General features: G+C 44.8%; 67 protein-coding genes, 1 tRNA gene, 1 riboswitch and 1 other annotated feature. Of the genes, 13 read left to right on the forward strand and 55 right to left on the reverse strand.

Annotated features, from left to right (window positions below):
* Nucleotides 1-158: 158 nt before the first annotated feature.
* From ACKX14_RS11570 to ACKX14_RS11675, 22 genes are all read right to left on the reverse strand, one after another.
* A complete protein-coding gene (locus ACKX14_RS11570; RefSeq protein WP_422447784.1) occupies nucleotides 159-920 on the reverse strand; it encodes a phage tail protein in 762 nt (253 codons plus the stop codon).
* A complete protein-coding gene (locus ACKX14_RS11575; RefSeq protein WP_422447786.1) occupies nucleotides 921-1,481 on the reverse strand; it encodes a phage tail protein I in 561 nt (186 codons plus the stop codon).
* Nucleotides 1,482-2,588 (reverse strand): baseplate assembly protein, encoded by a 1,107-nt coding sequence (locus ACKX14_RS11580; RefSeq protein WP_422447788.1) that lies wholly within the window; start codon nucleotides 2,586-2,588, stop codon nucleotides 1,482-1,484. It abuts the gene before it with no gap.
* On the reverse strand, nucleotides 2,585-2,890 hold the full coding sequence (locus ACKX14_RS11585) for a GPW/gp25 family protein (RefSeq protein WP_422447790.1): 306 nt from the start codon (nucleotides 2,888-2,890) through the stop codon (nucleotides 2,585-2,587). The genes ACKX14_RS11580 and ACKX14_RS11585 overlap by 4 nt, the downstream gene beginning before the upstream one ends.
* 8 nt (nucleotides 2,891-2,898) lie before the next feature.
* Nucleotides 2,899-3,456, reverse strand: a complete 558-nt coding sequence (locus ACKX14_RS11590; RefSeq protein ID WP_422447792.1) for a phage tail protein — start codon at nucleotides 3,454-3,456, stop codon at nucleotides 2,899-2,901.
* 11 nt (nucleotides 3,457-3,467) lie between these two features.
* Nucleotides 3,468-3,659: a hypothetical protein gene (locus ACKX14_RS11595; protein WP_422447794.1), complete on the reverse strand. Its 192-nt coding sequence runs from the start codon at nucleotides 3,657-3,659 to the stop codon at nucleotides 3,468-3,470.
* On the reverse strand, nucleotides 3,659-4,570 hold the full coding sequence (locus ACKX14_RS11600) for a phage late control D family protein (RefSeq protein WP_422447796.1): 912 nt from the start codon (nucleotides 4,568-4,570) through the stop codon (nucleotides 3,659-3,661). The genes ACKX14_RS11595 and ACKX14_RS11600 overlap by 1 nt, the downstream gene beginning before the upstream one ends.
* A 7-nt stretch (nucleotides 4,571-4,577) precedes the next feature.
* Nucleotides 4,578-4,790 (reverse strand): tail protein X, encoded by a 213-nt coding sequence (locus ACKX14_RS11605; RefSeq protein ID WP_422447798.1) that lies wholly within the window; start codon nucleotides 4,788-4,790, stop codon nucleotides 4,578-4,580.
* Nucleotides 4,780-6,699, reverse strand: coding sequence for a phage tail protein (locus ACKX14_RS11610; RefSeq protein WP_422447800.1), 1,920 nt, complete (start codon nucleotides 6,697-6,699; stop codon nucleotides 4,780-4,782). The genes ACKX14_RS11605 and ACKX14_RS11610 overlap by 11 nt, the downstream gene beginning before the upstream one ends.
* Before the next feature lie 156 nt (nucleotides 6,700-6,855).
* Nucleotides 6,856-7,161, reverse strand: a complete 306-nt coding sequence (locus ACKX14_RS11615) for a phage tail assembly protein (RefSeq protein ID WP_149545275.1) — start codon at nucleotides 7,159-7,161, stop codon at nucleotides 6,856-6,858.
* Nucleotides 7,162-7,191: 30 nt separating this feature from the next.
* Nucleotides 7,192-7,704 (reverse strand): phage major tail tube protein, encoded by a 513-nt coding sequence (locus ACKX14_RS11620; protein WP_422447802.1) that lies wholly within the window; start codon nucleotides 7,702-7,704, stop codon nucleotides 7,192-7,194.
* Complete coding sequence (locus ACKX14_RS11625) at nucleotides 7,701-9,155, reverse strand: phage tail sheath family protein (protein ID WP_422447804.1); 1,455 nt, start codon at nucleotides 9,153-9,155, stop codon at nucleotides 7,701-7,703. The genes ACKX14_RS11620 and ACKX14_RS11625 overlap by 4 nt, the downstream gene beginning before the upstream one ends.
* Before the next feature lie 15 nt (nucleotides 9,156-9,170).
* Entirely contained in the window at nucleotides 9,171-9,701 is a 531-nt protein-coding gene (locus tag ACKX14_RS11630; RefSeq protein WP_422447806.1) for a hypothetical protein, read from the reverse strand.
* A gap of 1 nt (nucleotide 9,702) precedes the next feature.
* Nucleotides 9,703-10,365, reverse strand: a complete 663-nt coding sequence (locus tag ACKX14_RS11635; protein ID WP_122014486.1) for a hypothetical protein — start codon at nucleotides 10,363-10,365, stop codon at nucleotides 9,703-9,705.
* 2 nt (nucleotides 10,366-10,367) lie between these two features.
* Complete coding sequence (locus ACKX14_RS11640) at nucleotides 10,368-10,682, reverse strand: hypothetical protein (protein WP_422447808.1); 315 nt, start codon at nucleotides 10,680-10,682, stop codon at nucleotides 10,368-10,370.
* Nucleotides 10,682-11,011: a DUF2190 family protein gene (locus ACKX14_RS11645; protein ID WP_422447810.1), complete on the reverse strand. Its 330-nt coding sequence runs from the start codon at nucleotides 11,009-11,011 to the stop codon at nucleotides 10,682-10,684. The genes ACKX14_RS11640 and ACKX14_RS11645 overlap by 1 nt, the downstream gene beginning before the upstream one ends.
* Before the next feature lie 46 nt (nucleotides 11,012-11,057).
* Nucleotides 11,058-12,515 (reverse strand): phage major capsid protein, encoded by a 1,458-nt coding sequence (locus ACKX14_RS11650; RefSeq protein WP_422447812.1) that lies wholly within the window; start codon nucleotides 12,513-12,515, stop codon nucleotides 11,058-11,060.
* Between the two features lie 12 nt (nucleotides 12,516-12,527).
* Nucleotides 12,528-13,127: an HK97 family phage prohead protease gene (locus ACKX14_RS11655; protein WP_422447814.1), complete on the reverse strand. Its 600-nt coding sequence runs from the start codon at nucleotides 13,125-13,127 to the stop codon at nucleotides 12,528-12,530.
* Nucleotides 13,087-14,586: a phage portal protein gene (locus tag ACKX14_RS11660; protein ID WP_422447816.1), complete on the reverse strand. Its 1,500-nt coding sequence runs from the start codon at nucleotides 14,584-14,586 to the stop codon at nucleotides 13,087-13,089. Before ACKX14_RS11660 ends, ACKX14_RS11655 begins: the two co-directional genes overlap by 41 nt.
* 4 nt (nucleotides 14,587-14,590) lie before the next feature.
* A complete protein-coding gene (locus ACKX14_RS11665; protein WP_422447818.1) occupies nucleotides 14,591-14,791 on the reverse strand; it encodes a peptidylprolyl isomerase in 201 nt (66 codons plus the stop codon).
* Nucleotides 14,791-16,680, reverse strand: coding sequence for a phage terminase large subunit family protein (locus ACKX14_RS11670; protein WP_422447820.1), 1,890 nt, complete (start codon nucleotides 16,678-16,680; stop codon nucleotides 14,791-14,793). Before ACKX14_RS11670 ends, ACKX14_RS11665 begins: the two co-directional genes overlap by 1 nt.
* Entirely contained in the window at nucleotides 16,616-17,152 is a 537-nt protein-coding gene (locus tag ACKX14_RS11675) for a hypothetical protein (RefSeq protein ID WP_422447822.1), read from the reverse strand. Before ACKX14_RS11675 ends, ACKX14_RS11670 begins: the two co-directional genes overlap by 65 nt.
* Nucleotides 17,153-17,391: 239 nt before the next feature.
* Here ACKX14_RS11675 and ACKX14_RS11680 point away from each other — a divergent pair, with 239 nt between their 5' ends.
* Both ACKX14_RS11680 and ACKX14_RS11685 read left to right on the forward strand, forming a co-directional pair.
* Complete coding sequence (locus ACKX14_RS11680) at nucleotides 17,392-17,574, forward strand: type II toxin-antitoxin system HicA family toxin (protein WP_422447824.1); 183 nt, start codon at nucleotides 17,392-17,394, stop codon at nucleotides 17,572-17,574.
* Between the two features lie 37 nt (nucleotides 17,575-17,611).
* On the forward strand, nucleotides 17,612-18,010 hold the full coding sequence (locus tag ACKX14_RS11685) for a type II toxin-antitoxin system HicB family antitoxin (RefSeq protein WP_422447826.1): 399 nt from the start codon (nucleotides 17,612-17,614) through the stop codon (nucleotides 18,008-18,010).
* Nucleotides 18,011-18,123: 113 nt separating this feature from the next.
* Here the strand turns inward: ACKX14_RS11685 and ACKX14_RS11690 are convergent, their stop codons facing one another.
* From ACKX14_RS11690 to ACKX14_RS11765, 16 genes are all read right to left on the reverse strand, one after another.
* The gene (locus tag ACKX14_RS11690) at nucleotides 18,124-18,546 is read right to left on the reverse strand and encodes a hypothetical protein (RefSeq protein WP_422447828.1); all 423 of its coding nucleotides are present in this window, start codon (nucleotides 18,544-18,546) and stop codon (nucleotides 18,124-18,126) included.
* Entirely contained in the window at nucleotides 18,543-18,827 is a 285-nt protein-coding gene (locus ACKX14_RS11695) for a hypothetical protein (RefSeq protein WP_422447830.1), read from the reverse strand. Before ACKX14_RS11695 ends, ACKX14_RS11690 begins: the two co-directional genes overlap by 4 nt.
* Entirely contained in the window at nucleotides 18,824-18,988 is a 165-nt protein-coding gene (locus ACKX14_RS11700; protein ID WP_422447832.1) for a hypothetical protein, read from the reverse strand. Before ACKX14_RS11700 ends, ACKX14_RS11695 begins: the two co-directional genes overlap by 4 nt.
* Nucleotides 18,981-19,481, reverse strand: a complete 501-nt coding sequence (locus tag ACKX14_RS11705; protein WP_422447833.1) for a hypothetical protein — start codon at nucleotides 19,479-19,481, stop codon at nucleotides 18,981-18,983. Before ACKX14_RS11705 ends, ACKX14_RS11700 begins: the two co-directional genes overlap by 8 nt.
* Complete coding sequence (locus ACKX14_RS11710; RefSeq protein WP_422447835.1) at nucleotides 19,471-19,776, reverse strand: dATP/dGTP diphosphohydrolase domain-containing protein; 306 nt, start codon at nucleotides 19,774-19,776, stop codon at nucleotides 19,471-19,473. Before ACKX14_RS11710 ends, ACKX14_RS11705 begins: the two co-directional genes overlap by 11 nt.
* Nucleotides 19,777-19,868: 92 nt before the next feature.
* Nucleotides 19,869-20,102, reverse strand: coding sequence for a DUF2508 family protein (locus ACKX14_RS11715; protein ID WP_422447837.1), 234 nt, complete (start codon nucleotides 20,100-20,102; stop codon nucleotides 19,869-19,871).
* On the reverse strand, nucleotides 20,099-20,395 hold the full coding sequence (locus tag ACKX14_RS11720) for a hypothetical protein (protein ID WP_422447839.1): 297 nt from the start codon (nucleotides 20,393-20,395) through the stop codon (nucleotides 20,099-20,101). Before ACKX14_RS11720 ends, ACKX14_RS11715 begins: the two co-directional genes overlap by 4 nt.
* The gene (locus ACKX14_RS11725) at nucleotides 20,392-21,762 is read right to left on the reverse strand and encodes an SNF2-related protein (protein ID WP_422447841.1); all 1,371 of its coding nucleotides are present in this window, start codon (nucleotides 21,760-21,762) and stop codon (nucleotides 20,392-20,394) included. The genes ACKX14_RS11720 and ACKX14_RS11725 overlap by 4 nt, the downstream gene beginning before the upstream one ends.
* Complete coding sequence (locus ACKX14_RS11730) at nucleotides 21,759-22,040, reverse strand: VRR-NUC domain-containing protein (protein ID WP_422447843.1); 282 nt, start codon at nucleotides 22,038-22,040, stop codon at nucleotides 21,759-21,761. The genes ACKX14_RS11725 and ACKX14_RS11730 overlap by 4 nt, the downstream gene beginning before the upstream one ends.
* Nucleotides 22,041-22,386: 346 nt before the next feature.
* A complete protein-coding gene (locus tag ACKX14_RS11735; RefSeq protein WP_422447906.1) occupies nucleotides 22,387-24,837 on the reverse strand; it encodes a virulence-associated E family protein in 2,451 nt (816 codons plus the stop codon).
* A gap of 25 nt (nucleotides 24,838-24,862) precedes the next feature.
* A complete protein-coding gene (locus tag ACKX14_RS11740; protein WP_422447845.1) occupies nucleotides 24,863-26,815 on the reverse strand; it encodes a DNA polymerase in 1,953 nt (650 codons plus the stop codon).
* A gap of 6 nt (nucleotides 26,816-26,821) precedes the next feature.
* Nucleotides 26,822-27,379 (reverse strand): DUF2815 family protein, encoded by a 558-nt coding sequence (locus ACKX14_RS11745; RefSeq protein ID WP_422447847.1) that lies wholly within the window; start codon nucleotides 27,377-27,379, stop codon nucleotides 26,822-26,824.
* A gap of 16 nt (nucleotides 27,380-27,395) precedes the next feature.
* On the reverse strand, nucleotides 27,396-28,565 hold the full coding sequence (locus ACKX14_RS11750; protein WP_422447849.1) for a DUF2800 domain-containing protein: 1,170 nt from the start codon (nucleotides 28,563-28,565) through the stop codon (nucleotides 27,396-27,398).
* The gene (locus ACKX14_RS11755) at nucleotides 28,565-28,948 is read right to left on the reverse strand and encodes a hypothetical protein (protein ID WP_422447908.1); all 384 of its coding nucleotides are present in this window, start codon (nucleotides 28,946-28,948) and stop codon (nucleotides 28,565-28,567) included. The genes ACKX14_RS11750 and ACKX14_RS11755 overlap by 1 nt, the downstream gene beginning before the upstream one ends.
* A gap of 106 nt (nucleotides 28,949-29,054) precedes the next feature.
* Nucleotides 29,055-29,375 (reverse strand): hypothetical protein, encoded by a 321-nt coding sequence (locus ACKX14_RS11760; RefSeq protein WP_422447851.1) that lies wholly within the window; start codon nucleotides 29,373-29,375, stop codon nucleotides 29,055-29,057.
* Nucleotides 29,376-29,431: 56 nt separating this feature from the next.
* A complete protein-coding gene (locus tag ACKX14_RS11765) occupies nucleotides 29,432-29,680 on the reverse strand; it encodes a hypothetical protein (protein ID WP_422447853.1) in 249 nt (82 codons plus the stop codon).
* A 57-nt stretch (nucleotides 29,681-29,737) separates the two neighbouring features.
* Between ACKX14_RS11765 and ACKX14_RS11770 the strand changes: the two genes are divergently transcribed.
* The gene (locus tag ACKX14_RS11770) at nucleotides 29,738-30,022 is read left to right on the forward strand and encodes a YozE family protein (protein WP_422447855.1); all 285 of its coding nucleotides are present in this window, start codon (nucleotides 29,738-29,740) and stop codon (nucleotides 30,020-30,022) included.
* On the opposite strand, the gene ACKX14_RS11775 is transcribed toward ACKX14_RS11770, so the two are convergent.
* Nucleotides 29,973-30,392: a hypothetical protein gene (locus ACKX14_RS11775; protein ID WP_422447857.1), complete on the reverse strand. Its 420-nt coding sequence runs from the start codon at nucleotides 30,390-30,392 to the stop codon at nucleotides 29,973-29,975. The two genes, ACKX14_RS11770 and ACKX14_RS11775, sit on opposite strands and share 50 nt — an antisense overlap.
* Before the next feature lie 92 nt (nucleotides 30,393-30,484).
* On the opposite strand from ACKX14_RS11775, the gene ACKX14_RS11780 reads away from it, so the two are divergent.
* Nucleotides 30,485-30,742, forward strand: coding sequence for a zinc-ribbon domain-containing protein (locus ACKX14_RS11780; protein ID WP_422447859.1), 258 nt, complete (start codon nucleotides 30,485-30,487; stop codon nucleotides 30,740-30,742).
* Nucleotides 30,743-30,753: 11 nt separating this feature from the next.
* Here the strand turns inward: ACKX14_RS11780 and ACKX14_RS11785 are convergent, their stop codons facing one another.
* Genes ACKX14_RS11785 through ACKX14_RS11805 form a run of 5 tightly spaced genes read right to left on the reverse strand, consistent with a single transcriptional unit; the run spans nucleotide 30,754 to nucleotide 32,484 of the window.
* Nucleotides 30,754-30,930 carry a hypothetical protein gene (locus ACKX14_RS11785; RefSeq protein WP_422447861.1) on the reverse strand — a complete coding sequence of 59 codons (177 nt, stop codon included), beginning with the start codon at nucleotides 30,928-30,930 and terminating at the stop codon, nucleotides 30,754-30,756.
* A gap of 52 nt (nucleotides 30,931-30,982) precedes the next feature.
* Nucleotides 30,983-31,156, reverse strand: coding sequence for a hypothetical protein (locus ACKX14_RS11790; protein ID WP_422447862.1), 174 nt, complete (start codon nucleotides 31,154-31,156; stop codon nucleotides 30,983-30,985).
* 42 nt (nucleotides 31,157-31,198) lie between these two features.
* A complete protein-coding gene (locus ACKX14_RS11795; protein ID WP_422447863.1) occupies nucleotides 31,199-31,417 on the reverse strand; it encodes a helix-turn-helix domain-containing protein in 219 nt (72 codons plus the stop codon).
* 1 nt (nucleotide 31,418) lies between these two features.
* Nucleotides 31,419-32,198, reverse strand: coding sequence for an ORF6N domain-containing protein (locus tag ACKX14_RS11800; RefSeq protein ID WP_422447865.1), 780 nt, complete (start codon nucleotides 32,196-32,198; stop codon nucleotides 31,419-31,421).
* A complete protein-coding gene (locus tag ACKX14_RS11805) occupies nucleotides 32,191-32,484 on the reverse strand; it encodes a helix-turn-helix transcriptional regulator (protein ID WP_422447867.1) in 294 nt (97 codons plus the stop codon). The genes ACKX14_RS11800 and ACKX14_RS11805 overlap by 8 nt, the downstream gene beginning before the upstream one ends.
* Nucleotides 32,485-32,679: 195 nt before the next feature.
* On the opposite strand from ACKX14_RS11805, the gene ACKX14_RS11810 reads away from it, so the two are divergent.
* Genes ACKX14_RS11810 through ACKX14_RS11820 form a run of 3 tightly spaced genes read left to right on the forward strand, consistent with a single transcriptional unit; the run spans nucleotide 32,680 to nucleotide 35,203 of the window.
* Entirely contained in the window at nucleotides 32,680-33,006 is a 327-nt protein-coding gene (locus ACKX14_RS11810; RefSeq protein WP_422447869.1) for a helix-turn-helix domain-containing protein, read from the forward strand.
* A complete protein-coding gene (locus ACKX14_RS11815) occupies nucleotides 32,993-33,997 on the forward strand; it encodes an ImmA/IrrE family metallo-endopeptidase (RefSeq protein WP_422447871.1) in 1,005 nt (334 codons plus the stop codon). The genes ACKX14_RS11810 and ACKX14_RS11815 overlap by 14 nt, the downstream gene beginning before the upstream one ends.
* A 24-nt stretch (nucleotides 33,998-34,021) precedes the next feature.
* On the forward strand, nucleotides 34,022-35,203 hold the full coding sequence (locus ACKX14_RS11820; RefSeq protein WP_422447874.1) for a site-specific integrase: 1,182 nt from the start codon (nucleotides 34,022-34,024) through the stop codon (nucleotides 35,201-35,203).
* Between the two features lie 85 nt (nucleotides 35,204-35,288).
* Here the strand turns inward: ACKX14_RS11820 and ACKX14_RS11825 are convergent.
* Nucleotides 35,289-35,363, reverse strand: a tRNA-Thr gene (locus tag ACKX14_RS11825).
* Nucleotides 35,364-35,891: 528 nt separating this feature from the next.
* Here ACKX14_RS11825 and ACKX14_RS11830 point away from each other — a divergent pair.
* Complete coding sequence (locus tag ACKX14_RS11830) at nucleotides 35,892-37,283, forward strand: hypothetical protein (protein WP_422447876.1); 1,392 nt, start codon at nucleotides 35,892-35,894, stop codon at nucleotides 37,281-37,283.
* Between the two features lie 54 nt (nucleotides 37,284-37,337).
* On the opposite strand, the gene ACKX14_RS11835 is transcribed toward ACKX14_RS11830, so the two are convergent.
* Nucleotides 37,338-38,138, reverse strand: a complete 801-nt coding sequence (locus ACKX14_RS11835) for a lipid II flippase Amj family protein (protein WP_422447878.1) — start codon at nucleotides 38,136-38,138, stop codon at nucleotides 37,338-37,340.
* 288 nt (nucleotides 38,139-38,426) lie between these two features.
* On the opposite strand from ACKX14_RS11835, the gene ACKX14_RS11840 reads away from it, so the two are divergent.
* A complete protein-coding gene (locus ACKX14_RS11840) occupies nucleotides 38,427-39,323 on the forward strand; it encodes a glycosyl hydrolase family 18 protein (protein WP_422447910.1) in 897 nt (298 codons plus the stop codon).
* A gap of 111 nt (nucleotides 39,324-39,434) precedes the next feature.
* Entirely contained in the window at nucleotides 39,435-39,677 is a 243-nt protein-coding gene (locus ACKX14_RS11845; RefSeq protein ID WP_422447880.1) for a DUF1540 domain-containing protein, read from the forward strand.
* A 46-nt stretch (nucleotides 39,678-39,723) separates the two neighbouring features.
* On the opposite strand, the gene ACKX14_RS11850 is transcribed toward ACKX14_RS11845, so the two are convergent.
* Together ACKX14_RS11850 and serS are read right to left on the reverse strand one after the other, a co-directional pair.
* Nucleotides 39,724-39,879: a hypothetical protein gene (locus tag ACKX14_RS11850; RefSeq protein ID WP_422447882.1), complete on the reverse strand. Its 156-nt coding sequence runs from the start codon at nucleotides 39,877-39,879 to the stop codon at nucleotides 39,724-39,726.
* 137 nt (nucleotides 39,880-40,016) lie between these two features.
* Nucleotides 40,017-40,197, reverse strand: a riboswitch (Lysine riboswitch).
* A 91-nt stretch (nucleotides 40,198-40,288) separates the two neighbouring features.
* The gene (gene serS / locus ACKX14_RS11855) at nucleotides 40,289-41,566 is read right to left on the reverse strand and encodes a serine--tRNA ligase (protein WP_422447884.1); all 1,278 of its coding nucleotides are present in this window, start codon (nucleotides 41,564-41,566) and stop codon (nucleotides 40,289-40,291) included.
* 73 nt (nucleotides 41,567-41,639) lie between these two features.
* Nucleotides 41,640-41,850: a binding site (T-box leader), on the reverse strand.
* Between the two features lie 196 nt (nucleotides 41,851-42,046).
* On the opposite strand from serS, the gene ACKX14_RS11860 reads away from it, so the two are divergent.
* On the forward strand, nucleotides 42,047-42,538 hold the full coding sequence (locus ACKX14_RS11860; RefSeq protein ID WP_422447886.1) for an ECF transporter S component: 492 nt from the start codon (nucleotides 42,047-42,049) through the stop codon (nucleotides 42,536-42,538).
* Nucleotides 42,539-42,551: 13 nt separating this feature from the next.
* Nucleotides 42,552-43,544, forward strand: coding sequence for an AIR synthase family protein (locus ACKX14_RS11865; RefSeq protein ID WP_422447888.1), 993 nt, complete (start codon nucleotides 42,552-42,554; stop codon nucleotides 43,542-43,544).
* A gap of 5 nt (nucleotides 43,545-43,549) precedes the next feature.
* Here the strand turns inward: ACKX14_RS11865 and ACKX14_RS11870 are convergent, their stop codons facing one another.
* The 4 genes from ACKX14_RS11870 to ACKX14_RS11885 are packed head-to-tail and all read right to left on the reverse strand — an operon-like array spanning nucleotide 43,550 to nucleotide 46,011.
* Nucleotides 43,550-43,795: a FeoA family protein gene (locus ACKX14_RS11870; protein WP_422447890.1), complete on the reverse strand. Its 246-nt coding sequence runs from the start codon at nucleotides 43,793-43,795 to the stop codon at nucleotides 43,550-43,552.
* A complete protein-coding gene (locus ACKX14_RS11875) occupies nucleotides 43,792-43,971 on the reverse strand; it encodes a hypothetical protein (protein ID WP_422447892.1) in 180 nt (59 codons plus the stop codon). The genes ACKX14_RS11870 and ACKX14_RS11875 overlap by 4 nt, the downstream gene beginning before the upstream one ends.
* Complete coding sequence (locus ACKX14_RS11880; protein WP_422447894.1) at nucleotides 43,968-45,440, reverse strand: nucleoside recognition domain-containing protein; 1,473 nt, start codon at nucleotides 45,438-45,440, stop codon at nucleotides 43,968-43,970. Before ACKX14_RS11880 ends, ACKX14_RS11875 begins: the two co-directional genes overlap by 4 nt.
* Complete coding sequence (locus ACKX14_RS11885) at nucleotides 45,418-46,011, reverse strand: FeoB small GTPase domain-containing protein (RefSeq protein WP_422447896.1); 594 nt, start codon at nucleotides 46,009-46,011, stop codon at nucleotides 45,418-45,420. Before ACKX14_RS11885 ends, ACKX14_RS11880 begins: the two co-directional genes overlap by 23 nt.
* Before the next feature lie 222 nt (nucleotides 46,012-46,233).
* Here ACKX14_RS11885 and ACKX14_RS11890 point away from each other — a divergent pair, with 222 nt between their 5' ends.
* A complete protein-coding gene (locus tag ACKX14_RS11890) occupies nucleotides 46,234-46,440 on the forward strand; it encodes a hypothetical protein (RefSeq protein ID WP_422447898.1) in 207 nt (68 codons plus the stop codon).
* Nucleotides 46,441-46,502: 62 nt separating this feature from the next.
* On the opposite strand, the gene ACKX14_RS11895 is transcribed toward ACKX14_RS11890, so the two are convergent.
* The 3 genes from ACKX14_RS11895 to ACKX14_RS11905 all read right to left on the reverse strand — a co-directional run bounded on the left by ACKX14_RS11895 (nucleotide 46,503) and on the right by ACKX14_RS11905 (nucleotide 49,034).
* Nucleotides 46,503-46,937 carry an NUDIX hydrolase gene (locus ACKX14_RS11895; RefSeq protein WP_422447900.1) on the reverse strand — a complete coding sequence of 145 codons (435 nt, stop codon included), beginning with the start codon at nucleotides 46,935-46,937 and terminating at the stop codon, nucleotides 46,503-46,505.
* A gap of 126 nt (nucleotides 46,938-47,063) precedes the next feature.
* Nucleotides 47,064-47,531, reverse strand: coding sequence for a MarR family winged helix-turn-helix transcriptional regulator (locus ACKX14_RS11900; RefSeq protein WP_422447902.1), 468 nt, complete (start codon nucleotides 47,529-47,531; stop codon nucleotides 47,064-47,066).
* 66 nt (nucleotides 47,532-47,597) lie between these two features.
* Nucleotides 47,598-49,034, reverse strand: a complete 1,437-nt coding sequence (locus tag ACKX14_RS11905) for an MATE family efflux transporter (RefSeq protein ID WP_422447904.1) — start codon at nucleotides 49,032-49,034, stop codon at nucleotides 47,598-47,600.
* Between the last annotated feature and the right edge of the window lie 273 nt (nucleotides 49,035-49,307).

A 49,307-nucleotide genomic window follows, 5' to 3' on the forward strand; every position in this document is an offset into this window, starting at 1 on the left:
TCTTCATTCTTGAGCATCATCTTTCTTCGTCCCGACAGAGCCGATGTTCCAGCGAAGATTTCCGCCGCTGTTGCAGTTACGGTTTTTATTCCTGCGACGGGAGTGCGGATGGTAGAATTCAAAACATCATCACGATTAGGCAATATAATTTCTGCCAATTAAACCACCTCCTGGTATACGAATACCACATGGTTATCCTGCTGTTTTAGGCCATATTTATATGTCTTGCCAGATGTTATATCTATAAACTTATGTGGCATATCATCGGCCTGATGTGCAGCAAGCGCATTACTTACCGATCCCACCTGTTGGTCTGTATATGAATTTGCTGCTGTCACGGCTGCTGAGCCTGCCGCATCTGCTTTGGCTTGAGCTCCTGCAGGAGTTTCCTTGGCATTCCATGTATCTTTTTCAACCTGGGTAACATGCATGACTGTATTCCCGGTATGATTATCAAAATCGGCCTGAGTAACATATATTTCAGATCCCAGTGTTGCTGAAACGTTTGTAGCATTCCCAACAAGGGTTATTACGTTTATATATCTCTCTACTACGTCAGGCCCCCCGCCGGCGGGGATATACTCAGCATTCGTCCCAGCGTTACCGTAGCAATAGAGTATTTCGCCTTCGTCTGGATCCTGGGCGAAAACTCCAAGCTCGCGCCAGTAAAACCCGGTTAATATATCCGCATTCGTAAAATAGCTTCGAAGTTTGGCTTTTCCTCCCGTTAGCGTTTCGATTCCTAGTATTGTTAGCTCTTTTTTTGTATTGATTAAACTGGTTAAATCTACGATACTTTGTCCGCTAAGGCTGCCATCACCAATTTTTATTTTTGTGAAATTTAATTGAGTTCCTGTCTGGGCTTTGGCCTGTAGGTTTCTACCTTTATTCGTCAGTATAAGGCCTCCAAAAGCTCCCACTTAAACCACCTGCCTTATTTCTTGATAGTCGGCTATGTGAACAACATTGCCAAAATACAAATTCATTTCATCCGTGGCTGTTATTTCTACGGCTTCTAGCCAGCTTCTAGCATTTTTGACCGAATTTAAAACCTTTAAGAACTGATTAAGCAGCGTAGTATTTACCTGAGTATTAGTAGTTAACACCTTAAAATAAAACGGCTGGCCGCCATATTCAAACCATTCCTGGACTTCACCGTCTCCAAAATAGGTTTTTACGGTTTCCTCTACCGCAAAAGGCGTGCCCCTATATCTATGGACTTTAATAGCATTTTTTATCAGGCTCCGCTTTATTTCAATTTCTGCAGTTGAATCATACCAATCGATGTGCATCTGCCAGGCCAATTCATCCAGAGCAGCATCATCCAGTTCATCAATGCGGAAAAGAATTAAGCAGGCCTTAACCTCATCGGCCAGCTGCCGGAAATGAGGGTTTAAAGCTGCACAAAGCGCCTGGGTTGTCGGATCCTGTTTCATGTATGAAGTTTGGAAGCTTAGAAGGTCAACGTTTTTCAGGTCCATTTATATCAGACCTCCATAAGTGACAGTTACGGTGCCGGTTTTGGCCACCTGGTCAGGGTTGATTTCGGTATATACCGGACTTGTTATATCAATTCTAAATGCCCCAGCATTAAGCATCAATTGCCGTAAATAATCAGGGTTAATGGCCCGCCCTAATTTCCCCGCCTGCCATAACTTATATTGATCTACAGCACCGCCGAATCCTTCGATAGCGTTTCTTATTGCAGTTTCCTCGATTTGCCATTCTTTTGCAATATAATAAGTCAAGGTTATGTTGTAAGAAACTTCTGTGGGGGCTACCACCTGAACATTATCCGTGAGTGGCCTTTTATCTTTTGCACTTACGATAGCGCTTACTTTATCGAGGATGGCCTGAGAGGGGATCTCTCCATTGGCCATTAAGGGGACTATCTTTACAACTCCGGGAGATGGTGAAGAAACAGAGATATCGGCGATATTTGCGTCGGCTGTTTTTGCCCAATATATATAAGCCCCTTCAGGGCCTGCGGTCGAGAAACTTTCCGGTGCCTGCCGGATCCTGTCTCGGTAGTGGTCATCATCCTCGGTATCTGAACCTCCAGAGCTGGTATCAGTATTAGTCACAGAGGCAACATACGGCACCGGGTCAACAATTGTTTTTATCTGCCCCGGAGCAAAACCGTTATATTTTTCTCCCCCTTCAGTAGCTTCAGCAATTACATCGCCCTCTGTCTGGCCTGCCGGAATTGTAAGTTCCTGAATCGTTGCAAAATAAAGTTGCCCGTCAGGAGTGGCGCGAGTTCCCGCGGGGATTGTAATATATGTTGGCTGAATAGCCGAAAGTGTAAATCTTAAAGTAACTCTAGCTTTTTGGGCCTGAAGCCGTGCTGTATTATAAAACTCTCCTATCGCATCAAGTTTATCGCCCGTCGCATATCTCAAAAGATTTTGTTTCGCCGATTCGTTAATGTCATTTTTCAATCCCACGATTAAAGGTAAAAATTGTAATAAAAAAGTCCGGCGCTCGTCACCCGGATAAAAGGTTTCCCCTAATGTACTTTCGAAATCCTGTATGAGTTGGTTTTTTAAACTTTCGGCATCCACATCAACAAAATTTATGCCGCTCATACCTCTATCACCACCCTGAACTGCATATTCCCTTCATCATCCACACCGGTAAACTTTACTTCTTTGACTGTAGCCCTGGGTTCATAATCAGCCACAAGTCTGTATACTTCTGCAACATACAGAGCCACGGCAGTATCCAGGGGCTTATCAAGAATACTCTGATCAAGGCCCAGGGTCCGGTCATATGCCACTTCATAACGCCAAGTGGATATAAGATTTCTAACGTTCTGAGCTACTCTTTCCGCATCTTTTGCGGCCCAATTCAAATTAACGGGTTTTGAGGTATCTATGATATATTCCATTCAATCACCTACTCCGGCAAGCGTGAACGCATATTGGGATTGTTCCTTTTCATATCGGCCTTATCCGATGGTCCCAGTAAATTTATATTTCCTGATACTTTTGGAAGGGATATGCCTGGAGCATACGAAGTTGAAGTTTTTTTGGCGCTCTTTGAAGTCTGGGCGCTCCCCGGGCGGACATATTCTTCAAACTCCAACTGAATAGTCCCCGAAAGAATATTCCCGTTTGAATCTATTACTGTATTATTCAATGAAGCACTCTTGAGAAGCCATTTATTCGCACCCAGGGGTATCCCGCCCAATATAAAAGGGTAAGGCTTGCCGGCTTCAACAAGAGCTTTCCATGCTCCGTATTCATTTCTGACATTTACGCCCATGGAAACATCAAGAGGAATACTAATGCTCATCGTATATAGATCGGGTCCCTTTATATAGGTGCTTGGCTTTTTATTTGCCGCATCCTGTTTTTCAGTTTCTAGACTACTATTCATGGTAAAATCATCGAAAGTATATATTTTCTGGTTGTTTACCTGAAATGTTTTATTCGCAAAAACCGCAATAGGCATGTAACCACCGCCTAAAACTTAGCTATAATGAGCCCATCGTTCATACAGTTTGAAAAGAAAACCACCGCAACATTATCCCCTACCTGAAGGGTTCCAACATGAGAAGCCGCTTTTAAAGGCCAGGATACATCATTATCCCTTTCAGGAAATAAAACCCGTATCCCTGAAGATTCTATACTCGATACCTTGCCCTTTAAAACCATCAATACCCCTCCAGCGGTTTCCTGAGTTTTAAAAAGGTCTTTTTATTCGCAAGTTTATGGGTTACTTGTTCGCAAAAGTATTTCCCATCGGCCATGCCTACTCCCTGTATCTGTATTACATTACCTGCCGCAATCCCGGGAGCAAGTTCGATGGTGCAGTATCCGGTATTTTCATACTTATTTTTAGAACGAAGGATATTTTTGGCGAATCGTTCAGCCTCCGCCTGGCTTGAAACAAATATATCAGCAAATTTTAAAACAGGTCCGAAAGCCCCGGAAGGTTTATACTCATATTTGATGTCTCCGAAAGATATGCGGCACCCGCCATATATCCATGCTGATTTTTGCAAAAAACTATAATCCCCGTCAAAATCATCAATATAGATGGTCTTAACCGGTGCCTGGGCCTCCATATATCGCTCATCATATATTACAACCTTCTGGCCAGTTATTTTCAGCATGTATCCTTCCAGTAAACACCGCCATGCCAGAAAAGCGAAGTCTGCCTGTTCGAATTGGTCTACACGCTCATAAAGAGGATTTTGTACCTTATAAGTCTCCAGCAGGAATCCATACTTCCTTGCCAGTTCAGTAACTATCTCCAGGAACCTTACATTTTCCCAGGCCTTGGTATTTTCCATTTTAGCATCCTGGGGAATGGCCAGGGCACGAATAATAAACAAACCCCGATGCTGTTCGAGCTCGTCTATATACATGCGGCCAGAATCAAAGCCATTTTCTTTTATTTGGACCTCATCATTTTTCTTCGGTTTCCATCGGCTCCAAAATCCTTCCGGGTCATCAAACCAGACTTCCAAGCTGTCAGCAATCCCCCCGGCATTATCGGTTATGTCAGCTTTATGAATTTCAACAACATCGGTTATATCTTTGCCTTCATATATCAGCTGCAATGCTCTGTCACCTCTTCCATGGCGGGAGGGTTGCGGCAGCTTCTTGTTCTATGATTGGGATCTTTAACTTTACTCCTGCATCAAATACCAGCACACTGGCATATTGTGGATTGGCCTGAATTATCAGGTGAGCTTTAAACTCATCGTTGTATGCATCCAGAGCGAGCATGTCAAAGGTATCACCCTGCATTGTAATATATTCAAAATAATTAGTAGCCATAGGCAACCCTCGCCCTTTCACGCTCGATTTCTTCTATCATCATCCGTATTTCTTCTTTGTGTTTTTGCAGTATGGGTTCCAGTTCCGCACGATTTCCGCCGTAGATGGTGGGATTATAAATTATCTGAATACTGCTCCCGGTAGGTTTTGCTCCAAGTATTTGAGCGGTTTTGTTCAATAAGCTCAGGCTTCTTGGGGTCCTTTTAAGCGGAATGGCCATTTCTGCCCAGTCCGCTTCGCCAAATATCGAGGGTTCGGTTGCTATACCACCTTCAGCAAATCGGGGCATTGAGCTTGATATATTTGCCTGTAGTTCTACACTCTTGCCACTAAAGCCCAAAAATTTTCCTACACTGCCTATAACATTACTAACGCCGCCTATAAATTTAGATGTTAAATTGGCTATCGGAGAAATTAAACTCAAAAACTTCTCAATAATTGGCATAACCAATTTTATTGCTCCCCCCAGAACAGCACCAATGATATTGGCAAGCAATTGAATAATTGGTATTACTGCCTGCAAAAGCGGGAATATAGAGTTCAAAATCTGCATAAGTGGGGGCAATAATGCCTGAACTATTTCCGTTAATACAGGAATTATCGCACTTAAAGCGGTAGTTAAAAGCGAGCTAATTATTGTGGCAACCATCGCAATGATAGGGGTTAATGCCTGTAAAAATGGTAATATAGCCTGCAACATCTGCATGATCGGAGGTAAAATACCCTGAATGAGCTGCACCAATACAGGTATTATCGGTTGAAGCACTGAAAATACAGCCGTTATCAGCTGTGCTGCGATTGGGAGGATTTGCTGAACCAGTTGCATTAAAAGCGGAAGTAAGGGCTGTATAAGAGATATGAGCATGCTGAAACCTTGATTTAATAAAGGCATTGCAGTCTGTATAATCTGCATCACTATGGGCAAAGCCTGCTGTATGATATTCACAAGCATGGGACCCATGGTGCTGCCTATAGTATCAAATATAGGCATCAGTATTTGTGCAAATTGACTTGCCACATTTAAAAGGTCCGGCAATAAATTTGCTATATTGCCCAAAAATCCACCTAATGCACTGGATAATTTAGGGGCTATGGCAGGTAAGTCGGAAACCAGCTTATCTATTACTGGTTGTATTTTGGGCAACAAAGACGCCAAAATCCTGTTTCCAAGACCCATTACTGAAAGCTTCAGCTTATCAATTGTATCTCCTAAGTTATCCAAAGCTTCAACCTGCTCACCTGACATGACAAGACCCAACTTGTCAGCTTCAGTAGCGAGCTTTTGTATTTCATCAGTTCCGGCATTGAGTATGGGAAATAGCTCCGACGCACCCCGGCCAAAAAGTTTAAATGCCAGCGCATTCCTATCTGCTTGGTTTTCTACTTTTGAAAGCTGGACAAGAGCCTCCTGAAATACCTGGGACTGCGGCCTGAGTTTTCCGGCCCCATCTGTCACCGAAATTCCCAGGGCCTGGAATGCGGCTGCGGTATCTTTACTGCCCTTTCGGGCTGCATCCATCTGCTTTGTCATAATGCTTATGGCCTGGGGGAGGGCCTCAAAATTCGTCCCCACCTGGCTTGATATATACTGCAGGCGCTGTAATTCCTCAGCGGAAAGTCCTGTTTTATCCCGCATCTTTACCAACTGATCACCGGTCTCAGTAGCCTTCATCAATAATCCGCCAAGAGCAACTGCCCCGGTACCTATTCCGGCGGCAACCGCAGCTCCAGTGACTGCAGCGGCTTTACCTATTATGCTTAAACCCTTGGATGCGAAGCTGCCAAGTTTTGAAAAAGTTCGAGATGCTTTCGATGTCTGAGCGGATGCTTTCATTAAAGCGGTTTGTAAAGATGGGTCCACTTTGCCGGCAAGAGTAATCAGCGCTCTAAGTTCCTTTTGACTGGCCACCGGCGGCTGCCTCCCTTCTTAACCTTTCGGCTTCTTCACATAAAGTATGGTAAAAGTCAAGAAAATCCACTAACGGTTGATTAAAACACCATTCTGCCGATGTGGATGTTATTAAAGTAACCTGAGCAATTGCGGTCTTTATAAAATGGTCGGAGATTATTCCGCCAAATTGAGATAGAAAAAACTCCTTGCTATAGAAGCAGCCTTATCTGCATCCTTCGCACTCATCCGCATTATATCAGTTATATCTATGGCTGAATTTACTTTGCATACCGCTTCCGCAAAAAGGTATAAATGATAGTCAGGGTCCGTTTCGGGTATACTTAAAGGTATTCCTGCTGCCTTCATCTTTTTGCTGGCGTTAAGTTTATCCTTTGCCGTCAAATTCTCAAAGTCGTAGGGCAGTTCTGTGACCTCTTCCCCATTAATCATAATGGGTTTTGACAATTTTAAAGTCTCCATGATAATCCTCCTTAAAAGTTTGGGCGGCCCTTAACCGAGAGCCGCCCTGATGTTTTTCATATAATCGACACCATTAATCTTGTAAATATAGTTCCTTTTGTCAATCAACAATGTTTCAACGCCATTTATTACCTGCCGATACCTGAGCACTTCAAAATCAATGCTCCCATCCATGGTCGTTGCCGGCGATTCAACTTTCCCAGGGTCATACTTTTTATTGATGCCGGTAATAAATATCTTAGCTCCTTCCGGCACTATCTGCCCGTTGGCCGTCAATGTATCCCTTACAAATCGGAGTTCAAGGTTTTGGGTACCAGGCTTAGCAAGATTTGAAGCGTTTTTGTTGATTGACCGCATATTTATGGTAAAAGTCATGCTCCCAATCTGACCAGGGACAGGCATATCAATGGACCCCATTATACCAGCGCCTTTTATCTCCCCTGTCTGAATCTCTATGGAAGGTAGCTGGCAGGATACGTTATCGTCAATTTCCACCCCATCAGCCAAAAGTTTATGGGCTATTACATTCCCGGATATTATCATGCCTGCTCACCTCCGAACAATACATCAATGCCCCGGGTGGTATACTCAATCTTTGCAGTTATGCTCTTGCCTGGCGGTGTGGTAGTTGTGGCCACATCAAAGACAAAGTCTCCTTCCACGATGTCGCTGGTCGGGTTGCTGGTTTCATTGAAAGCAATTGTCCCATATAGCAATGCTCCACGGTTTACAAGACTATCGAGAAATTCCTGATAATCATTGAGTATCGTATCGACCCTGGCCCGATCCATTGGCTTATCTACCTGGGCACCGTAGCGGCTCTGGAAATCGTTCACCAGGTAATAAAGCATCCTTACGCTGGAATCGAATTTATTCCTGGGGTCCATGTCTTTGCCGTATTCGTATTCTCCGGTATGGGGTCCCCAGAGCACCCAGCGGCCTCCCCAGTATGTGAGCGTCCTGATGCCCTTGCTGTTTAAGTCGTTGGCCTGGACCTGGTCAAATTCTATGGGAGTGCCATCGGCAAGGCACATTCCGGTTACATCCACCGGCTTATTCGAAGGTGTCTCATAGGGAATGTTGTCATTGTTATAATCCACCCATTGCATGGTCACTGTGGCAAGTGTGGATAGGTGGAATTTTCTGTTCCCGTTTTTAGCAAGCGGCCAGCAAGGGGCTTCATTGGCCCCAGTGTAACCATTTGTAGACTTCCAGGTTTTGACTTCCTCAATAGTATCTGCACTGGTATCTGCCGCCAGATTGCTGTTTACAAACGCATACCAGTGCCCGTTTATCTTTTGGGCTGCTGCTTTTAGGGCGGCGTCAACTTCGGGATGATGGCTCCAGCCGGGGGCGTCGAGGATAGTAGGTATCATATTGTAAGTTTGATATACCAAGTCTACAACCGATATCCCGGTTTTTTCTCCTGTAGTAGAATTGGTTCCACCTATAACTTCAGTGGCGGTTATGGCAGCCGGATTGACCTCATCAAAAGTTACATCCACAGGAGATGTTAAAGTCCCTTTAAGGTCTTTAATTAACACTTTTGTGCCGTCGGGGGTGTATTCCGCACTGAAATCAGTCCCCAATACCTTGCCGGCAATTGCAACGGTTTTGAGAATAACCTTGTCATTGTTTATATACCCCTGGCCGTTGGTAAGAGTAACGCTGGCTGTCTTGGCTGATGTTTTATGTGTATCGGGGTCAAGAACATTGACTAAAATGACAGGTCCGATAACCTGAATGCTATTTTTGAAATGCGCATATATTGCCTCACACAGATCGAAATCATCCCAGTTGCTGTCATTGTAGCCCACTTTGGTTACAGCATCAGAAAAGCTCTGCACCAATATAGGTTTGTTCACTTTCCCGGAATAATCCATAAGCTGATGCACTGGAAGCCGTCCGAAATATACCGGAAGTGTGGACACCCCTTTAGGAGGTATTAAATCCTGGGTGGGCTGCAAATCGGCATATGCTCCATGAATATACAAGCTATTTCACCTCACTTATAAGAATTGGCGGGCTATTTCCGCCATCGGGTATGTCTGTTTTTTCACCGAGAATGTTATCCAGCCATACCAGTAAGGATATGGCTGTTCCTGATACATGCCCCATTTGATAGGCATTTGTATTACCGCTTTGCCATCGATTATTTGATTTTTCATAAGCTCTGCAACGGTCCTGTCTATAAGATTGAGCAGGTCATTATAACCTTTGAAGTCAGGAGTATAATCCAGCCCTGTAGCAGCCGGTTTATGTAATCCAGGGCTATATACTGCGGCAGAAATCCTGATATTTAACTCCAAACCCTGGCCATCGTCAGTGGCATCATCCATACCAACTATGAGGCAGGGAATTGCAGATTCCATTCCTTCAGGAAGGTATCCTTTCGGAGGTATCCATCCTATGTGAACAGCCGGATTAACGAGCGAATAGTCATGAACATTATTATCTGACGGTTTTTGTAGTTTGATGGCCGGTGAAACTTTTTCCAGCAGGAAAGATTGCAGTGCCTCTAAAACCGATACCGTAGACATGCTATCCCTTCTTTATTTTCTTATTAATGCTGGTCATGCGATATATTATTTCGTGCTCCAGTCTTTCATCAAGCTTTTCCTGGGAAACCTTCTCGATTTGTTTCTTCACTTTTTCATTGGTTATCATTTGAGGAATTGACGATGTAAACACCGGCATTATCGCTTCCCTCAATTTGCCCGCATATCTTCCTTTTTTCATTATTTTAAATGTGCCCGTCCGACGAAAAATATTATATTGCATCTTGTCTTCGTCTTCTGATTTTGCTCCGGTTGGCGCGACAAAAGGTTTGGGTTCGGTATTTATAGTCCTCCTGTCGCCTCGCTTGATTGTCGCCTTGACTTTATACTTCTTCCCCGAGGCAGGCGGCACTTGTGGGCTGTGTGGGAAATGCGCAAGCGTCAGCGAATAGCCTTTTGATACCGCATACGTCGTCAAGTCATTTTTGCTGGGTCGTTTTATACCGCCCTTGAAGGTTTCTTTTACATCGCCGGCTTTGATAGCATATTCTTTCGGCACTATGCGCCCCACCTGGGTAATGACATGGTCAATTGTTCTGTTTAGGGCATGATAAGCCGCTTCTCCGACTTGTTTTTCAAAACCTTTTAATTCCATTGTCAATATGTCAAGTTGTTTCGTATCTACAATAATGCTATCATTTGGCATGATTAAATACCTCTATTTTGCTGTAGAATTATTTCATATACCCCATCATCTTCCCTGCAGTCAAAAACATACATCTGCCGCCCGTCAAAAACCATGGGAGTGCCCTGTTCCGGGCGCTCCCCGAAATCTGAAGCCTTTACGTAAAACAATATCTCCCCTACGCTTATGCCGTCATATTCTTTCTTGGACCTTTGCTGTAGCCGATCATTATCAACAATGACATTAAGGGGCCTGCCGTCTATTGTGTGGGTTTCTGCGAATTCATCAAGGTTAAAAAACACATTAAGGTCTGATTGGATTATATCTTTGAAGCTCATCAGTCAATCTTCACTTTCGCTGTGGTTCCTGCTTGGGCTTTTGGTTCTATTACCCAGCCTGCTTTTATAGCCCCTGCGGTTTTGGTGAGTTTGCCCCCAGCGTCATCCCAGTATACTTCATCGCCAACCGCAAAAGCCACAGTATTATCAGCGGGCAGTTCGAATACTCCTGAAATATTTAGGGCTCCTGTCGCTCCATTGGCTATGCTTTCAGCCGCCACACCGATTCTTGCCCCGATAGGCACCACATCTCCATAGGCTATATCAGTGCCAGTGCTGTTTGTAAAGTCGATAACATCGCCTTTCTGGATATATGTTCCTTTCGCCATATTGTTTACCTCCTAATCAAAATTTTAAAGGCGCATAAATTAAAGCTTATGCGCCGGGATTCTTGTAAAGTCCTCTGTAGTCAAGAACCGTTACACCGTAGTCAATATATATTCTCCACTTAATTCCCAGGAAGTCAAATCCAACCTGGCTTTCAAGTATCGGCATATCGTTCCCATTCAAATATGTGACCTCAATGGTATCTATATCAGCGGGAGAAGCTGCAAGATACCAGGCGGTTTCACTATAATCATCGAGCTCAGCATCAGCCACAATGGTCAGAGAATTCCGGAAGACGTTCGCCACATTCGAATTGGCCCCCGTGGGATCTGCTATAGATACAATGAACTGCTGGGCTTGTGTCTCAAGAGAAGCGGGGACGATCAGGAAAGCAGGCCCGATATTGAGCGTCTCTTTGCCTCTTAGGTTTTTCTGCTTCCTCATGGCCGCCCGGCCTGCGCTAACAGTAGCAGTTGCTATTGCTCCCCCGCTGGATGCTAGGTTTTTATGGTTCGCATGGAACAGGGCAATACCGTCATAAATGGCCGGGTTACTTCCAAGCATTTGATATACCAATTTGTTTATGCCTCTGGATGCGGCCCTCACATATGCTTCAGGAACTCTGGTCAGTATTCCGATGTCATCGTTTATGAGGGCCTGCCTGGTCATACCAAATTCTCTACCGAAAGTCGCCACAGCCTTGGATACTCCCTGGTCAGTCATTTCATCGAATTTGAATTCACCAGATTGTGTCATCTTTACAAGCTCGCCGGCTTCGGAGATCTGATAGTGAGTTGCAGCCTTAAAGTCGGGATTGCTCCCCCTGCCGGTCCACACCTGATATGTGGGCCTTGCGGCATTATATGCGGTGGCCATAGTTTTGTTGACGGCGTTGGAGAGTATGCTTGCAAACTGGCTGTCAGGGCTCAGTGCTTCCCGGAATAGGGTGTCATTATCAAGGCGATGAGCATTGGGCCTCCCTGCTCTGGAAAGACACTCTATAGCCAGGTCACGAAGTTTCATACCCCTGAGGTCTTTGGCACCGTCGGCAGGCTTATCAAGCTTTATTCCACCCCTCAGCAGTATTGCATCGGAGGCTGCAGCTCTGAATTTGTCAGCTTCTTCTTTTTCAATCCTTACATCGGGCACCGGGGCCGCCGATGGTTTTCTTTCGGCTTTAAGCTTTTCGAGGATTTTTGCTCTCACTTGGTCAATTGTGACCCCCGATCTGATATATTCACTTGGATCTTCCTCGAAATCTCTGCAAAGGGCGATTACTTCTGATACACGTTGCCTTTCAGCTTGAATAGCTCTTTCTGTTTCTGTCTTGGCCTGATCATTTCCTTCCTCTTTCGCTATTTCAACTCTTAAAGTATCGATTTCTCTTTGCAACGTATCAAATTCTGCCTGTTCTTCTGCGGTTAATCCCCGCCCTGCTGCCCTAGCACCATTGACAATCTCTTGCTGCCTTAACACTTTTGCCTTAAGTATTTCTTTTTTGTTCAATTTCATGACCTCCTATATAAAATTTTTATTGATTTGTATTTGTTTTTCAAAGACACTTATTGAATTGTAAGGTTCCAGTGTATCATTTTCCATATTCCGCCCTACACCAACTGTGTCATCAGCGGGAACAGATACTATAGATATTTCCAAAGGTGTCCACTTTACAGCCACATAAGCCGGGCCGGTAAAGCGGCCATTGCTGGATGTCTTGCCGGCGGCCACTTCTTCCCAAACATCTACGGAATATCCTACGGATACACCTTTCAGTGTCCCATTTTGAACTTTTTGGTATATCAGATCCGCATCAGGGTCAGTGTCAAAAACTATATCGGCATAGGTCCGTTTTTCATCAGCCGCAAGTCTGGCATTCTCAATTTTCCCCAGCACATAATTTCTATCATGGTTGAAAAGGGCAACCCCAATGTTGTTAAGCCTTTCAAGATTTACATTACCCTCATCATGCTGGAGTATTTCTACCCCATACCATCTGTTTACCGGCAGTTCTGAGGAAAAAGAAACGGTGACACGCCTTTCATCCGCATTCACCGCTCTTATGGCCATATCGAATGTTCTATTCTGTTGTATTCCCGTTTTGGGTTTGTTGTGTCCCACCTGTTTTGTCACCTCCAGTCAAAACTGATAAATCAAGACCTAATGACTTTGCAAATTCATATTCTTTAGCTCTCTGACGCAAGACATCCCTCCAATCCTCGCCCCTTTCGGCGCATATTCTGGCCAGTGTATCTTGACCTGTGTTAAGTGCTATTTTGTAAGCGTTTATTTCTTTGAGCGGGTCAATCCAGCTCCATCCGGGTGGTATCCAGACATGCTTTAGATACCGTCGCTTGTCCTGCCAGAAATCAGGAATATTAAGCTGGCCGGAAAGGACCGCGGATATAACAAATTCGGTGTAAACCTCCCGGCAAAAATGCTCAATGAGGAACTGCTGCCACATCATGTAAGTGCGCTGGTCTTCCAGGAGCCCCTGGCGGGCGCTGGAATAATTAACCTGAGACATATCCCGAGATACAGTCTCATAGGATAAGCCCTGACCGGAACCTGCAAGACGTTGCTGGATTGCTATAAACTCTTTTGCATTGCTCGCCTGGCCGGATGGAACAACAGCCTGGACTTCATCTCCCGGCTGTAATTCGTGGATCATGCCCGGAGAAATAGTTTTTATAGAATAACCGCTTTGCTGGTCCACTTTAATGTTTCGTCCTATTCCCGTAGGGTTCTGTTTTTTGATAAAAACAGATAGACAAGCTAAAATTCTTTCTTTTACCGATACAGCCTCAATGAATTCATTTGTATCTCTCACCCTAGGTAGTGTCTTTGCCATTGGAGATACTTCCCGGATTTGCGTAGGCCTGGTTTTACGCCACAAAAAAATTACCCTCTGTTCGGGTATTCTTTCAGATTTTCCGTTCCAGAAGCCGTCAGGAGTATATTGTTTAAGCCAATAGGCTACAGGCCGGTTATATTTATCAACTTCAATCCCGCCGACAATCCTGTTCCCGCTTGCCCCGGGTAGACTATTTAAAGAGGTGTCAAGGTCGTCCACTTCCCGGGCTTGCAGGCTGAACGGCACTGGACCGGTATTTGTATATGCTTTTACAAAGATTATTCCGCCGTCAACAATCAGGCGGCGCACAGCCATCTGCTGCATCTCAACAAAAGACTGCTGGCCGGTCACATCGCAATTGCGTGCTCGGCACCATTCTTCCCATAAGTCCTCAATCTGCTGGTTTAATTTATCATCCTCATTCCCATCAGTATCAACAACCTTAGCCTGAACTCGTATTCCTGTCCCTACAACGTTACGCTCGAATGAATTGATTATACTTTCCGCAAAATCGGCATTTCTTTCAAGGTCCCGTGCCCTGGCCCTAATTATGTCTCTCTGCCCCTGGTTTGTCTGTTCTGCGGTGGCGTTTACGGTTGTCCATCCGGAATTCAGTCTGTCATTTTCTCCTGAATCATAAAAACCTCTCAGAGCATTTCGCCAAGCTACCCGTCTATATGCCCAGGCGGGGCTAAAAATGGATATCGCTCTATCAAGCCAATTCAAACTGTCACCTCCTATCAAAGACGGCCACATAGACACCGCCACCGTTTTCCTCATAGAGCTGTCGCTGTAATTCTCTACGTTCCTGATAGAGGATAGTAAGGTCGGGCCGTCGTAAAGATCTGCTCCCGATTCTATATTCCTGGGCACCATTTTCTATGGCACTTATAGCCTTGTTTATCTGATCCAGCTGTTCCTGGATTGTCACTACAACCACCTGCCTTTCTGGGGTATCCAATTATTATTTGGTTTTATAAAATTATTCTGCTGTTCTGTAGGTTGAGTTTTATTTATTTCCGGCTGCTCCCGCTTGGCCTCCGGTTGTAGATACCTTACATGCAAAAGGTCCGCGGCCAGAGCAGCATAGACTTCAGCATCTAAATAGTGGTTTGCCGCATGTGTGGCTTTGGGCTTCCATACTTCAACCTCTGTACCATTTTTCTTTTTTTCAATCACTTTCTCCTCGGCGCATATCTGCTCAGCATATTCACGGTCACAGCCTTTATATACCATCCAGGAACCAGGGCCATTGGGTCGTTTCAGTCTGCCGGCAATCATGTCTTTATACTGGTTGCCGTCAACGAGGTATAGCCTCATACCGTGAGCTTTACTGTCCGTTTTATCAATTGTGCTCACTTTATATCTAGAAAGTAGCGGATTCGATGACCCTTTCACGGGCACCGCCCATTCCTGATTAAAAGCACAAAAGTCATATACTTCATCGGTTCGGTCACCAGAATCAATCGCACAGAGGTTGACTTGATATACATTCCCCTGCCGGTCCTGATATGGCAGGTTCATAATATATTCTATCTGATCCCAGGTCTCTGCAATGCCATGGGCTATATTCCAGCTGGTCATGCCGGCGCCCCAGGCCCGGATCGTATAATAAAAACGGTCCTTCTGAACGTCTACTCCTGCAGTGAGCAGCATTGTGCCGTCAGGGACCACACCTTCCTCGTATTCACTCTGTCGCTGTAACACTAAATCGGAGTTCATTTTGACCTCCGTCTGCTCCCAGGGTTCCGCAAGCCAGGAGTTTATAAAGTTCATTAGAAGCTCAGGGAAGTCTTTGGATTTAAGGAATTCATAAGCCACATCACCGAATCTCACCCAGGGGGAATATATTGCGTTAAGATGAAAAGCGGTTTTACGTGTTCCTGTTTTTTTCTCGGACTCCCACCTGCCGGCTCGGAGCATTCCAGGCTTGTGGCCGTCGGTGATGATTCCACGGCATTGCTCACATTCATAATATGCCGTGGCCCGGGCTTCCTCCGGAGAGGGGTCTTGATCTGCTGGTTTAGGCCACTTAATTTGCTTAAACCGTAATGTTTGATAATGGCCGCAGTGAGGACATGGGACATAAAATCTTCGCTGGTCGTCAGCGTTCTCCCACTCCTGCCATATAGGTCCATTCTTTCGAGTAGGAGTAGATGTTTGAAATATCTTTTTGTTGTGAGCAAAGGTTTTTGTTCTCTCACGTGCCAAACTTCGAGGGTCCGCTTCTTTCCCCGAATTTGCCGGAAATTTATCTACTTCATCCATGAACAAGTATCGTATTGGCCTGGACGCCAGAGATGCCGGAGAGTTTGCCCCGGACAGCACTACATACATGCCGTCAAACTGCAGTTCAAGAATTTTACTCTCTTTTTCCTGATACCGCTCCTTTAAAACCGGACAAAGGTTTATCATGGGCTGGATTCTGTTTTTTGATGTGTATTCGGCAAGTTCCAGCGTGGGATATACAATCAGCGTCGGGCTCGGATCCTGGGCGATGACATAACCGACTATGTTATTCAGGCACTCGGTGCCGCCCACCTGTGTGGGCTTTACAAAGATTATTTCTTCTATGTCAGGGTCGGTAAAAGCATCCATTATACCCTGAAGATACGGCGTCCTTGCCGTCCTCCAGGGACCGGGTTCGGCAGAAGTCTTTGCATCTAAGATTCGAAATTTATCTGCCCATTCGGAGACCGTCAGCTGCTCAGGAGGCTTAAACACCTTCAGAGCTTTTTGTAACCATGGAGGCCATTCAATTTTTACGTTTTTTCTTCGACGGCTTGTAGACTCCGTCAATGCTGATTTGTTCAAGGGCATCCAGCGTCAGCTCCGTTATCATCTTTTCAATCCTCCTGGCGGTAACAGAGTCTACGTAACCGGCAAGCTCTGTGGCTATCCTCCTGCTGTAGCCAAGCATGGACCTTTTCAGGACAATAAAAAATCGCTGGAGTTCAGCGATAATGTCATCTTTTAGAATATATTCCCCTCTCTGTATTGCGTTTTTAAACTCGGCTGCTTCTGACTGAGCTTGTTTGTATTTAGCTTCATAATACAGCTTTTGTTCCTGAAGAGATAACCTTTCCACGTCTTTTTCTGTCTGTATGCCGCCGGCGCTGACTAAACCCCGCCAACGTAAAACTTCTGCCAGAGGCCACCACCCCCGGGCAATTTTTGGGCATCCATCATCTCCCCAGCGTTTTAGAGTGGATTTATCTATGTTGAATACCTCGCACATTGCTGCTGTACTGAGGCAAATTTTGTCATCAAGGATTTTTACTTTTTTATCCATTTTCTATCACCAAAAAAGTTGCAAAGTTGCATGATTTTTTTGTTTCATACTGGGTGAAATTTCGGGCCTCGCCAGACCCGCATTTGGCCTACCTCTCTGGAAGGACCCGTTATTTCCCACGGACCGTTGCGACTTTTGGCTTATATTATAGACTAAAAAAATCCCAAAATATCTTTAAAAACCTCTTGACATACGTATTTTTACGTATTATAATATAATTAGAGAGTGAGGGAAAGATAATGAAAACAACCGAATTACTTAAACTACTAAAGCAAAACGGAATAACGTTCGTAAGACATGGCAAAAGACATAACATCTACCACAGCCCGATAACCGGAAAAGACTTCCCAGTACCAAGACATACAAGCGAAATTAAACCCGGCACTCTCCACAATATCCTAACAGATGCGGGGTTGAAATAAATCCCGCATCTATCACAAAATTAAAAGGAGGCTCACTATGGCTAAATATGTATTTCCGGCTATTTTCGTAAAAGAAAAAAACGGCTATTCTGTCAAATTCCCCGATTTGGAAAGCTGCTACACTCAAGGAGATAATCTACAAGACGCCTACGATATGGCGTCTGACGTTCTTTGCTTATGCTTATACCACATGGAAGAAAAGGGAGAACCAATACCGGCACCTTCCAATCCTGAAAGTATCAAAGTGGATAATGGCTTTGTAGCGTTGGTAGGCGCCGATACTCTTGAATACCGCAAGTTTTATAACAACAAAGCCGTTAAGAAAACTCTTTCAATTCCGGAATGGCTAAATACCTTAGCAGAAAGGGAAGGAATAAATTTCTCCCAAATATTACAAGAAGCTTTAAAAGAAAAGCTAAATGTTGACAGACCATAAAAAGGTCTGTCTTTTTTGCAAAAACAAAAGCACCGGTTTCCCGATGCTCATTTTAATTATACATTTCTACTTACTATCATATTACCATATCTAATTCAGCATATTCGGCGAAACTATAAACTTTTTAAATATTTATCATGAATATCTCTTCTGGGATAACTTTCATGCACCCTGCCAAGTTTCATTGCTATAGCTTGCCATGTTAAATTATCAATGTATCTATATTGAAAAACCCGTCGTGTTCTGCTGTCTGGTATATTGCTTATAAATTCCTCAATCTCTAATTTTATCTCTTCGCATTTTTCTTTTCTCTTACTTAGAAGTTTTTTAAGCCGGCTTAATCTCCGTTGTTTTTTAACACTATAACCTTCAATGTGAAAGGATCTTTCAGTGTAAGGAAAATGCGGATCAGATCCTATCACACTGTCCTGAACAATCTTATCGGCCTGATTTTCTAATTTTCTTATTCGGTCTTCTAAATCCTTAATTTCAGCTTGCAAATCCGTATATTGCTGTAAAAGTTCTTTGTAACTCAAAGTGCATCATCTCCTTCCCCTGGAAGCAATCCCCCACGCCCTGGCCTAGGTCGCTCCTGCATGATATATTGATAATGCTTGTCTACTCCGTAAACATCAGCCGCCGCCAAAACTAAGTTAGTTATATCACTCAGACGTTTCCAGGCTTCAATTTTTTGTATGATTTCAATCGCCATAAAAGTTATCAATCTATCATAAATTACAGGATCCGTTATTTTAATGTATTCACCTATTGTTATGAAACTTTCAGTATGTTTTCGTTGTATTTGTATATATCTCATGCCGTCCTCTCCCTATTTTTGGCATCAAGGATCTCTTGTATCGTCACATGTAAATACCGCTCTTTAACGTACTGCTTGTAGAGGTCCCAAGTCTGCTTCTGCCTGCCAGCCATTGTATTAACTATCATACATGCAACCAACTTAATACAGGTCTCATTCACATGGCTGGGCCTCCTTCCAACCTTTAGCCTTGGCCAACATATTCAGGTCACTTTGTGCTTCATCGAAGCTCTTTCTCCACTCTAAATTTCTCATACAGTGCCACCCAGCTTTCTCCGGTTTCTGATATCTTGCTTTGTAAACGTCCCCGCCAATGCCGCCCATTACCCTGTATTTCCAACCTCTGTTGTCTACATATGTTTTCACAAATCGGCATGGTGTTACTTTAGGTTTCAGCGGGCCTGGCGGGCATTGTGTTTCTGGCTTATTGATATTTGGACACATACAACATCTATACTCCATGTATTCCGGTTTCATCTGTTTGTCAGCCCACCCTGCTCGTTTCCTTTTTTCTTCAAGTAAGAATGATAATTGTGACGCAATCTGCATCATTTTTCGCCGTGTTTCAAAACTCACACCATTTTGACTATGGTAAATTCTTTTATATTCGTTCACAAGATTTTGAATCATGGTGTCAATTTCTTCAACCGTCATCCTTTACACCTCCATATAGCTCAATTAAAAACGCTATATTACAAGCCATATGCCAGAGATGCGGGAGACCGCTCTCCTTGTCTTTGCCATGCGGGTCCCTCAAAAACTTGCACAAGTGTCTCATAAGTGCCGCTGTGTATCGTTCAGGTTCCACGTTTCGCCAGTTCTCCGGATCTTTATATTTTTTGATCCCATACGTCCTAATTACTCCAACCGCTTCTATAATACCTGGTGGCACTAAATCAAGTCTGGGTTTATCTTGATCACATTTGTACTCGACTGCATTTTCGCTCATCAGACGACACCTCTTCTACATTCATTATGTTGTGTTCTATTCCATCCACTCGTAAAATTCTGTGTGCTTTTTCCCTAACTTCCCTGAAATCTTCACCTTCTACCTCCAAACTGAATATACCCATTACACGGTATAGCTTGTCCACTTTTAACCGCCTCCTTAATTTTTTTACGGTAAAAATCATGCCGGATTTGACAGGCTTTATATTCGTATATGGCCGCATCAATAAGTTCAGGATCTATAATATGATCTAAATTCATTTCAGCCTGATAAAGTCGCTCTTTTGCTTTTTCGTATGCCATCATAAGATCTTCAATCCTAGTCATTTTTTCATTGTCACCTCTTTTTCAACTTTCAACCGTTTCATTTCTGCCTCTAATTCCATCACTCTTTTTATAGTTTCAGGCCAACCCTCTCTGGCTTGAACTATGAATTCAAGATTATCCTTTATATTTTCAAGTGGAGTCCATTCTTTAAGAATAATCGCCATGACTTTTTGACCGTGTATATTGATATACGGCATTTGTAAAACGTGCCCCATATTGGCTGTATTCGCATATTTCCAAGGTCCCGGTGTCGCCTTTTCACATAACTCAAGATCTTTTTTAAAATCTCTCATTTTGGCATCTCCTTTTGATATTTTTCAATTCTTGCTTTAACGGCCTCAAGTAGTGCATCTTGTCCCTTAACTTTATTACTTAAAGCTTTCATCACATCTTCATCAATGGTCCCTTCCGCTACCAGATGATGAACGATGACGCTGTGTGTCTGACCCTGCCTGCATAGTCTTGCATTGGCTTGTTGGTATAACTCTAAACTCCATACCAATCCGAACCAGACGATAATATGCCCCCCTGCCTGAAGGTTTAATCCGTGGCCGGCAGAGGCAGGATGCGCTAAAAGTATTGGTATCTTCCCGGAATTCCAATCGTTTATATCTTTTGCCGTATCAAGGGTTCTGGCTTTTGGAAAATACGCTTTCAGCCGGTCTAAATCATGTCGGTATGCATAGAACACCAGCACCGGTTTTCCGTTGGCCGCTTCAATTATTTCTTCTAAAACCTCCAATTTTGTATTGTGAAGCACTTTAACTCCCCGATTTTCATCATAGACGGCTCCATTTGCCATCTGCAAAAGCTTGTTAGATAATACGGCGGCGGTATTTGCTACAATATCCCCATCGGCAAAAGGAAGTAAAAGATCTCGTTCTAGCCGTTTGTATTGTTCTTGTGCCTCTTGCGGCAGTTGAACCGGTATCACCCGGTCAATCCTTTCCGGCATTTCAAGCCAATCTTCTGCTCTCATACTTACGCAGATATCCGATAGCTTTTCAAAGATTGCTTTTTCTGCTCCAGGTTTCGGCTTCCAGCTGTATATTACGGTCCGGCTCCTCTTGTCCGGCTCAAAATATCTTTCACGATATCCGGTGATGGTCTTACCTAACCGCTCACCCTGGTCCAGGAGATAGATTTGAGCCCAGAGGTCAATCAATCCATTTGGTGCCGGCGTCCCGGTTAAGCCCATAATTCTTTTTATCAGAGGTCGAACTTTACGAAGGGCTCTAAACCGTCTCGCCTTTGAAGATTTGAAACTGGAAAGCTCGTCTATGATTACCATATCGAAAGGCCAACGCTTTCCGAAGTAATTTACCAACCACTCTACATTTTCCCGATTAATGACATATATATCTGCATCTGAATTCAAGGCCGCTACTCTCTGTTGTTCTGACCCCAAAACTTTTGCTATTCTCAAATATTTCAGGTGGTCCCATTTTTCCGCTTCTCGGCTCCAGGTATCTTCGGCCACTCTTAAAGGTGCTATCACCAGCACCCTGGTAACCTCGAAACGGTCATGCAACAATTCGGCGGCCGCTGTAAGAGCGCATACGGTTTTCCCCATACCCATGTCTAAAAATAATCCTACAGCCGGCTGTTCCAAAATGCGCTGTATGGCATATTTTTGATAAGTGTGCGGAATGAATTTCACGACCCAAAAACCTCCATAATAAAGTTATTTATAGCAGCCACCGAATCCAGACAATACACCGAAAATCCCATCGCTTTAAGCTCTTCAGCCCTCTTTCGTTGCAATGACCTAGGTGCTTTGCTTGGAGCCTTCATCTCCACGAATACGGCCCGCCCTCCTGGAAGAAGAACTATTCGGTCAGGCATACCCGCCTCACCCGGGGAGGTGAATTTCAGGGCTTTACCTCCTCGCTCTTGTATTTCTTTTTTGAGTCGGCGTTCTAGTCTTGATTCTTCCATTTATTGTAAATCCTCCTGGTCGTATCCGTGATATCCTTATATACGCGTGTATATAATATATACGTATTATAGAGTACATATATATTTATATATTTTATTTTTGTATATCCCTATATAGAAAATAAGGATATTATAGATACGATTACCTTTAAAGCCTTATGGTTGTTGATTTCGAGCCGTATCCTTAACCGTATCCATGACCGATTTTAAGGATACGCAAGGATACGCTGATTTCTATAATTTCTATTTCTATAGAGATTTTTAATTTTTCAAGGATACCAAGGATACGTATCCTTAAGGTTTTCATGGATACGCATGTATACGCATGAACGCCTTTAAGGATACCCTAATTTATGGAATTTTCATCCCTGATAAAAGCTCGTTGAAGGCCGTAAAGTTTTCCGAATTTTAGTTTTCCTGTTCCTCCGGTATATGGTTTCCATCCAGGCATCCGCCGGAGGATGTCATTAATTTCTCTTGCTTGGGCAGGGGTAAGCTGTTTTGGATCCCCTTCGAAAAGCTCAACCCATATCTCCATTGCGCATACTCGGTCCCGTCGTATCGTTCCTTTCTGCGTCTCTCCGAATTCGGTCCCATGGATATACCGCCGCCTGGCGCCTATATCAAGCTCGTCCCAATTATCAGGCAACAAGGTGTCCAGGTATTCCTGTATCAAGCCGGCTTTCGAACTTTCTTCCGTATGCTGTTCCTGTTTTTGTATGGCTATTTTTTCGAGTTCAGTATCTAACCACAATTGTTCTCCATTTTTATATATCTGCACAGCTTCAGCCCATATCTGGTCAATTTCATGCTGGTCCATATCTTTCCATAAACTTTTTTTCCGTTCTATTATTCCGACATCCACCGGCCAAAATCGCCTGTTCCCGGTTTTATCCCTTAAAAATTCCTGGTCGTTAGTAGTACCGATAAAGATGCATTGTCTGGGGAACCTCGATACCCGCCGGCCGTAGGCTACACGGTATATATCTTCCTGCTTACTGATGAACTGCTTTATTGATTCGACTTCCGCCTTTCTGGTGGCCGCCAGTTCGCTCATTTCAATTATCCACGCGCCCTGTAACTGCTCATAGGCCTCTTTTCCCTGGACGGTATTGATAGAGTCTGAGAACCACCTTTGGCCTAGCTTTTTAATGAGGAGGCTTTTCCCTATGCCCTGGGGCCCCACCAGGACCAGCATATAGTCGAATTTAATCCCTGGCTGGTATATTCGAGCGACAGCCCCTGCCAGAGTCTTCCTCGTTACGGCCCTGGTGTATTCCGTGTCTTCGGACCCCAAATAATCAATAAGTAATGTGTCCACACGAGGGATACCGTCCCAAACAAGATTGTCTAGATAATCCCGGATTGGATGAAAGCGGTGTCTTTCCTGGATGACGTTTAGAGCATCATTTATTTTTGTAGGTGTCGATATTTCGTAAATCGTTTCTATGTAATGCCGTAAAGCTGAATCGTCGCTGTCTTTCCACGGATCCCCATCTTCCGTGTTTTTTACTTTATGCCAGGGCAAATCCCCCAGGATGACAGGCCCTTTTGTAAACTCATTCAGGCCGATTTTCCCTTTTAGGTTTGGGTCGTTTTCAAGTATTAGTACGACATTGTCAATTGTGGCTAAATACCGTCCCTTTCGGTCGGTTTCTAATTTTGTCAGCCATTTTGCATCGGTCCCAGTATCAACTTTCAGGCCTTCAAATTCACTTTGGGCCTCAATAAGTTTTTCTTCCCCCATTGTTAGCTTAACGGCTTCATCATTCCGGGCAAAATCTAGCATTGCCATATATGATGGCAGCTTTACTGTCGGAGTCCCTGGATCTGCGTCGTCGTCCAATTCTCCAAATTTGTGCAGCCGCACCAGGTCAAAGGCGTTAACCAGCTTTCCGCTGATGGGGTCGGTGGCATGATGGGAATATGCGAATTTGTCGTTATCGTAAAGCACCAGGCCGCCGGTAGTGGAACCGGGGATGTAGGTGTATCGCCCTTCCCCCGCAGGAGCATATATATCACTCAAGAATTTTTCTATAGCCGCTGAAATAGTATAGGTGCGGCAGAATGCTCCGACGATGCCCGGTTTTTCCAATGGGTCCCCCTGCTTTTCCGCCAGCTTCTTTCGTTCTTCTTTCGTCCTGGAGGATTCCGGCCAGTAGGATGGGTCCCGCCAGTCCGGATATCGGGCCAGGACTTCGTCAGGATCCAGCCAGGGTTCATCCAGGTATTTAAAGAAGAACTCCCCATCTTGAGATGTAGACGGCCAATACATAAGCCTGTGGGGCTGGTAGGTGGTATCATCAAAGAAATCTATGCCCAAATCGCCGGCAATGCGCCTGGCCACGGCCTGATATTCATCCGGGGCCACTGGCCTGGAAAGTGGTAAAACGAGACGCAGGCGGGGGCTTTGAGGGCTGTGCTTGTGGGTGGAATATACGACGCACGCACAGCCTAACATAGTCTCCACAGCGGCCCAAAAATCGCCTTTTATGTAGTCTGCATCGAGAGTCACCACCTGCCGCCAAACCACAGAATCTGTTTTACGCCGGCCGCCTTTCAGGGTTCCACCTACAAAGCCACCGACATCCTTAATTTCATCCTGCTGAGCTTTAGTCATTTTTTTATATTCTTCGTACGTTTCACCCGTCCGGGTTGTTTTGCTGAGTCGTTCAACTAACTGTGACCACAGCATTTCTCGATTTTTCCAGTTTGTTTCCTTTCGGCTTCGGCCGATGGCAATAGTGAGAGGGCCGTCATATTTGATTTTCAGGTTTGCTGCTGGATTTTGATTAATCAAGGTATCACCTCTTGAAAGACCATCAGTCTTTCATATAGTAGTCAGTCTCAAAGCCATCCGCCCTAAGGGGTAATCCCGGAGCCCAGGGGATGGGTTGGCTCATAATTTCAGATACTTCTTCCAGGGAGCCAAAGCCGTTGGGCACATCAAGGATCACTTCGTCGTGAACATGAAAAGCTATCTTATATCCCGCAACATCTAACCTGAGCATGGCTTCGGCCAGACAGTCTCTGGAAACGGCCTGAACGATGTTCTCCACCAGTTTTGGGCCGTAGGTGCTTATCCTGCCCCAGGATTTTTTCCCCTGCTCCACTCCCTCATAGGTAAGAATAGGGTTGCCAAAACGCTTGTCCGTCTCTATTTTTGGTCTCACATATGCCAGCCGGCGGCCGGAGGGAAGTCTAATGAATAACCCGCCAGACTCATATGAGAAATCTATGCCGTGGTGTAGAGAAACGGTCGTCTTTTCTTTGACTGCTTTTATCGCCGCATTTCCTACGTCCCACCAAAACTGGACTATGTTTGGGTTTGTCTCTCTCCATGTGGCCACCAGTTCTGGAAGTTCTTCTTCCGTTAGCCCCATTTTGAGAGCCCCCATTGCGACCAGCGCCCCTACACTGCCGCCGTAACCGAGGGCCAGCTCTGCGATTTTGCCCTTCTGGCGGAGTGGGTTGTCTTTTGTAATAGATTCGACCGGAACCTTGAACATCTGAGCGGCTGAAGCTTCATAGATTTTTCCGTGTGAGTTGAACACATCTATTCTCCACTTCTCATCCGCAAGCCAGGCGATTACTCTGGCTTCTATGGCCGAGAAGTCGGATACTATGAACCGAGAGCCGGGGGATGGAATGAAGGCTGTCCGAATCAATTGAGAAAGGACCTCCGGCACACTATCATATAGTAGTTCTAAAAGTTCATATTCACCGGCTTTCAATAAACGCCTGGCCAGGTCAAGGTCCGGCATTGAGTTTCTCGGAAGGTTCTGCACTTGCACCAATCTTCCCGCCCATCTACCTGTCCGGTTGGCTCCGTAAAATTGCAATAGGCCCCGGACCCTACCGTCAGGACAGACGGCTCTGTCTATCGCCTGATATTTTTTGACCGAGGTTTTCGCCATCTCCTGTCGTATTTCCAGCACTCTTTTAACTGTTTCGCATCCTGCTTTTTCCAATAGCACCGGCACTGTTTCTTTTGAGAGGCTCTCTATTTCTACGCCTTCAGTCTCTTGTAACCACGTTTTTAGCTGGGCCACGCTTTTGGGATTTTGCAGGCCGGTGAGTGTGATGGCTTCTTTTTCAAGTCTTTTCTGATATGTAGTGTCAAAGGTTATGGCGTTTCGGACCAGCTCCAGGTCCACCATAACGCCGCTGTCGTTTATTCGTTGATCCAGCTGCCAGAGTTTCCATTCTTTTTCTGGGACCGGATATTTTTCCAGGGTTTTTCTTATGGCCCGTTCCACTTCTACGTCCTGCCGGCAATATTCTATAAATCTTTTCCATTTCTCCGGAGCATGTTCCGGAAGGTTTCGGGTCCTCATCCCATTTGATTTTGTTGGTTTACAGGGTATAGAAAAATATCGTATTAACGCTTTACCCGCAGCGTCTTTTTGCTGTTCCAGTTTGAGGGCTTTGGCTACTTCTTCGAGGTGTCCTGGAAGGCCAAGAGTAAGGGCGTGGACTGCGGAACATCTCCATTGCTCTGGTGGTGTTGAGATTCTGAAATATTTTGCTATACAGGTTCTTTCGAAATTTGCGTTATATGCGGTTTTGATTATGTTTGGATTTGTGAGGGCTTCAAAAACTTCTGGTGGTAGCTGCTCTCCTTGAGCCAGGTCAATGACCATCACCGGTTCATCGCCAAAGGCGTATCCGAAAAGAAGTATCTCAAAGTCTGGTGCTTCTGTGTAGGCGTAGACCCCGCATCTGGCGAGGTCCACGCTGGAATATGTCTCGATATCAATACCCAATACGCGCATAGCTTATCAACCTAAAAAGTCTTCTTCTTCTTCGTCTTCGACTACATCGAAATCGTCTTCAGGCCTGCTTCGGCCGCCCAGGTAATCTCCGTCGGCCAGCTTTTGGATGTTATTGAGGCCGCAGGCAATACCTTTATTTCCTGCCTGATTGAATGGATAGAAATTGATGCTTGCCCGCCCGTAGCAGCCGGAGTAAACCTCGGTGGAGTCAATTATTTCATTTAATTGTCTGTCCACGATACCGGGTTTCTGTTTTGACGTAGCGTTAAGGAAATAATGACCCTGGAATTCCGGCTGGTCCGGTCTTTCTTCGTCTCCATCCCGGAGGGGTAGCTTTAGATTGGCCGGTATCTTTCCTCCCCATAGGCTGACGCCTAATTGTTTGGCCGCCTCAATTGCTGCTTTAATTTTTTTCAGGGTTTCTTTGTCTGATTTCGGTATGAGCAGGCATACGCTGTATTTGGGCTCCTGCCCCTCTGATATTGCTACCGGCTTAAAAATATGGCAGTAGCTGAATCTCACTTTCCCTGTAATTACTTTGGTGTCTGAATTTGTGATTGCCATCTCGCATTTCTCCTTCTCATATAATATTTTCTTTGAAATCTTCCACTGCCGAAGCAACGGAAGATATTTCTGGTCTTTTGTCGCTCTCCGGCACTAAAGTGGGTTTACCTGCCGGCTTAATGATGAATTCACCGAGAAGTTCTTCAAAGCGTTTTTTGCCCAGGAGCTTTTCCATGGCGGTGATTCCGAGTAGAGATTTAGTGTAAATCTCCTCTTCTTTATAGCCTTCGATAATGAGGGTTTGGGCTACGGCGTCTTCATCAGCGTATTTTCTGTTGCTTCTACCCTCAACCAGCTTCCAGCCCGGGAATTTTACGCCATGATTTTCTGCTTGATCAAGTGCATAGGTTTTTATATCGGTGACCCAGGATTGTAATTCTTCAGCTTTGAACAGGATCTCGGCTATTTCTTCATGTGTTAGCAACGCCGGTTCTCGAAATTCATATTTTGCAAGCTCCAGGTTTGCCTCTGCCCGTGCTCTGCATGTGAACCGAGCCCGGCAAAATCGGCAGTGTTCGCTGGCGACAAATTCTCCTTCTCCTTTAAATGCCATCTCTGCTCTGGGCTTGACGTAGGTTTCTCCCCAGGTCAAAAGTTCTTCTACTGTAACCTCATCGGTAGATATGCTATCAAGTCTCGGCTGCACGATAGTCATTCGCACAGTATCAAAGTCGTAGAGGCAGTTAAACTGATTTATAGCGCCCAGGCCGTAGAGCCGCATTTGCGTGTTTCCTCCCGCTGAGACCGGCACTCCCTTCCCGTATTTAAGGTCAACGATCTCCAGAATCCCGTCTGCAATTATAACCAGGTCACCGGTGCCGAAACCTTCCGGCACCCAGGGGCTAAAGTCAAGTTTTTGTTCAAGGAGGATTACAGCATCATTAGATCTGGCACGAGCTTCATTAATTTTTTCAATTGCTATATCTATATAAGTTTGGATGTAATCTTCCATCTCTTGAGAGTAGAATGGATTTTCCTGCGCTTTTTTCAATTCTCGAAGGTATCTGGTTTTTTTATTGGGATTCAGATAATGTCTTAAATGCAATTCTGCCAGCGAGTGGGCGAAGGTTCCCTCCGCCGCATACTCGCTTGTTTCTTCAGGAAATTGCTGTTCCAGTCTGACGCTGGGTGTGCAGGTCAGCCATTTTTCGGATCCCGAGGCGGAAAGGATTGCGTGGTCCGCCATTATAACCCCTCCGCTTCGGCTAGCAGCTCAGGGTATTTTTCAGGTGGTATATCAGTTAGTTTTTTAGCTCCAAATTTGGTAATGAGTGCTTTTACCTGCGCTTGTTTGCCGGATTGGGACAGCGCCGCAAGTTTGGCCCTGACTTCTTCCAGGGTTATGGTGTGGGTGAGGGTTTCTGCCGGTTTTGTAAATGTTTGATTCGATGCTTGTACAGTTTTTGTTATCGGTACTTGAGTGGGTGCTGGAGTAGATTCAAGTGTGGGTTCTGTTTCAGGTGTTGGCATGGATTCAGATACAGGTTTGGACATTTCAAGTAAAGCTGCGGCCAGGGCTTGAATGGCACCTGCCAATTCAGGTGCATCGATTTTTATACTGATGTTCATATCCACGGTTTCTCTCTCCTTTTGATTTACTTTTTTAATTCTATCGGGCATAAAATCCCGACAAGCTCGTTATTTTTGAATAACCCTTGTCAAGGTAATACCTTCTTTATATCTTGCTTTGGCATTCGATTTCGTTCTCTCTTCTTTCTGAAATTACCCCTTTTTTCTTTGCTCTGTTCAAGATGTGGTATAGACTGTAGGGAGTAGTGCAATATATGTCGGCCAGTTCTGTATATGTTACGCCGGACTTTTTGATCTTGTATATATCTTCCAGGTCTGCCTTTGTATATTGCATTTTAACCCTGTCGGGATGGTTGCTTTCAAGTTTTTTGAAAGCTACTTCAGGAATACAATTTCCGAGGATCGCTATAATCAGGGCATACCAGTTTTCTTTGGTAGAAAAACTGTTTACGTCTTTTCTTATCACTTTTTTCTCTCCCTTGATTCCCTCATTTACCAGTGGTAAAATGAGGGTGAGTGGTTTTATGCCTTCTCAAGCTCTTGCCGGAGCTCTTTGAGAAGGTCTTTTGTTTTGCCCTTAAATATAAAAAGTGATTTTATTTCGGCTTTTGCTGTATCAATTTTCAGGTATTCAATCATAAGTTTTTTTAATTCTATTCGGAGCTTGTCTGCTTTTTTAGCGGCCTCAACAGCTAGAGCCATGATTTGATTACACTCATTAAGCTGTTGAGTGATGCCATTAATTTCTCTTTCGAGTTCTTCCTTAAACATAATCACTGCCCTCCTTTCTGTGGTAAAATCTTTTTGGAGAGGAGGTGATCTATTAAGATGAATATTTCAAGAATATCCGGTGGGATTCCAATTCCGTGGACTTTTAAAACCTGGATTGCTAATTTTAAAGACGTGGATCTTCCTATAGGTGACTTAGCTCGAGATATTTTAAGCAACCCTGATTTTCCTGAAGAAGATGATTTTGGATATATTCATGAATACCTTATTAGTAAAAATTTTGGGTCAAATGTTATTGAGACATTTTCTACTGTATGGTGTTTTTATTGTGCTTCTAATCATTTATTACATCTGGAGAAATTAAGAGAACAATACCGGAAGTAACAAGCCCTCGAGTTCCATCAGAAGATCGGTAAGGAACATATTTTTTTCTTAATTCGTAGGGTGAATAAGGTTGCCCTAAGGATATTTTTTCTATTCCTTTTCTACTTTGTAATTCTTCGATTAAAGCCTTTGTTGTAATGTTTTTTAAATTTACTTTTTTTGGTTTTTCTTTTGTATTTCTTAACTTTTGAATTCCTAGAGTCTTCTCTAACAAGTCTTGTGGAAAAATATCAAAATTTAGGCTAATGGATGTTAATATTAAAACCAGATCCTCCCGAGATAAATTCTTTAAAGCTACCAGCTTACGGAATTTATCTCTTTTTCTTTCGTCATCAGTAATATACCTAAACCGTATCATTTCTTCTTCCACCCCTCTCACCTCCCTCTTTTTAGTCAACTTACAGGATTTGCCTTATCAATGTAGAAATAGTATTAAGGGTGCCGATAAAGGAGTTGATTAAATTGTCTTTTGACTTGAACGATTTTTTCGGTGATGAACCGTTCACAGTTCAGTGCCCAAATTGCAAGAAAACCTTTAAAATCAAATTTGGTAAAGTTTTAAAGAATCATTCTGTAATTCAATGCCCAGCCTGCCAAGCTAAGTTTGAATTACAACATGATTCAACTACTGAAAAATCAATTCGTGACAGCAATAAAGCCCTAAAAGACTTTAACAAGTCTTTGAAAGACTTAGAAAAAACGTTGAAAAAGTTTAGATAATTAGGTTGTGATTAGTTCATCGGCACCCTTTTTGATAAAAGCTGAATTTGATTTGAGAGTTCGTTTAACTTGTCTATAAGTTTTTCACTCGAAAGATTTACGGTGATTGTTTTAGAAATGGCTTTATCCTCAAGTTCTGCCAATCTCTTTTCTAATTCCTCTACTCGCTGTTCCAGTGTCTTTTCCATCCTTCTCACCTCCCCCCTCGTCCACTTTCGGCTCAAAGAATTTTGCTTATCATTACTTGCCCTCTCGATTCAGGTTCTCAAGTATTGCTTTTACTGTTTCATTGTCAGCGTATTCTTCAAGGATGTTCTCCAAATATCCAAGCTGGAAGTCAGTTAAAATAACTTTTTTAAAGGTTATGTTATCACCCAGTAGTTCTTTTTCTCTTTTTGATATTGCTATTTCCATATTGTTTGCCTCCCCTTTGCTCAATTCAACTATTTTTATCAGTTATGCCCTCTTTTTAACAAGTTTTAATGTATGATTTGTATTTTGTTGGCAATCCTTTAACCATTCGATAAATGCAGTCTTAGGAATTCGTATCGCTCGCCCAATTTTCTTTACCGGAAAACCGGGTGTATTTATTAATTCATATGCTGAGCACCGACCAATACGGAGAATTTTTTGTATATCCGACACGGTTAAAACTGCGGGATATTCTTCAAGCACTTTAAATACCCTCCCCGCTGTTGACTAATTCCTTTATTCTTTCTCTGCCAGCTTCGTTATACCGCCAGGCTTGTACTTGTTTTGGTGAGTACGGGGATTTGTCCCATACATATATACCGTATTCAGGTGTCTTGATACCGTGTTTGTTTGCGATCCTGCCGACCCTGTTGGCGGATATGCCTAATTCTTTTGCTATCTCTTCCGCGGTATAAGTCTTTTCGGTTTTTGGCAGGGGGAGTAAAGGCTGGCCAGTAATAATTTGACTGGCGTATGAATATAGAACTTGCTTAAATTCAGATGGAACTTCGGGCTTGTCCGCTATTTTAAGTAAAATGTTGGCTTCTCTAGCCCGAGCGTTTTTAAGGCGTACTTCGATTTCTTTTTGTTTAAATTCATTAAGTGTGGTAATTTTGGTAACTTCTTTTGCCCTAAAATATGTGTTTACTAATTGGCGTTGGATCTGCCAGGCAAGATCATCATTCAATGACTTGGTAAGCATAAGATAGCCGGATTCGGTGATAAGAATTAATTCTTTTGCATTACTGCCGACGAAATTCGTCGTCTGTTTATAAGCCGCTAATTCTTCACCTGTGAGATAAAAATAATCCTCGTTATGGATAAATTTATCTCTGTTCTCTCTAAAGTTTCTTCCAGCTGTTCCGTCAGGTCTTCCATGAACTTCATCAATGTCTTTAAAAGTTACTACCCTTTGGCCTTGATATTCTTTGATTGTTAATTCGTGTTCCCGATTATCAATATGTAACCTAACAACTTCACCCATTGACCGCACTCCTTTCTTTATTTTTTGATTTTATTTCAATGAATTTATTGAGATGCTGATTCAAACCATCTTTTTTATAACTATTAGTTGTATTAAATGGTAAAAAAATATCTTCTAAAGTACATTTGAATAAACTAGACATTTTTATAGCAAGTTCCGGACTTGGTTTTTTATGGCCGCCTTCCATTTGGTACATCATACCGCTGCTGATGCCAAGTGCTTTAGCCGCAATCTTAGCAGTTTTAAAACCTGCGTTTTTTCTTAACTTTGTTATATGGTTTGCCATTATTTTCCCTCCTTTCAAATATTATATTAACACTAATAGTTGTATTTATCAAGAGTTACTACAACTGATAGTGAGAATTTACCAGCTATTTTCTTTTATTTGCTCTTTATTGCTCGTTTTATCACTATTAGTTGGATTGATTTTATTATAACTAATAGTTATAATAAAACTAATAGTTGTTAGGAGGTAAAAATTATGATAGGAAAGAGAATAAAAGAATTAAGATTAAATAGGAAAATGACACAAGAGGAATTGGGTAAAATTATTGGCGTTACAACTTCTATGATAGGTATGTATGAAACTGGCGTAAGGAATCCAAGTTATACAGTTTTAAATAAAATCGCCGAATATTTTAATGTAACAACCGATTATCTTTTAGGCCTTGAAGAAAAAGAAGATGCAGAAATACGTGCTATAGCCCGCGCTTTTAAAAATCTTTCATCTGAAAAAAGAGAATTGTTATTTAAGCTTGCAGAGTCCATGGCTGAAGAGGCTGAAAAAGACAAAAATGGGGAAAATTAATTATCGTCATGACTATGTTCATGATAAAATAGCGGATTTTATAGTCGAATTCGATATAAAAAAATTACCAGTTGAACCCCTCGAAATTATTAATAAAAAGAAATGGACTTTGCGCACTTATGAGTTTTATGCAAGAAAACATAAAGTTAAAATCAAAGATATTATTGAAGCATACGGAAGTGAAGATGCATTTACGATATATAAAAACGGTTTATATTCAATAGCATATAATGATAAAATACGTTCAAGTGGCAGAATACGATTTACTTTAATGCATGAGATTGGCCATATTTATTTAAAACATCTGGAAGAGTTCAATCATACGATTTTATCAAGGGGAGGCTTAAATAAAAAAGAATATGAAATGCTTGAAAAAGAAGCAAACATTTTTGCTTCTGAAATCCTTAGCCCTTATTCTGTTCTTTTAACATTAAAATGGACAAATTATGAATTAATTAAAAAGTATTGCGGATTATCAATACATGCAGCTAAAACAAGGGCATCTCAATTATTTGATCTAAGAATTAATAGGATTTATATTGATGAAGGTTCTATTATTTATCGAAACTTTTTTGATTTTATTAACCAAAAATATTGCCCAGTATGCGGCTACGGTTTTATATCTAAAGAATCCGTTTATTGTCCGATATGTGGAAATAAACTAAAATGGGGAGAGGGATATATGAAATATCGTGAAGGAGTGCCTTTAGACGAAAATAATAGGGCATTAATATGCCCGAGATGTGAAAATGAAGAAATTGATGCTGAAGATAAATACTGTAAAATATGTGGTACATACTTAATTCAAGAGTGCTCAGATAATGATTTTAAGCCTGGCTGTGGTTACAAACCCGTTAGTAATGCTAGATTCTGCCCTATGTGTGGTAATACGACTACTTTTTATGATCAAAAATTATTAAAAGACTGGAAAAAAGAGAAAGAAGAGATAGAATTTGAACAAACAATAGATGAAACAGAAGTGCCTTTTTAAGGTGAATGTGGATATCTTATACTTGTGGAGAAAGAAAATAAAAGAATTAAAATCGAAAAACAGGGGGTGTTATTATTGCGTGGCCATATCACAAAGAAAAACAATAAGTGGTATTTTGTAGTCGATATAGGCAAAATTGATGGAAAGCGGAAACAGAAATGGTCCAAAGGTTATGATAAAAAGAAACTTGCAGAAGAGGCCCTGGCGGAATTCATACAGCAATTTAATGCTGGTGAATATATTGATAATAAAGGAATCACCGTTGCTGAATATTTAAATAAATGGTTTCATGATTACGTTGAAATAAAACTGGCCCCCAGAACACAAATAAGATATCTTGAAATCATTAACAACTATTTTATTCCGGAATTTGGACGCATAAAATTGAGCGATTTAAAGCCATATCATCTTCAATCTCACTATTCCAAAGTTATTGAAAAACTTTCTGCTTCTACAGTTCTTTATCACCACAGAGTGATCCATAAAGCATTAAAACAAGCGGTAAAATGGCAATTTATATCGCACAACCCTGCTGATAATGTTGAACCTCCCAGCGCTAATAAAAGCGATTTTACGGTATTATCTGCCGAACACATAGACAAGCTAATACAATATTTAAAAGAGCAAAACCATATTTTATATATTCCAGTTCTCCTCGCAGTAATGACAGGGATGAGGCGGGGAGAAATTTGCGGTCTTCAATGGCCGGATATTGATTTTAATACCGGTACTTTGCAAATTAAACGACAATTGCAGCGGATTAATGGAGAATTGGTTTTAAGAGAAACAAAAACAGCCGGAAGCCGCCGGCCTATATCACTGGATGATATTACTATATCACTTTTAAAAGAATATAGGCAAGAGCAGAAGAAAAACAGGGTTCTTTTTGGACCTGAATATCACGTAGAAAACTTCGGTTTTGTTTGTACCTGGCCCGATGGAAAGCTCCTAGATCCGGATTACATTTCTCATGTTTTCCCAAGGCTTTTAAAAGAATTGAACTTGCCACCGGTCCGTTTCCATGATCTGAGACATACCAGCGCCACTATGCTCTTGGAGGCAGGTGTAAATCCAAAGGTCGTAAGTGAGCGGTTGGGTCATACCGATATCAGAATTACTTTAAATACTTATTCTCATGTGCTCCCCAATATGCAAAAAGAAGCAGCGGAGAAGCTCGCTGAAAAACTATTTTCAAAATCACGTTAGAAGAATGTTAGAAGAATGGCTTCTAACTATGTTTTGGTTAGAAATTCAAAAGTCCCGCAAATCCTTGCGGGGCTTGGTTTTCATTTGGAGCTGATGGAGGGATTCGAACCCTCGACCTGCGCATTACGAGTGCGCTGCTCTGCCACTGAGCCACATCAGCCTGTTTTAAAGTTGTTAAAATATGCAGTTCATATTAGTCCATTACTACATGGCAGTTCTTGATACTGCTCAAATATTCCGCGTTTACAATTTTACTCTATTTTGGCCTCTTAGTCAATAATTTTAAGCTGAATGAATTCATGCCGTTTTATACCGGCGGGTATTGCAACTTATGATATCCTGCTTTTAACCGCCGCATAACCACCTCAGCCCGAGCCACACCCAGGCTACCCTCATATATAGGCCGACACAATATTGCCCTTAGTTTAAAAAGCAACGATAATCGTTATCGATTCATAATTATATTTATTAAAAAATTTATGACATAAAAGAGGAATTCTTAATTTGCTGTAGAATATATATAACATCTATATGCTCATCTTTGATGAGCGGCTGGATGGATTATCCATTTTGCCCTCGCGGTGGAGGGGGTGATCGGCGTCAATTATAATAAACGACTTCAAAGGCCTCATATGTACCGGTGAAAAGTTGTGTATTGTTCAGAAAAAAAGTGATTGGAGGTTAGAAAATGACCCTTGCTCACTGGATTTATGCATTGGGAACTCTTGTGGTTGTGCTTACAATGATTTTCCGGCGCAATGTTTTAATCCCCTGTATCGTTTCCACTTTCTTAATCGGGCTTATCTTTAAGGGTTCTCTTGTGGGAGCCGTGACAACGGTTTTTAATGCCAATATCATAGCTCTCACTGAACTGGGCAGCATTTTCGTAATTATAGGACTCATGGTGGCAATGCTAAAGTCTTTAAGCGTGACAGGAGCCGACGAGTTGCTGGTCATGCCTCTAAAGAAACTGATGGTATCTCCTCTTATCAGCTATATCGTTATAATTGTTTCCACCTATATTATTTCTCTGTTTTTCTGGCCCACGCCGGCGGTTCCGCTTATAGGCGCTTTGCTGGTACCCGCCGCCGTAAAAGCCGGACTGCCGCCCATGGCCGGAGCCGTGGCATTGGCACTGGCCGGTCAGGGGATGGCCCTTTCAGGTGATATGGTTATCCAGGGCGCACCCGGCCTTTCCGCCAAAGCCGCAGGCGTCCCCGTCCCGATGGTGACAGGCAGCGCCGCCGTACTGTCACTGGTAACGGGTATTGTGGCCATCATACTTGCATATTTCATGATGAGAAAAGACATAGCCAAATTCCAGGCCGATGGTATTAGAGAAATGGCCTCTTCCAGCGACGTAAATCCGGCCATGCAGGTGCAGGCTAAGGAAAAGCAGGGTCAGGCTTACGCTCCGTTCCTGGTGTGGCTGCTGATCATCTCCATGGCTGCCGTAATATTTGCTATGTTCCGCTTTAACATCAAAGGCGGCGACGCCTCGGCCCTCCTCGGCGGGACCGCCATCCTGATCATGACAGTGGCAACACTTCTTGTGGAAGGCGTGAGAGGTCTTGACAAGATAGCCGACCACCTGACCGACGGGCTTGTATTCGCCTTCAAAGTCATGGGCCAGATTCTCCCCATAGCCGGGTTCTTCTTCCTGGGCAACCCCGAAGCCGTGGTGAAGATCATGGGAGAAGGCGCGCCGGGCTACCTTTTCGACATCGGCAAGATGCTCGCCCAGGCCATCCCGCCCCAGGGATTCCTGTCCGCCTTCGGCATGCTAATCCTCGGCATCATCACCGGTCTTGACGGGTCCGGGTTTTCAGGCCTTCCCATGACCGGAACCCTCGCCGGAGCCATGGCCGGTGGAAATCAAACGGTAGCCTCGACCCTGGCCGCCATAGGTCAGATCGGAGCCATCTGGTCCGGCGGCGGCACCATCATAGCCTGGAGTTCCCTGGTGGCTGTGGCCGGCATCGTGGGAGTACCGGTCCTGGACCTCGTCAGAAAGAACTTCATACCCGTCATCGTCGGCATGATTGTCTCCACCATAGTCGCGGTGCTTTTCCTGATGTAAAAAAGCGGGGTTATACCCCGCTTTTTTAATTACTCCCAGCCGCTTACAATACTTTCAGACGATCAGCTTCGTAATTAATACCACGAATTCCGCCGCTTTCAAAAATATGAGCTGGCTCAGAACCGTACCAAGTATCTTGCCTCCCACCAGAAAAGCCACCATGGTATTGGCCTCCTGCCTTTCCCTTAATCCCTGCAAGGTCTGGTCGGTAATTATGGCGGCCTGCGGGTCCACCACAATGGCCAGGAGTATGGTCGCGGCTCCGTTGATTATGCCCGAAAGCTGACTGGCGGTAATGCGGTACCGCGGCACCAGAGCACCGGCGTAAATGGCTGCCAGGACACCGATGGTCGATATGGATGTTATGATGAGATTTAAAATTAAAAAAGTGGGAGGAATTTTTTCGAGCCTCAACCCTCGAAGCAGAGAGAGACTGGGTCTTTTGAGGCTTTTTCTTATTTTCCCCAGCGGCCTTTGAAAATAGATTTGCCCGAGCAGCTGGGGTATTGAGCCCGCCTGTTCCAGCTTTATTATCCCCCTGGAGAAGATTTCAACAAAGCTGGGTATCAGCACAGCCCCCAGAATGCTCCCCATCGTTGCCGAAAATATTATCCACCGGAAATCGCCAAGCAGCAAGCCCGCGCTCCCTTCAATGATGGCCCTGTCCACTATGCTGCCCAGAAGGGGCGCCTGGACCATGTTGGCCGTCCTCGATATGAGCACAATAATATTGAACAGGGATATGGCCATGGCAAGTCTTTTGGTTCTTATGCCCGCAAGGCGCACCGAGTAAGAAAGGGTATCCACCATATGAATGGTGGCGGTAAATAATATTATAATCAGCAGCCTTTCCATATGTCAGCCTCTTTACCTCTTAAATCCCGACACTAAATGAACAACACATCATTCCCTTGATATTATATAGCTCCGCCAATGAAATATCAAGAAAAAGCCGGTGTTTTGGAAAACCGGTAAAAGGGGTTTTTCTTAATTGCACCCTGTCTTTGAACCCCGCAGGCGCTTCCCGTATAGTATATATTGTAAAATAAATGCGGGGAGGGATTGTGTTTGAACCAAGTCCTGCAGTGCCAGAAAGAAAACAACTGGTTTTACGTATCCACCAATGAGGCGCTGGTTGACCTGATGCTCCACGCCCGTGAGATAGATAATCTTGTGCCCTTCTGGTTCGGTGTCACCGACCAGGGAACCCTTGTGGACCAGTCCCAGCCGGAGGCTTTGCGGGTGGCCAGGGAGAACAATCTGCCCATTCTGGCCATAATTCACAACTTTGCAGACCCTCAAATGTCGGAATTGATACATGAAATATTGACCACTCCGGCCCTCCGTCAAAACCTGGTAAACTCCATTGAAGAACTGCTGATTTCCCGGAATTTTGCAGGTGTGAATATCGACTTTGAATTCGTCCCGCCGCCCGACAGGGCCGCTCTCAATACTTTCATGAGGGAACTTTACCGCAGGCTTTCTCCCAGATTCAGGGTAACCATTTCCGTCCCGGCCAAACTCGAGGAGAATCCCCGCCACCCTTTCTCCGGGGCTTTCGACTACGAGACCCTGGCCATGTTCTCCGATGAACTTTTTATACTGGCTTACGACGAGCACTTTTCCGTCCCCGGGCCCGTTGCATCCATAGGTTTTGTGCGCCGGGTGCTGGATTTCGCCATAACCAGGGTTCCCAGATACAAGATAAAACTAGGCATGGCCGCCTATGGATATGACTGGGTGGAAGCCGGCGGCATGCCCAGGGCTTTGAGTTACAATGAGGCCATCGCTCTGGCCAGGGAATACGGGTCCGTTATAGTTTACGACGAGACTGCCCAGGAACCCACTTTTACGTACACCGCCGATAATGTGAGACATATAGTGTGGTTTGAAAATGCGCGGAGCTTTTCGGCTAAACTCGACCTGGTAAACGAATACGGTCTTGCAGGCATCGCCGTCTGGCGGCTGGGCCAGGAAGACCCAAGAGTCTGGGAGGTAATACGGCTCAAACTCAAAAAACATAACTTCCCTCTGTTTTAAAAAAACAAAAATTTTTTTGGAAAAACTATCCATATATGCCATGAATCCATAGCATAACAGACCATCAAAAGAGTAAACTAATATTGAACAATACTTTAAGGAGGTAATGATATGGCAAGGATTCACTGCAGCGTATCGAACTGTCATTACTGGAAAAGCGGAAACGTATGCGATGCCTCTGAAATTATGATTACTTCGGATACGATAGGCGACACCATGGGCGATAACTTCGACGCCCCCAAAGCTTCCACCGCCCCTCAGACCCCTGTGGCATCCTGTATGGAAACCTGCTGTAAGACCTTTGTGGCGTCCGACAATGCCGCCAAAAAAGCCGACGGAGTTTACAGAAAATAGCGGTTTCATGATAAAAAGCAGCGCTGGTGCGCTGCTCTTTATTTTATTATTTTCTGTTCAAATCTATCCATATAAATTCTCTCAAGTAATCGGCATAATTTTCCGCCCAATCCTTGTGGCGTGAATGCATGTTTTTTTCCTGCCTCAGCCTTTCAATAAAGGCTTCCATACCCTCCTCGGGGGGAACAAAAATTTTTTGCATTTCTCCACCTCATTTTACAGATAAAAAGTTTTTAATAAAAAACTATTATTTAACATAATATGCAAAAAAACGGCCCGTGGATACTACCACAGCCGTTTCTTTCCGGAGAAAAGCATGGAAACCCCTCCTTCCCACAGCAGTGTGATAGCGCTCCACTCAGGGCCCGGGAAGCCCCGAGTGACAGTCCTGCACCTGTTCGATGCAGGCCCAGCCATGCCGCCCGCCGGCAGCAAGACTTCGGCGATGACCCCTTTCTCCCCTTTCAACGGCCGCCGCCTCCGGGGGATACTCATGATACACCGCGCCTCTACCGCACCTCTTTCGAGGCAAGGTATTTAATGTTTTAAATTGTTTTATTTAATTTTACATTGATGAGCGGCGTTTGTCAAAAGTTTTTTTCCACCATTTTTTATTTACAGATTTTTTCAATGCCTCTCATGTAAGGCCTCAGCGCTTCGGGGACGACCACGGAACCATCCGCCTGCTGGTAGTTTTCCAGTATGGCGGCTGTGGTCCTGCCCACCGCGAGCCCAGAGCCGTTTAACGTGTGCACAAATTGAGGTTTTGCCCCTTTTTCCGGCCGGTACTGGATTTTTGCCCTGCGGGCCTGGAAATCTTTGAAATTACTGCAGGAAGAGATCTCCACATAGCGGTTGTAACTCGGCATCCATACTTCGATATCATAGGTCTTGGCCGAAGAAAATCCCAGGTCGCCGGTGCAAAGGGCCACGACCCGGTAGGGGAGACCCAGGATCTGGAGCACTTCCTCGGCGTCGCGGGTCAGTTTCTCCAGTTCATCCATTGAGGTCTCGGGTTCTGTGAACTTTACAAGCTCCACTTTGTTAAACTGATGCTGCCTTATAAGCCCGCGGGTATCCCTCCCTGCGGAACCCGCTTCCGCTCTGAAGCATCCGCTGTAGGCCACGTAGTATATGGGAAGATCCTCTTTCGAAAGGATTTCCTCCCGGTGAAGGTTTGTGACCGGAACTTCAGCGGTGGGTATCAGGAAGTAGTCGGTGTTGTTATAAAGCTTGAAAGCATCTTCTTCGAATTTGGGCAGCTGGCCCGTGCCGGTCATGCTTTCCCGGTTGACGATAAACGGCGGAAATATTTCTTTATATCCGTGTTTTTCGATATGCAGATCCAGCATGAAGTTTATAAGCGCCCGTTCCAGCCTGGCCCCGGCCCCTTTGTAGACCGTAAACCTGGAGCCGGTAATCTTTCCTGCCCGGTTAAAGTCAAGGATATCCAGGGCTTCCCCTATATCCCAGTGGGCTTTAAAATCAAAGTCAAAGTTTCTCGGCGTCCCCCACCGGCGGACCTCCACATTGTCCTGGTCGCTCCTGCCCACGGGCACCGATTCGTCGGGTATGTTGGGAATGGTGAGGAGAATCTTCTGCAATTCCTCTTCCACGGAACTAATCCGTTCGTCCATTTCCTTGATTTTCTTAGATACCTCTCTCATCTGGGCGATAAGGTCATCAGCCGGTTCGCCGGATTTTTTCCTCCTGGCAATTTCCTCAGACTCCTGATTCCGGAGGCTTTTCAGCTTCTCCGCCTCAAAGAGCAGGTTCCGGCGCTCCTCGTCGAGTCTCAGGAAGTCATCAAGATCCTGGGGCTTCCCTCTCTTTGCCAGGGCATCTTTAACGATGTCGGGGTTCTGGCGTATAAACCTGATATCAAGCATGTTTATACCTCCCTCAAGACATTTTGAACATCTGATTTTATAAAACAAATTTGTAAACAAAAAACCTCCGCCCCAAAGGGGCGAGAGGCACCCGCGTTGCCACCCTTCTTTTTCCTTCATTGCCATAACGGAACTCCTTCTTCACCTGAAGCGCGGAGTCCCGACGCCTTTTTGGAAGGCGCTGCTTGGGGGCGGAATTCTGCACGACCCTTTACCGGCTTGCACCAGCCGCCGGCTCTCTACCAAAAAGGCCCCTGCATACTTTTCCCCTTCATCGCATCTGTGTATTATTATACCCAAAAATCGGAAGAATTTCAACAGCGGGAATAAAAGGGGAGCCCATCCGGTGTAAAAAATGAAATGCCGGAATTGGCATGCCCTCATTAAAATGATATAATTATCATACAAACCAAAGCTGCGGCTTCATGCCATTTCTCATCCCGGCATATTTTATTTTTTACGGGGGAGGGGGTAATATATATGAGCGACCGCATAAAAAAACTGGCCTTTCTCGGGCTTTTTATGGGGCTGCTGGTGATTGCCACATCGGTGTTGCGGTTTCCTGTGCCCACCTTCAACCTTTATTTTAATCTGGGAGAATCGGTAATATACCTGGTGTCCCTCATTTACGGCGCTTACCCCGGCGCCATAATAGGCGGGGTGGGTTCGGCCCTTTCCGACCTCATCGCCGGCTATCCGGTCTGGGCCCCCATAACATTCATAATAAAGGGTCTTGAAGGTTTTATAGTAGGCTCACTGGCCCGAAAATTTAACCCTTACGCCGGTGTGACCGCCGGGGCCCTGTGGATGATGACCGGATACGCCACCGCCGCAGGCTTTTTGTACGGCATAGGGGCTGTTCCGGTAGAGCTCGCCGGCGATCTGATGCAGGTGAGCGCCGGCGCAGTCATCGCCCTGCTTTTGCACGGCAGGCTAAATAATCTTTCTTTTAACGACGAAGACAAATTTTAGAGGTGATACCGCATTGAAAATCGGCAAAATTCCGCCGGAAATTTTAAAGAAGAGCGTATACCCGTTCCTCGGAAAACGTCGGAAGGAAGTGCTGGTTCATTCCGGATTTGGTGAGGACTGCAGCGTTATCGACTTCGGCCGATACGTGGCTGTGGCTTCCAGCGACCCTATAACCGGCGCCGACAAAAACGGCGGCTACCTTTCGGTTTTTATCTCGTGCAACGACATCGCAGCCTGCGGTGCGGAGCCCGTCGGCATCCTGGTGACACTGCTCCTGCCCGAAGGAGCCGACGAGGATATGCTAAAAAACTTGATGGAGGGCATCCATCGGGGGGCGGCCAAAATCGGCGTAGAAGTGCTTGGAGGCCACAGCGAAATCACCGCGTCGGTGGTAAAACCTGTGGTTTCGGTGACGGCTCTGGGGATTGCCGGTAAAGGGGAATACGTCACCTCATCGGGGGCAAAGCCCGGCGACGACGTAATAGTGACAAAAGCCCTTGGCCTGGAGGGCTCTGCGGTGCTGGCCTGTGACTTTGAAGAATTTCTGAAGACAAAAATTCCGCCGGAAGATGTCTACAGGGCCCAGGGGTTTCTCGAAATGATAGGTGTAATAGAAGACGGTCTTACGGCGGCCAGGGCCGGAGTATCGGCCATGCACGACATAACCGAAGGCGGACTTCTGGGGGCGGCTTACGAAGTGGCCGAGGCTTCGGGGGTGGGTATTGAAATATATAAAGAAAAATTGCCCATCCTGCCCGAAACGGCGGCGATTTGCCGGGCCTTTGACATAGACCCCCTGGGACTGATATCCAGCGGGTCCATGCTCATCTGTACCCCCCGGGGCGAAAAAGTGATGGAGGCCCTGGCTCAAAAGGATATACCGGCCTTTCGCGTCGGCAAAATCACCGCCGGCGGCAGGTATTTAATTTCGGACGGTTCGAGAATCCCTCTGAAACCCCCCGAAAGGGACGAACTCTACAGGGCTATCGAAAAGGCAAAACGGTAATCTTTTTATTTTTTTATCACCACTATGCTCCCGGTAATCTCTTCATCGGCAGCTATCCGGGTATTACCTACTTTGAATATATATGACGGGAACTTTTGCATCAAAGACACTTTCATCCCGGGCAGCACGCCCAGGGCCATTAATTTGTTCAGAGTCTTTTTGTCCCGCGCTTCTATTCTGGAAACGACTGCCTGATTCCCCACCTCCAGTTCCGTCAGCAACATTTCTCTGCCGTCCGCCTTTGCCGTCATAATGACTTCCTCCCGTTTTTCATCCACTTGAAGAGACCGCTTTGTCTTACATTTTCAAAGCCGCATCTGGGGCACTTTATCTTGCCGCAGCGCCCGCTCATCGGGCACCCTCTGCACCCGGCGGCCTCCCTGCTGTTTTCATCAAACTCATAGCCGCAAAATCCGCATTTAATCACAGCACCACCCCCAGTGCAGTCAATATCCGGTTCAGGAAAAATCCTGCGAAGAATGCGAAGGGAAATATAAACGCCACTATGGCCAGGGTCGTCTTTATTCCCCGTTCCTTCACCATTATTGAAAACTGGGCGATGCATGGCACGAAAAGTGTCAGTGTGGCCGCCGCCACCACCGTCTGAACGCCGTTTAAAGCCCCGCTTTTTTGAAGATCATAGAGGCCTGCAGCGCCGTAGTCCCTGCGGAAGAATCCGAACAGAAAGGCTTGGGCCGCATCCGGCGGAAGCCCCATGGCTTTCATCACCGGAGCAAGGGCGCCGACGGCCAAGTCAAATAATCCCGTCATCTTGCCCAACCATATCAGGACGCTCGCCAGGATAAACATCGGCACTATCTCGAGAAAATACCACTGTATCCTCGAAAAGGTCTTTTCCAGCACGTTGGCCAATACAGGCACCCTCAGCGGCGGGACTTCCATATAAAAATTCGGCCTTTCTCCCGGCATTATCCGGGCTGTGAGATAACCAATGAACAAAAATACCATTGATATAAATCCGACCCAAACCGCCATGGCGTAGGGCCTGCCCGAAAGGAGAGCCATTATGACCCCCAGCTGTGCCGAACACGGAATGGCCAGCGCCAGCAGGAGAGTGGCAATAATCCTTTCCCTCCTGGTTTCCAGCGTCCTGGAGACCAGGGTGGCCATGGTATCGCATCCGAACCCCAGGGTCATGGGTATGACGGCCCTGCCGTTTAAGCCGATGCCTTTAAAAACCCGGTCCACCAGAAGGGCCAGTCTGGGAAGATAGCCGGAGTCTTCTATGATTGAAAATGCCAGGAAGAAAGTCCCCACAATGGGGAGTATAATGGCCACGGCGTACCTCAACCCCAGGGTTATTATGCCGTAGTCCAGAGCCAGCAACTCTTGCAGCGGCTTATATGGTATCAGCGACGTCACCAGGCTGTTGATCCAGGGGTTGATGTAAGCTTCGAAGATATTGCCTTCTATAAAGTCTACGATGGTGCCCGCCCCAAACTGACCCACGAATTTATAAAGGCCGAAGTAAAGCACCAGCAATAGCAGCGGTATGCCGGTGAGAGGCTGGACGGTAATCCGGTCCAGCCAGGCCTCCATCGAAGATTCCCCGCTCCTGTCTATCCGTATTACTTCACTCAGGATCTTCTCCACCCTTTTTTGCCGCTCCAGAGCGATTACATACTGAAGTGGTTCCCGGTATGCCTTTTTTGTCCTCTCAATTATTTCGGTTATCCTGGAAAAGTCTTTTTCTCTTTGCTTCACCAAAGACAATATTTCTTCATCATCCTGCAGGAGTAAAAAAGCTATGGCCCGCCCGGATAACCTGTAGCCTGATTTTAAAAGGGCCTCTATTTCGGTCGCGGCCTTTTCAATGCCATTGAAGTATACCTCTGGCCTTATTTCATTGAATTCAAGCGGCCCGCCTTCTGTCATAATCCGCCACCTTTCTTTTGAAATCATCCAACCCTCGATGCAGCGCAGCGGCCGTCCCCACAACGGGTATGTCCAGGATTCGGGACAATCTGTCTATATCGACTTTTCTGCCTATTTTTTCCGCCTCATCCATCATATTTACCACCAGAATCACCGGCAAACCGGCTTCCTTTAGCTGAAGCGTCAGGGAAAGCATTCTTTCCAGATTTTTTGCATCCGCCACATGTACCACTATATCCGGCTCTTCCTCCAGCAGCAGCGTCCTGGTAACCCTTTCTTCTTCGGTGATGGGTACAAGGGAATACATGCCCGGAGTGTCTATTACTTCATATACATCCCCGCCTATCCTGCCGGTACCCCTGGAGATTTCCACGGTGGTGCCCGGGTAATTGGAGACCGTCACGTAAGAACCAGTAAGCTGATTAAATATAACGCTTTTGCCCACATTGGGAGTACCCACCAGCACCAGCTTTTTCTTTCCGGCCGCTTCTTCGCCGCCGTCGCGGCCCTTTCTCTTGAAGCCGTCCATTATGACAGTAAAAATATTCTTTTTGTTCCTGCAGCAGTCCATCCTCCGCGCCTCCTTGATAATCATTCTCAATGGCAGGTGAAAAAAAATATTTTTACGCTAACATATTATGATAATTGATATCAATTGTCAATCAGTGATATTGATTATTATTCACGCCCGATGCTGGACTTTCATTAAATTTCTATTTGCTGCGTCGTTTTTTGCATAAAGACTAAATTTCTGGTTATTATATGGACGTAACCTTCTCAAGGAGGGGAGCTTATGGGGGACATAGTTGACATAACAGCCGGACTGGCGGATTTGAAAACCATGTGCTACAGAAACACTCTTGCTCTTGTGAGCCTGATAGAAGTGCTGATAGAAAATGGAGTCATCCAAAAAAACGACGTAGCCTTAAAAGCCTTGGAGCTGGATGAAGAGATACAAAAAAATTTGAAACGTCTTATAAAATGTAAGTTACGCAAATAAAAAAATGGGCAGCCAAAAGCTGCCTTTTATAACAAAAAAAGCCCTGTCAAACCAAAACGGGTTTAAACAAAGACTTCTCCCTTTTCTCTGTAATCCTGATATTTTTTAAAAGAAAGTCTCACAAGAGATTTATCCTGGCTGTAAGTAACTTTCTCCAGAGCCTCATCAATATCGTAAAAGCCGCCTTCGGAAAAACCCAGTTCCGCATTGGGAGTACTGTTTTCGTTGACGGCTTCCATCAGGAACCAGGTAATCTGATTGCAAACGGGCCGTTGCCTGGAATAGGAATAAAATTCGTAGCATGTCTCCCCTACACAGGAAATGATTCTGGCGTCAGCCCCCGCTTCAATTTTGACCCTTTCAACGGCCACCTCCTGGGCGAGTTTTCCGGGGCGAATAACACCTTTGGGCAGCACCCATTCGTTTTTGTCGTTTTTGAGGATTAAGACCCTGTCGCCCGAAAAAACTACCCCACCGGCGCATATTCTTGTGAGCATGCCCTCAGCCTCCTTCTTGTCTTCATTTGCAGCAATTGTCATATGTAAAAATTTCGACACATTTTGCAAAATTCCTTCTTTGTACCTCATGCCTTTTTTACCGGTGGGTTAGCCGGCAACCCTTCGTCAACTTGTAATTTTTTCCACCACCGCCCTTAGCTCCTGCGCGGTCTTCCAGAGAGTTTGTTTTTCTGCGTCGTTAAGCTTTTTTACGTCGTCTATTAAAATTTCCAAAAACCCCTGCCTATATTCTTCCAGTGCTCTGTCACCGGCCGGGGTTATCCTGACCATAACCACACGCCGGTCTTCCGGGAGAAAAAACCTTTCCACCAGCCCTTTTTCAACGAGCCTGTCCACCATTACCGTCAGGCTGCCGCAAGAAGTCCGTATGTCTTCGCCGAACTGGCTCATTTTGTACGGTCCGTGGTTTTTCAAAGTGTACAGCACCCGGTACTGGTTTAAAGTTATGTCAATATTATCGTTTCTCAAAAAGTACTCTCTGTTAATGGACTTCATCCACTTATTGACAGCCCTAAAAAGGCCTTCAATGGATTCGGCCAGTTCCCGGTCTCTGCCTTTCGTGAAGCCACTCACCCTAAAACCTCCTCCATCGCAATTGTGTTTCCCGAACGGTAAGCCCTGTTTCGCCCGGGGATTTTTTTATTTTTCCGCCAGTCTCTCTTTTTTTACAACCCGGCTCTCCTCTCCTTCGTGATGCTCTACCGGCTCAATAACCCGGGCTTTTTTCCACCGCCCGGTAAAATAATAACCCACGCTCAAAAGCGTACTTAAAATCGAGCTGAGCGTCATGGCCACCCACACGCCGTTGCTGCCCAGCGGGGTGAATTTTGAAAGATAATACGCCACCGGCACCCGTACCACCCACAAAGAAAATATGGATATCAACATGGTTATGAACGTGTCTCCCGCACCTCTTATGATGCCGTTGGACACCCATAGCATGCCGAAGGGGATGTAAGAGATCCCCAGTATCCTCAATATTTTTGCGCCCTCCCTCAACAGGGCATCATCGCTGGTAAACATGGTCAAAAGCTCCTCCGGGAAAAACCATACCAGACAGGTTACAAAGCCTGTTATGATGAGAGATAGGACGCTGGCCCATTTCATTACTTGTTTTACCCGGTCATACTTCCCCGCCCCTATGTTTTGGGCCGTAAGGGACGATACAGCCAGGCCGATGGACATGGAAGGCATGAAGGAAAAAGAATCTATCTTGCCGGCGGCGCCCCAGGCCGCCACGACCATCGGCCCAAAAGAATTCACCACCGACATCATTACCGTCGACCCCAGGGCTACTACGGTTTGCTGTATTCCCGCAGGCAACCCGATTTTTATTATTTTTTTCGTCAGTTCGCCATCATATTTAAAATCGCTTATTCTTACTGTCAAAAAGTGGTCAACGCTGTAAAGATATCTTACCGCCAGCAAAAATGATATGGCCTGGGATACCATGGTAGCCAGTGCGGCACCGTTTATGCCCATTCTGGGGATGGGGCCCAACCCAAATATAAAGATTGGATCCAGTACAATGTTTATCATGGTTGTGTAAAATAGAAATTTCAGCGGCGTCCTGGAATCTCCCAACCCCCTGAGCACAGCACTTATGACATTGTATCCGAAGGTGAATATCATCCCCGCAAAAATTATACTTAAATAACCGCTGGCGGGATTTATCAACTCTTTCGGCGTATTCATCAACACAAGGATCGACCTGTGGAATAAAATTCCGACAATGGTTATGAATACTGCCGAGATTGAAAGCAGGAACACGGAATTATTTACGGTCTTTCTCATCATGTCCTCATTGTCGGCACCCTTGTACTGCGCCACCAGTACGGTGGTTGCCACCGTTATACCCATAACCAGCGAAACCAATACAAATATTATCGGAAAGCTTACGGAAACCGCCGCCAGCGCTTCGGGGCCCAAAAACTTCCCCACCCATATGGTGTCGACGGTGTTGTAAAGAGTCTGCAAAAGATTTCCCAAAAAAAGGGGGATGGAAAACTTTATGAGGTGCATTGGGATGCTGCCCTTTGTAAAATCCACTATGGTGTCCTGTCTTTTCACTAACATCACCCCGGCCTTCTCTATTGAGCTCATGCATATCGCTCAATCGTTTTTGTGTTTTTTATTTACATATTTTACATTGGCAGCCGGTTTTATTCTTTGCTTCTTAAAACCCGCTCAGTTTTTTGATTTTAAAATTATTTTATACTCAAAATATATTATAGCAAAAAAAAGCTGATTTCAACTTTAATTTCAGCTTTGTAAAACAAAAATGGCTCCCCGAGCAGGATTCGAACCTGCGACCCTCCGGTTAACAGCCGGATGCTCTACCGCTGAGCT

Source organism: Thermorhabdus hydrogeniformans (assembly GCF_049310025.1).
In the GTDB taxonomy this organism is placed as follows: Bacteria; Bacillota; Thermosediminibacteria; order Thermosediminibacterales; family Tepidanaerobacteraceae; genus JBJYKD01.

Bases quoted from the DNA above. Each gene is read 5' to 3' on its own strand.
- ACKX14_RS11580 (WP_422447788.1), bottom strand. From the start codon at position 2,588: ATGAGCGGCATAAATTTTGTTGATGTGGATGCCGAAAGTTTAAAAAAC.
- ACKX14_RS11620 (WP_422447802.1), bottom strand. From the start codon at position 7,704: ATGATAATATCCGGGAATGTAATAGCCCATAAACTTTTGGCTGATGGG.
- ACKX14_RS11805 (WP_422447867.1), bottom strand. From the start codon at position 32,484: ATGGCAAACCATATAACAAAGTTAAGAAAAAACGCAGGTTTTAAAACT.
- ACKX14_RS11585 (WP_422447790.1), bottom strand. From the start codon at position 2,890: ATGGAATATATCATAGATACCTCAAAACCCGTTAATTTGAATTGGGCC.
- ACKX14_RS11605 (WP_422447798.1), bottom strand. From the start codon at position 4,790: ATGGCTACTAATTATTTTGAATATATTACAATGCAGGGTGATACCTTT.
- ACKX14_RS11755 (WP_422447908.1), bottom strand. From the start codon at position 28,948: ATGAACATCAGTATAAAAATCGATGCACCTGAATTGGCAGGTGCCATT.
- ACKX14_RS11630 (WP_422447806.1), bottom strand. From the start codon at position 9,701: ATGTCTACGGTATCGGTTTTAGAGGCACTGCAATCTTTCCTGCTGGAA.
- ACKX14_RS11835 (WP_422447878.1), bottom strand. From the start codon at position 38,138: ATGGAAAGGCTGCTGATTATAATATTATTTACCGCCACCATTCATATG.
- ACKX14_RS11615 (WP_149545275.1), bottom strand. From the start codon at position 7,161: ATGGAGACTTTAAAATTGTCAAAACCCATTATGATTAATGGGGAAGAG.
- ACKX14_RS11880 (WP_422447894.1), bottom strand. From the start codon at position 45,440: ATGACAGAAGGCGGGCCGCTTGAATTCAATGAAATAAGGCCAGAGGTA.
- ACKX14_RS11640 (WP_422447808.1), bottom strand. From the start codon at position 10,682: ATGAGCTTCAAAGATATAATCCAATCAGACCTTAATGTGTTTTTTAAC.
- ACKX14_RS11815 (WP_422447871.1), top strand. From the start codon at position 32,993: ATGGGGAAAATTAATTATCGTCATGACTATGTTCATGATAAAATAGCG.
- ACKX14_RS11895 (WP_422447900.1), bottom strand. From the start codon at position 46,937: ATGCTCACAAGAATATGCGCCGGTGGGGTAGTTTTTTCGGGCGACAGG.
- ACKX14_RS11750 (WP_422447849.1), bottom strand. From the start codon at position 28,565: ATGGCGGACCACGCAATCCTTTCCGCCTCGGGATCCGAAAAATGGCTG.
- ACKX14_RS11740 (WP_422447845.1), bottom strand. From the start codon at position 26,815: ATGCGCGTATTGGGTATTGATATCGAGACATATTCCAGCGTGGACCTC.
- ACKX14_RS11850 (WP_422447882.1), bottom strand. From the start codon at position 39,879: ATGCAAAAAATTTTTGTTCCCCCCGAGGAGGGTATGGAAGCCTTTATT.
- ACKX14_RS11860 (WP_422447886.1), top strand. From the start codon at position 42,047: ATGAGCGACCGCATAAAAAAACTGGCCTTTCTCGGGCTTTTTATGGGG.
- ACKX14_RS11595 (WP_422447794.1), bottom strand. From the start codon at position 3,659: ATGGTTTTAAAGGGCAAGGTATCGAGTATAGAATCTTCAGGGATACGG.
- ACKX14_RS11730 (WP_422447843.1), bottom strand. From the start codon at position 22,040: ATGGAAGAATCAAGACTAGAACGCCGACTCAAAAAAGAAATACAAGAG.
- ACKX14_RS11720 (WP_422447839.1), bottom strand. From the start codon at position 20,395: ATGAGAGATTTTAAAAAAGATCTTGAGTTATGTGAAAAGGCGACACCG.
- ACKX14_RS11680 (WP_422447824.1), top strand. From the start codon at position 17,392: ATGAAAACAACCGAATTACTTAAACTACTAAAGCAAAACGGAATAACG.
- ACKX14_RS11710 (WP_422447835.1), bottom strand. From the start codon at position 19,776: ATGAGCGAAAATGCAGTCGAGTACAAATGTGATCAAGATAAACCCAGA.
- ACKX14_RS11745 (WP_422447847.1), bottom strand. From the start codon at position 27,379: ATGGCAATCACAAATTCAGACACCAAAGTAATTACAGGGAAAGTGAGA.
- ACKX14_RS11765 (WP_422447853.1), bottom strand. From the start codon at position 29,680: ATGTTTAAGGAAGAACTCGAAAGAGAAATTAATGGCATCACTCAACAG.
- ACKX14_RS11800 (WP_422447865.1), bottom strand. From the start codon at position 32,198: ATGGGTGAAGTTGTTAGGTTACATATTGATAATCGGGAACACGAATTA.
- ACKX14_RS11845 (WP_422447880.1), top strand. From the start codon at position 39,435: ATGGCAAGGATTCACTGCAGCGTATCGAACTGTCATTACTGGAAAAGC.
- ACKX14_RS11685 (WP_422447826.1), top strand. From the start codon at position 17,612: ATGGCTAAATATGTATTTCCGGCTATTTTCGTAAAAGAAAAAAACGGC.
- ACKX14_RS11575 (WP_422447786.1), bottom strand. From the start codon at position 1,481: ATGGACCTGAAAAACGTTGACCTTCTAAGCTTCCAAACTTCATACATG.
- ACKX14_RS11840 (WP_422447910.1), top strand. From the start codon at position 38,427: ATGCTCCACGCCCGTGAGATAGATAATCTTGTGCCCTTCTGGTTCGGT.
- ACKX14_RS11590 (WP_422447792.1), bottom strand. From the start codon at position 3,456: ATGCCTATTGCGGTTTTTGCGAATAAAACATTTCAGGTAAACAACCAG.
- ACKX14_RS11695 (WP_422447830.1), bottom strand. From the start codon at position 18,827: ATGAGATATATACAAATACAACGAAAACATACTGAAAGTTTCATAACA.
- ACKX14_RS11870 (WP_422447890.1), bottom strand. From the start codon at position 43,795: ATGACGGCAAAGGCGGACGGCAGAGAAATGTTGCTGACGGAACTGGAG.
- ACKX14_RS11905 (WP_422447904.1), bottom strand. From the start codon at position 49,034: ATGTTAGTGAAAAGACAGGACACCATAGTGGATTTTACAAAGGGCAGC.
- serS (WP_422447884.1), bottom strand. From the start codon at position 41,566: ATGCTTGATATCAGGTTTATACGCCAGAACCCCGACATCGTTAAAGAT.
- ACKX14_RS11790 (WP_422447862.1), bottom strand. From the start codon at position 31,156: ATGGAAATAGCAATATCAAAAAGAGAAAAAGAACTACTGGGTGATAAC.
- ACKX14_RS11885 (WP_422447896.1), bottom strand. From the start codon at position 46,011: ATGGACTGCTGCAGGAACAAAAAGAATATTTTTACTGTCATAATGGAC.
- ACKX14_RS11890 (WP_422447898.1), top strand. From the start codon at position 46,234: ATGGGGGACATAGTTGACATAACAGCCGGACTGGCGGATTTGAAAACC.
- ACKX14_RS11645 (WP_422447810.1), bottom strand. From the start codon at position 11,011: ATGGCGAAAGGAACATATATCCAGAAAGGCGATGTTATCGACTTTACA.
- ACKX14_RS11715 (WP_422447837.1), bottom strand. From the start codon at position 20,102: ATGACTAGGATTGAAGATCTTATGATGGCATACGAAAAAGCAAAAGAG.
- ACKX14_RS11705 (WP_422447833.1), bottom strand. From the start codon at position 19,481: ATGACGGTTGAAGAAATTGACACCATGATTCAAAATCTTGTGAACGAA.
- ACKX14_RS11635 (WP_122014486.1), bottom strand. From the start codon at position 10,365: ATGCCAAATGATAGCATTATTGTAGATACGAAACAACTTGACATATTG.
- ACKX14_RS11785 (WP_422447861.1), bottom strand. From the start codon at position 30,930: ATGGAAAAGACACTGGAACAGCGAGTAGAGGAATTAGAAAAGAGATTG.
- ACKX14_RS11830 (WP_422447876.1), top strand. From the start codon at position 35,892: ATGACCCTTGCTCACTGGATTTATGCATTGGGAACTCTTGTGGTTGTG.
- ACKX14_RS11670 (WP_422447820.1), bottom strand. From the start codon at position 16,680: ATGCCCTTGAACAAATCAGCATTGACGGAGTCTACAAGCCGTCGAAGA.
- ACKX14_RS11810 (WP_422447869.1), top strand. From the start codon at position 32,680: ATGATAGGAAAGAGAATAAAAGAATTAAGATTAAATAGGAAAATGACA.
- ACKX14_RS11675 (WP_422447822.1), bottom strand. From the start codon at position 17,152: ATGGATAAAAAAGTAAAAATCCTTGATGACAAAATTTGCCTCAGTACA.
- ACKX14_RS11770 (WP_422447855.1), top strand. From the start codon at position 29,738: ATGAATATTTCAAGAATATCCGGTGGGATTCCAATTCCGTGGACTTTT.